59 protein-coding genes (1 of these 59 cut by a window edge) are annotated in these 57671 nt (G+C 33.3%); 26 read left to right on the top strand and 33 right to left on the bottom strand.

Annotation, left to right across the window (positions count from 1 at the left end):
- Window positions 1-15 precede the first annotated feature (15 nt).
- From GXM16_RS11225 to GXM16_RS11205, 5 genes are all read left to right on the top strand, one after another.
- Window positions 16-1179, top strand: a complete 1164-nt coding sequence (locus GXM16_RS11225) for a sigma-54-dependent transcriptional regulator (protein ID WP_163394493.1) — start codon at window positions 16-18, stop codon at window positions 1177-1179.
- Between the two features lie 95 nt (window positions 1180-1274).
- Window positions 1275-1937, top strand: coding sequence for a DEAD/DEAH box helicase (locus tag GXM16_RS11220; RefSeq protein WP_163394491.1), 663 nt, complete (start codon window positions 1275-1277; stop codon window positions 1935-1937).
- A gap of 118 nt (window positions 1938-2055) precedes the next feature.
- The gene (locus GXM16_RS11215; protein WP_229684329.1) at window positions 2056-2766 is read left to right on the top strand and encodes an alpha/beta hydrolase; all 711 of its coding nucleotides are present in this window, start codon (window positions 2056-2058) and stop codon (window positions 2764-2766) included.
- A 26-nt stretch (window positions 2767-2792) separates the two neighbouring features.
- Window positions 2793-3011 (top strand): putative signal transducing protein, encoded by a 219-nt coding sequence (locus tag GXM16_RS11210; protein ID WP_163394478.1) that lies wholly within the window; start codon window positions 2793-2795, stop codon window positions 3009-3011.
- 90 nt (window positions 3012-3101) lie between these two features.
- A complete protein-coding gene (locus GXM16_RS11205) occupies window positions 3102-3905 on the top strand; it encodes a Cof-type HAD-IIB family hydrolase (RefSeq protein ID WP_163394477.1) in 804 nt (267 codons plus the stop codon).
- Window positions 3906-3984: 79 nt separating this feature from the next.
- Here the strand turns inward: GXM16_RS11205 and GXM16_RS11200 are convergent, their stop codons facing one another.
- The gene (locus GXM16_RS11200) at window positions 3985-4509 is read right to left on the bottom strand and encodes a hypothetical protein (protein WP_163394475.1); all 525 of its coding nucleotides are present in this window, start codon (window positions 4507-4509) and stop codon (window positions 3985-3987) included.
- A gap of 497 nt (window positions 4510-5006) precedes the next feature.
- Between GXM16_RS11200 and mtaB the strand changes: the two genes are divergently transcribed.
- The gene (gene mtaB, locus GXM16_RS11195; RefSeq protein ID WP_163394472.1) at window positions 5007-6341 is read left to right on the top strand and encodes a tRNA (N(6)-L-threonylcarbamoyladenosine(37)-C(2))-methylthiotransferase MtaB; all 1335 of its coding nucleotides are present in this window, start codon (window positions 5007-5009) and stop codon (window positions 6339-6341) included.
- Window positions 6342-6425: 84 nt separating this feature from the next.
- Here mtaB and GXM16_RS11190 read toward each other — a convergent pair whose 3' ends face one another.
- The 9 genes from GXM16_RS11190 to GXM16_RS11150 form a co-directional block, all read right to left on the bottom strand.
- On the bottom strand, window positions 6426-6935 hold the full coding sequence (locus GXM16_RS11190) for a hypothetical protein (protein ID WP_163394470.1): 510 nt from the start codon (window positions 6933-6935) through the stop codon (window positions 6426-6428).
- A 92-nt stretch (window positions 6936-7027) separates the two neighbouring features.
- Window positions 7028-7744 (bottom strand): 3-ketoacyl-ACP reductase, encoded by a 717-nt coding sequence (locus tag GXM16_RS11185; RefSeq protein ID WP_163394468.1) that lies wholly within the window; start codon window positions 7742-7744, stop codon window positions 7028-7030.
- Window positions 7745-7856: 112 nt separating this feature from the next.
- Window positions 7857-8444, bottom strand: coding sequence for an LURP-one-related/scramblase family protein (locus GXM16_RS11180; RefSeq protein WP_163394466.1), 588 nt, complete (start codon window positions 8442-8444; stop codon window positions 7857-7859).
- 34 nt (window positions 8445-8478) lie between these two features.
- Window positions 8479-9183, bottom strand: a complete 705-nt coding sequence (locus GXM16_RS11175) for an SIMPL domain-containing protein (protein ID WP_163394464.1) — start codon at window positions 9181-9183, stop codon at window positions 8479-8481.
- 55 nt (window positions 9184-9238) lie between these two features.
- Window positions 9239-9643, bottom strand: coding sequence for a TonB-dependent receptor plug domain-containing protein (locus tag GXM16_RS11170; RefSeq protein WP_163394462.1), 405 nt, complete (start codon window positions 9641-9643; stop codon window positions 9239-9241).
- Between the two features lie 34 nt (window positions 9644-9677).
- A complete protein-coding gene (locus GXM16_RS11165) occupies window positions 9678-10622 on the bottom strand; it encodes a hypothetical protein (RefSeq protein WP_163394461.1) in 945 nt (314 codons plus the stop codon).
- Between the two features lie 2 nt (window positions 10623-10624).
- Window positions 10625-11125, bottom strand: a complete 501-nt coding sequence (locus tag GXM16_RS11160; RefSeq protein WP_163394459.1) for an RNA polymerase sigma factor — start codon at window positions 11123-11125, stop codon at window positions 10625-10627.
- Window positions 11126-11281: 156 nt separating this feature from the next.
- On the bottom strand, window positions 11282-11956 hold the full coding sequence (locus GXM16_RS11155) for a CPBP family intramembrane glutamic endopeptidase (protein ID WP_163394457.1): 675 nt from the start codon (window positions 11954-11956) through the stop codon (window positions 11282-11284).
- Window positions 11957-12793 carry a DUF6929 family protein gene (locus tag GXM16_RS11150; protein ID WP_163394455.1) on the bottom strand — a complete coding sequence of 279 codons (837 nt, stop codon included), beginning with the start codon at window positions 12791-12793 and terminating at the stop codon, window positions 11957-11959.
- A 252-nt stretch (window positions 12794-13045) separates the two neighbouring features.
- Here GXM16_RS11150 and GXM16_RS11145 point away from each other — a divergent pair, with 252 nt between their 5' ends.
- Window positions 13046-13924, top strand: a complete 879-nt coding sequence (locus GXM16_RS11145; RefSeq protein ID WP_163394453.1) for a PPK2 family polyphosphate kinase — start codon at window positions 13046-13048, stop codon at window positions 13922-13924.
- Window positions 13925-14047: 123 nt separating this feature from the next.
- On the opposite strand, the gene GXM16_RS11140 is transcribed toward GXM16_RS11145, so the two are convergent.
- On the bottom strand, window positions 14048-14563 hold the full coding sequence (locus tag GXM16_RS11140) for a hypothetical protein (protein WP_163394450.1): 516 nt from the start codon (window positions 14561-14563) through the stop codon (window positions 14048-14050).
- Window positions 14564-14885: 322 nt separating this feature from the next.
- Here GXM16_RS11140 and GXM16_RS11135 point away from each other — a divergent pair, with 322 nt between their 5' ends.
- The 4 genes from GXM16_RS11135 (at window position 14886) to GXM16_RS11120 (ending at window position 18868) form a co-directional block, all read left to right on the top strand.
- Window positions 14886-16256: an MATE family efflux transporter gene (locus GXM16_RS11135; RefSeq protein WP_163394449.1), complete on the top strand. Its 1371-nt coding sequence runs from the start codon at window positions 14886-14888 to the stop codon at window positions 16254-16256.
- Between the two features lie 42 nt (window positions 16257-16298).
- Window positions 16299-16526: a hypothetical protein gene (locus GXM16_RS11130; RefSeq protein ID WP_026984926.1), complete on the top strand. Its 228-nt coding sequence runs from the start codon at window positions 16299-16301 to the stop codon at window positions 16524-16526.
- Between the two features lie 41 nt (window positions 16527-16567).
- Window positions 16568-18508 carry an LTA synthase family protein gene (locus GXM16_RS11125; RefSeq protein ID WP_163394447.1) on the top strand — a complete coding sequence of 647 codons (1941 nt, stop codon included), beginning with the start codon at window positions 16568-16570 and terminating at the stop codon, window positions 18506-18508.
- Window positions 18509-18637: 129 nt separating this feature from the next.
- The gene (locus GXM16_RS11120) at window positions 18638-18868 is read left to right on the top strand and encodes a hypothetical protein (protein ID WP_163394445.1); all 231 of its coding nucleotides are present in this window, start codon (window positions 18638-18640) and stop codon (window positions 18866-18868) included.
- Between the two features lie 35 nt (window positions 18869-18903).
- Here GXM16_RS11120 and meaB read toward each other — a convergent pair whose 3' ends face one another.
- From meaB to GXM16_RS11105, 3 genes are all read right to left on the bottom strand, one after another.
- Window positions 18904-19992, bottom strand: coding sequence for a methylmalonyl Co-A mutase-associated GTPase MeaB (gene meaB, locus GXM16_RS11115; RefSeq protein ID WP_163394443.1), 1089 nt, complete (start codon window positions 19990-19992; stop codon window positions 18904-18906).
- A gap of 144 nt (window positions 19993-20136) precedes the next feature.
- The gene (locus GXM16_RS11110; protein ID WP_163394441.1) at window positions 20137-20778 is read right to left on the bottom strand and encodes an NAD(P)-dependent oxidoreductase; all 642 of its coding nucleotides are present in this window, start codon (window positions 20776-20778) and stop codon (window positions 20137-20139) included.
- A gap of 55 nt (window positions 20779-20833) precedes the next feature.
- Window positions 20834-21241 (bottom strand): Rrf2 family transcriptional regulator, encoded by a 408-nt coding sequence (locus tag GXM16_RS11105; protein ID WP_163394439.1) that lies wholly within the window; start codon window positions 21239-21241, stop codon window positions 20834-20836.
- 191 nt (window positions 21242-21432) lie between these two features.
- On the opposite strand from GXM16_RS11105, the gene GXM16_RS11100 reads away from it, so the two are divergent.
- Entirely contained in the window at window positions 21433-22344 is a 912-nt protein-coding gene (locus GXM16_RS11100; RefSeq protein WP_163394438.1) for an AEC family transporter, read from the top strand.
- A 109-nt stretch (window positions 22345-22453) separates the two neighbouring features.
- Window positions 22454-23092: a peroxiredoxin gene (locus GXM16_RS11095; RefSeq protein ID WP_163394437.1), complete on the top strand. Its 639-nt coding sequence runs from the start codon at window positions 22454-22456 to the stop codon at window positions 23090-23092.
- A gap of 141 nt (window positions 23093-23233) precedes the next feature.
- On the opposite strand, the gene GXM16_RS11090 is transcribed toward GXM16_RS11095, so the two are convergent.
- The 6 genes from GXM16_RS11090 to GXM16_RS11070 form a co-directional block, all read right to left on the bottom strand.
- Window positions 23234-25471 (bottom strand): cation:proton antiporter domain-containing protein, encoded by a 2238-nt coding sequence (locus tag GXM16_RS11090; protein ID WP_163394436.1) that lies wholly within the window; start codon window positions 25469-25471, stop codon window positions 23234-23236.
- A gap of 277 nt (window positions 25472-25748) precedes the next feature.
- On the bottom strand, window positions 25749-27095 hold the full coding sequence (gene purB / locus GXM16_RS11085; protein ID WP_163394435.1) for an adenylosuccinate lyase: 1347 nt from the start codon (window positions 27093-27095) through the stop codon (window positions 25749-25751).
- 79 nt (window positions 27096-27174) lie between these two features.
- Window positions 27175-27558, bottom strand: coding sequence for a sterol desaturase family protein (locus tag GXM16_RS22840; RefSeq protein ID WP_229684326.1), 384 nt, complete (start codon window positions 27556-27558; stop codon window positions 27175-27177).
- A gap of 131 nt (window positions 27559-27689) precedes the next feature.
- Window positions 27690-27866 carry a hypothetical protein gene (locus GXM16_RS22835; protein ID WP_229684325.1) on the bottom strand — a complete coding sequence of 59 codons (177 nt, stop codon included), beginning with the start codon at window positions 27864-27866 and terminating at the stop codon, window positions 27690-27692.
- Entirely contained in the window at window positions 27863-28564 is a 702-nt protein-coding gene (locus tag GXM16_RS11075; protein ID WP_163394434.1) for an SIR2 family NAD-dependent protein deacylase, read from the bottom strand. The genes GXM16_RS22835 and GXM16_RS11075 overlap by 4 nt, the downstream gene beginning before the upstream one ends.
- 14 nt (window positions 28565-28578) lie before the next feature.
- Entirely contained in the window at window positions 28579-29889 is a 1311-nt protein-coding gene (locus GXM16_RS11070; protein WP_163394433.1) for a BNR repeat-containing protein, read from the bottom strand.
- Between the two features lie 162 nt (window positions 29890-30051).
- Between GXM16_RS11070 and GXM16_RS11065 the strand changes: the two genes are divergently transcribed.
- Complete coding sequence (locus tag GXM16_RS11065; RefSeq protein ID WP_163394432.1) at window positions 30052-30708, top strand: TrmH family RNA methyltransferase; 657 nt, start codon at window positions 30052-30054, stop codon at window positions 30706-30708.
- Here GXM16_RS11065 and GXM16_RS11060 read toward each other — a convergent pair.
- The 9 genes from GXM16_RS11060 to GXM16_RS11020 form a co-directional block, all read right to left on the bottom strand.
- Window positions 30705-31433, bottom strand: a complete 729-nt coding sequence (locus GXM16_RS11060) for an LVIVD repeat-containing protein (protein ID WP_163394431.1) — start codon at window positions 31431-31433, stop codon at window positions 30705-30707. The two genes, GXM16_RS11065 and GXM16_RS11060, sit on opposite strands and share 4 nt — an antisense overlap.
- Window positions 31434-31502: 69 nt before the next feature.
- A complete protein-coding gene (locus tag GXM16_RS11055; protein ID WP_163394430.1) occupies window positions 31503-31991 on the bottom strand; it encodes a hypothetical protein in 489 nt (162 codons plus the stop codon).
- 208 nt (window positions 31992-32199) lie between these two features.
- Entirely contained in the window at window positions 32200-33798 is a 1599-nt protein-coding gene (locus tag GXM16_RS11050; RefSeq protein ID WP_163394429.1) for a PepSY-associated TM helix domain-containing protein, read from the bottom strand.
- Between the two features lie 88 nt (window positions 33799-33886).
- Window positions 33887-36052: a TonB-dependent receptor gene (locus GXM16_RS11045; RefSeq protein WP_163394428.1), complete on the bottom strand. Its 2166-nt coding sequence runs from the start codon at window positions 36050-36052 to the stop codon at window positions 33887-33889.
- Window positions 36053-36140: 88 nt separating this feature from the next.
- A complete protein-coding gene (locus tag GXM16_RS11040) occupies window positions 36141-36518 on the bottom strand; it encodes a hypothetical protein (protein WP_229684323.1) in 378 nt (125 codons plus the stop codon).
- 133 nt (window positions 36519-36651) lie between these two features.
- On the bottom strand, window positions 36652-39993 hold the full coding sequence (secA, locus tag GXM16_RS11035; protein WP_163394427.1) for a preprotein translocase subunit SecA: 3342 nt from the start codon (window positions 39991-39993) through the stop codon (window positions 36652-36654).
- 87 nt (window positions 39994-40080) lie between these two features.
- Window positions 40081-40302 (bottom strand): DUF2795 domain-containing protein, encoded by a 222-nt coding sequence (locus GXM16_RS11030; protein WP_007138072.1) that lies wholly within the window; start codon window positions 40300-40302, stop codon window positions 40081-40083.
- Window positions 40303-40506: 204 nt separating this feature from the next.
- Window positions 40507-41076, bottom strand: a complete 570-nt coding sequence (locus GXM16_RS11025) for a cob(I)yrinic acid a,c-diamide adenosyltransferase (protein ID WP_163394426.1) — start codon at window positions 41074-41076, stop codon at window positions 40507-40509.
- Between the two features lie 35 nt (window positions 41077-41111).
- Window positions 41112-41816, bottom strand: coding sequence for an ABC transporter ATP-binding protein (locus tag GXM16_RS11020; protein ID WP_163394425.1), 705 nt, complete (start codon window positions 41814-41816; stop codon window positions 41112-41114).
- Between the two features lie 278 nt (window positions 41817-42094).
- Between GXM16_RS11020 and GXM16_RS11015 the strand changes: the two genes are divergently transcribed.
- Complete coding sequence (locus tag GXM16_RS11015) at window positions 42095-42751, top strand: DUF6565 domain-containing protein (protein WP_163394424.1); 657 nt, start codon at window positions 42095-42097, stop codon at window positions 42749-42751.
- Between the two features lie 55 nt (window positions 42752-42806).
- Here the strand turns inward: GXM16_RS11015 and GXM16_RS11010 are convergent, their stop codons facing one another.
- From GXM16_RS11010 to GXM16_RS10995, 4 genes are all read right to left on the bottom strand, one after another.
- Entirely contained in the window at window positions 42807-43586 is a 780-nt protein-coding gene (locus tag GXM16_RS11010) for an O-methyltransferase (protein ID WP_163394423.1), read from the bottom strand.
- Between the two features lie 54 nt (window positions 43587-43640).
- A complete protein-coding gene (locus tag GXM16_RS11005) occupies window positions 43641-44111 on the bottom strand; it encodes an FKBP-type peptidyl-prolyl cis-trans isomerase (protein WP_163394422.1) in 471 nt (156 codons plus the stop codon).
- A gap of 52 nt (window positions 44112-44163) precedes the next feature.
- Window positions 44164-46026, bottom strand: a complete 1863-nt coding sequence (locus GXM16_RS11000; RefSeq protein ID WP_163394421.1) for an ABC-F family ATP-binding cassette domain-containing protein — start codon at window positions 46024-46026, stop codon at window positions 44164-44166.
- 93 nt (window positions 46027-46119) lie between these two features.
- Entirely contained in the window at window positions 46120-47085 is a 966-nt protein-coding gene (locus tag GXM16_RS10995) for a T9SS C-terminal target domain-containing protein (RefSeq protein WP_163394420.1), read from the bottom strand.
- A gap of 477 nt (window positions 47086-47562) precedes the next feature.
- On the opposite strand from GXM16_RS10995, the gene GXM16_RS10990 reads away from it, so the two are divergent.
- From GXM16_RS10990 to GXM16_RS10940, 11 genes are all read left to right on the top strand, one after another.
- Window positions 47563-48195: an outer membrane beta-barrel protein gene (locus GXM16_RS10990; RefSeq protein ID WP_163394419.1), complete on the top strand. Its 633-nt coding sequence runs from the start codon at window positions 47563-47565 to the stop codon at window positions 48193-48195.
- 43 nt (window positions 48196-48238) lie between these two features.
- Window positions 48239-48664 (top strand): adenylyltransferase/cytidyltransferase family protein, encoded by a 426-nt coding sequence (locus GXM16_RS10985; protein WP_163394418.1) that lies wholly within the window; start codon window positions 48239-48241, stop codon window positions 48662-48664.
- A gap of 5 nt (window positions 48665-48669) precedes the next feature.
- Window positions 48670-49620: a GDP-L-fucose synthase family protein gene (locus tag GXM16_RS10980; protein ID WP_163394417.1), complete on the top strand. Its 951-nt coding sequence runs from the start codon at window positions 48670-48672 to the stop codon at window positions 49618-49620.
- Between the two features lie 77 nt (window positions 49621-49697).
- On the top strand, window positions 49698-50780 hold the full coding sequence (gene gmd / locus GXM16_RS10975) for a GDP-mannose 4,6-dehydratase (protein WP_163394416.1): 1083 nt from the start codon (window positions 49698-49700) through the stop codon (window positions 50778-50780).
- Window positions 50781-51004: 224 nt separating this feature from the next.
- On the top strand, window positions 51005-52531 hold the full coding sequence (locus GXM16_RS10970; protein ID WP_163394415.1) for a lipopolysaccharide biosynthesis protein: 1527 nt from the start codon (window positions 51005-51007) through the stop codon (window positions 52529-52531).
- A gap of 120 nt (window positions 52532-52651) precedes the next feature.
- Window positions 52652-53416 carry a hypothetical protein gene (locus GXM16_RS10965; RefSeq protein WP_163394414.1) on the top strand — a complete coding sequence of 255 codons (765 nt, stop codon included), beginning with the start codon at window positions 52652-52654 and terminating at the stop codon, window positions 53414-53416.
- 73 nt (window positions 53417-53489) lie between these two features.
- Entirely contained in the window at window positions 53490-54533 is a 1044-nt protein-coding gene (locus tag GXM16_RS10960) for a polysaccharide pyruvyl transferase family protein (protein WP_163394413.1), read from the top strand.
- A 127-nt stretch (window positions 54534-54660) separates the two neighbouring features.
- The gene (locus GXM16_RS10955; protein ID WP_163394412.1) at window positions 54661-55689 is read left to right on the top strand and encodes a glycosyltransferase family 2 protein; all 1029 of its coding nucleotides are present in this window, start codon (window positions 54661-54663) and stop codon (window positions 55687-55689) included.
- On the top strand, window positions 55686-56951 hold the full coding sequence (locus GXM16_RS10950; RefSeq protein WP_163394411.1) for a glycosyltransferase: 1266 nt from the start codon (window positions 55686-55688) through the stop codon (window positions 56949-56951). Before GXM16_RS10955 ends, GXM16_RS10950 begins: the two co-directional genes overlap by 4 nt.
- Window positions 56952-57015: 64 nt before the next feature.
- Window positions 57016-57558, top strand: coding sequence for an acyltransferase (locus tag GXM16_RS10945; protein WP_208797381.1), 543 nt, complete (start codon window positions 57016-57018; stop codon window positions 57556-57558).
- Window positions 57555-57671, top strand: partial view of an alpha-1,2-fucosyltransferase gene (locus GXM16_RS10940; protein WP_163394409.1) — the 5' end (the start) only. It continues 729 nt past the right edge of the window; the window shows 117 of its 846 coding nt (coding positions 1-117); its start codon is at window positions 57555-57557; its stop codon lies off the right edge, out of view. The genes GXM16_RS10945 and GXM16_RS10940 overlap by 4 nt, the downstream gene beginning before the upstream one ends.

Genomic DNA, 57671 nt, shown 5'->3' with positions numbered 1-57671 from the left:
GACCCTTAAAAAAGAATGAGTAAAATACTAATTATAGAAGACGAAGCAGCAATCAGAAGAGTTTTGGTAAAAATTTTATCAGAAGAAAATGATTCGTATCAGGTGGATGAAGCTGAGGATGGTGTTGCCGGACTTGAAAAAATAAAAAACAACGACTACGATTTGGTTTTGTGTGATATCAAAATGCCAAAAATGGATGGCGTTGAGGTTTTGGAAGAAGTAAAAAAGGTAAAACCAGAAATTCCGATGGTCATGATTTCCGGTCACGGCGATATGGAAACGGCAATCCAAACGATGCGCTTAGGGGCTTTTGATTATATTTCAAAACCGCCGGACTTGAATCGTTTGCTGAATACGGTTCGTAATGCTCTGGATAAAAAACAATTAGTAGTTGAAAATAAAATACTAAAGAAAAAAGTCAGTAAAAACTACGAAATGATAGGTGAAAGTGAATCAATCAATCACATCAAAGTGATGATTGATAAAGTGGCTCCAACAGAAGCAAGAGTTTTAATTACCGGACCAAACGGAACGGGGAAAGAATTAGTCGCGCATCAGCTACATGAAAAAAGTGAGCGCTCTGGTTTTCCTTTAATTGAAGTAAACTGTGCAGCTATTCCAAGTGAGTTGATCGAAAGTGAATTGTTTGGTCACGTAAAAGGTGCTTTTACATCGGCAGTGAAAGATCGTGCCGGAAAGTTTGAAGCAGCTGACAAAGGAACTATTTTTCTGGATGAAATTGGTGACATGAGTCTTTCGGCTCAGGCCAAAGTTTTGCGTGCACTACAAGAGAGCATGATTACCAGGGTGGGTGCTGATAAAGACATCAAAGTTGATGTTCGTGTCGTTGCGGCAACTAATAAAGACTTAAAAACAGAAATTGCAGAAGGCCGTTTTCGTGAAGATTTATACCATCGTCTGGCAGTGATTTTAATTAAAGTACCTGCATTAAATGACAGACGTGAAGATATTCCAGCCTTGATTAAGCACTTTACAGAAAAGATTGCGTCAGAACAAGGAAACGCCCTGAAAGTATTTTCGGTATCAGCGATAAAATTATTACAGGAATACGACTGGACAGGCAATATTCGTGAACTTCGAAATGTAGTTGAAAGATTGATTATTCTGGGAGGAAGTGAAATTTCTGAAACTGACGTAAAAATGTTTGCAAGCAAATAAAATAATTTAATGATTTGAAAATTGAAAGATTCAATGGTTTAGTTTAAACTGAAAATTTGTCATCTTTTAATTTTTCAATCTTTTAATCATTAAGAATGAAACTAAAAAAAATAAACGAGAAATTACAAGATGCCTTAATTGAAAATGGTTTAAAACAAGCAAATATATTGCAATTGGAAACTTTTTCGACAATTAAAAGCGGTGCTGATTGTATGATTATTTCTCCAGCAGGAACCGGAAAATCGACAACCATTGTATTAAATGTAATTCAGCAGTTGGCAGGTAAGAATGAAGAATCTCCACGTGCTTTAATCATTGTTGAAGACAAAGAAAAAGTTTTGGCAATGGAAGAACTTTTTGAGAAATATGGAAAATATACCAATCTTGAAGTTTACGGAGTTCATGATAAAGGCGACATGGATTACGATAAAAACTATGTGTCTACCGGAATTGATGTTTTAATAGGAACTCCAACAAAACTGAATGATATGTTTAGTACCGCCGGTTACAATGTAAATCGTCTTAAAATGTTTATTCTTGATGATGCTGATCCGATTTTGAAATTGCGTCATGAACCCAAAATAATGCGTATATCAAATAGTATTGCTAAAACACAACGCCTTATTTTTGCAGAAACCCTTACGGAGCGCATTGAAATCTTGGCAGAAAAAATGCTGTTGGAGCCTTATTTCTTCGATATGGATGAAGAGAATGAGGAGGATTTAGATGAGGAAGAGGATCAAATAGAAGAAGAATAGTTTTACGATAGCTGTGGAAATAATAAAAACAATTAAATTTTTAATGATTGTACTTTTGGCGTTTTTCGTTGTGATTTATTTGATTATTGTTTCTTACATATATTTTAATCAGACTGGAATGATTTTCCAAAATGCAGCTCTTCCGAAAGAGTATCAGTTTGAATATCAGAGCGAATTTGAAGAGTTAAATATTAAGTCGTTTGACGGTGTAAATCTTCATGGACTTTTATTTAAAGCAGAACATTCTAAAGGTTTGGTTTTTTATCTTCATGGAAATGCCGGGACGCTTGAAACCTGGGGCAGTATTTCTAAAATTTATACTTCATTAGGATATGATATTTTTATTTTGGATTATCGAAGTTTTGGAAAAAGCCAGGGCGAGATACAAAATGAAGATCAATTAAATAAGGATGTCGCAACGGTTTATAAAGCAATGCAACAAAGATATTCAGAAGATAAAATTGTCATTGCAGGTTATTCCATAGGCTCAGGCTTAGCTGCAATTTTGGCTTCAGAAAACAAATCAAAAGCCTTAATTCTGCAATCTCCTTATTATAGTTTTACAGAATTATCAAGCAGCAGAGTTCCGTTTTTTCCTAATTTCATGAAAAAGTTTCACTTAGAAACTTTTAGATATTTACCAAAAGTAAAAGCGCCGGTTTATATTTTTCACGGAACTGACGATCAATTGATTTCTTTTGATAATTCTTTTCGGCTAAAGAACCTTTTAAAATCCAAAGCCAATTTTTATCCTTTGGAAAATCAGGGACATGTGGGTGTAAATGAGAATGATGATTTTCAAAATCAGCTAAAAATAATTTTGCAATAAAGAAAAATAATAATAAAATAAATGTCATGGGATTAATGAAAGCGTTTTCAGGAAGTGAAGTGTTAGCCATTGCTTTGCAGGAAAGATTAGAAGCAGCTGGTGTAGAAACGGTAAAAAAAGACAATATTCAATCAGCGCGTTTGGGTGGTTTTGGAGGAGCAGATCTGGCTGTTGAAATTTTTATTCAGGAAACAGATTTTGCAAAAGCAAATCCGGTTATTGAGGAATTTAGAATGAGTATTTAAATTGTTTTTTAGTCCCTGGTACTTAGTACTTACCAACTAAGTGCAAAATAAGACTGGGGACTAAGTACCAGGGACTAAAACTAAGAAAAAATGCAATATAAAATGTTAGTGCTCGACATGGATGATACCTTGTTGACAGATGATCATAAAATTTCGGAATTAAATAAAAAAGTACTTCTTGAAGCTCAGGCAAAAGGCGTTTATGTGGTTTTGGCTTCTGGCCGTCCAACATCTGCGATGACAGCTTTCGCTAAAGAATTGGAGCTGGACTTGAACGATTCATACATTATCTCGTTTAATGGTGCTGTAATCAGTACAGTAAAAGACGATCTTGTCTTATTTGAGCAATGTTTAACACCGGAACAAATTCATGATTTATACGATTACAGTGTAAAAATGAAGACGCATATCATAACATATCTGGATGGTGAGATTATAAGTGAAACCGATTCTGAATATATCGAAATTGAAAAAGAGATTACTGGATTGCCACATAATAAAGTTTCTGATTTCAAAGCAGCAGTTACGAAGCCAGCGGTAAAATGTATCTTGCTCGAAGAGCCTTCGTATTTGAAAGAAGTTGAGCACGACTTAAAGGCTGCAATGCCACATCTGAGTGTTGCCATGTCAAAACCATTTTTTCTGGAAACAGCCCAATACGGAATTGATAAAGCAGCAAGCATAAAAATATTGGCAGAGAAATTGAATATTCATCAAAGCGAAATTATTGCTGTTGGGAATGCAGGAAATGACCTTACAATGATCGAATATGCCGGTCTGGGAGTTTGGGTTGATAATGTAACGCCAGAATTGCGTGACCGGGCAAATGTAATTGTAGCATCGAATAATGATGATGGTGTTGCTGAGGTTGTTCAGCGTTATATATTGATCTAAATTATAACTTTTAAGTAATAAAAAATCCCAATTTTAAATTTAAAATTGGGATTTATATTTTTAGAATTCTTTAGAAGTATTATTTTTTAGCTACAGAAACAAAATACTTATTTCCATCACCCATAGTTAATTTTACGCGTTCATCGCAAAGATCGATTGCAAAATTATCACTTTCATAACAGCTACATGTTGTGTTTTTGTCTTTAGACATTTCGGTTTTACAGTTGTTATTTTTAAATGTTGCTAATTGCGGAGTGTATAAACTTACCAAATCAGTAGAAGCGGTAACAAGAGAAATAATACTTGCAGAATTAGTATTAGTAATTCTGTAAACGATTCTGTCAGTATAATTAACTTCATTAACAACTACCTTTCTTATATAAGTATAAGCAGTAGATCCATCTCCCGGTTCTTTTACTTCAAATTTAAATCCGACAGCACGAATAGCAATGTCAAATTTTTGTTGAGAGTTAAAACTGGCCCACGTCGTAAGTGTGCTGATTGTTGGAAACGGATTTGAATTTGCAGCAGGAGCATTTGTTTGTGCCTGTACACTAAAAATAGTTAAGAACATTAAGCAGATTGTGGGGAAAAATGCTTTCATATAGTTTTATAAGTTTAAAAATTTGCCTACTCTAATTTGGTTTTCGGCTTTCCCATTGTCTGTTTGAAAATTTTAAAACGTCGTAAATCGAATAATCTTATGTTCAGATTTAAATTTTTTTATCAAATTTTTTTTATCAAATTTCGCTTTGTGAATTTAGGTTTAATATTAATGTCAGCAAAGAAAAATGTAAGAAAAAAATAAATTTATAACTAATTTTGTGTATTTAGTCGGATTTATTTGCTTTTTGTCGATTTTTTCTTTCAATTTTAATTTCTTCAGCTTAAAACCTCACTTCAAAAAATAACGTTAATTTGAACGCTAACTAATTTTTATTCTATCTCTTAATTTAATAAATAAATAGCTGTTCGATTCAATATGTTGATTTATAATCTATTATTGATTTTCTTTTAAAGAAATTTGTGTGTAAATTTGCAAACTCTTCAATTGAAGATGTAAATATAATAATCTTACTACTTAAAACGTAGTGTATTCCTATGGAAAATAGAAAAAAAGTTGCTTTTTATACGCTTGGATGTAAACTGAATTTTTCAGAAACATCTACAATTGCCAGAAATTTTAATGATGAAGGTTTTGACCGGGTAGATTTTGAAGAAGTTGCAGATATATATGTTATTAACACATGTTCTGTAACAGAAAATGCCGATAAGCAATTTAAGCAGGTGGTAAAAAAGGCAATGAAACTTAATGATAAGGCCTTTGTTGCTGCTGTAGGCTGTTATGCCCAATTGAAGCCGGAGGAATTAGCAGCAGTAGATGGTGTCGATTTAGTTTTGGGTGCTACTGAAAAATTTAAAATTACCGATTATATTCATGACTTGAGCAAAAACGACATGGGTGAGGTTCATTCATGCGAGATTGCTGAAGCCGATTTTTATGTTGGAAGTTATTCAATTGGTGACAGAACCCGCGCTTTTTTGAAGGTCCAGGATGGTTGTGATTATAAATGTACCTATTGTACGATTCCTTTAGCCCGCGGAATTTCAAGAAGTGACGCTTTAGAGAATGTATTGCAGAATGCAAAAGAAATTTCTGCTCAGGACATTAAAGAAATTGTTTTGACCGGAGTTAATATTGGTGATTACGGAAAGGGAGAGTTCGGAAATAAAAAACATGAGCATACTTTCTTAGATTTAGTGCAGGCTTTAGATAAAGTGGAAGGAATCGAACGTTTACGAATTTCATCAATCGAGCCTAATTTATTGAAAAATGAAACCATCGAATTCGTTTCAAAAAGCCGCACTTTTGTACCGCATTTTCATATTCCCCTACAGTCCGGAAGTAATGATATTTTAAAATTAATGAAACGCCGTTATTTGCGTGAGGTATATACAGACCGTGTAAACAAAATTCGTGAAGTGATGCCGCATGCCTGTATTGGTGTTGATGTAATTGTTGGTTTTCCAGGTGAAACAGATGAGCATTTCTTAGAAACATATCATTTTCTGAATGAAATGGATATTTCGTACTTACACGTTTTTACTTATTCTGAAAGAGATAATACCGAAGCTGCTGATATGCCGGGCGCTGTTCCTGCTAATGTAAGAGCGAAACGAAGTAAAATGCTGCGTGGATTATCGGTTAAAAAACGCCGTGCTTTTTATGAAAGCCAGTTAGGATCTAAAAGAACAGTTTTATTCGAAAGTGAAAACAAAGAAGGCTACATTCATGGCTTTACAGAAAACTATGTAAAAGTGAAAACACCGTGGAATCCGGAATTGGTGAATACTTTACAAGAAATCAATCTGACTAAAATTGATGAAGACGGAAGTGTTCGTCTGGAGTTTTTAAACAAACTGGCAGAAGCATAATTTTAAAGATAGTCTACAATATTGACAAAAAAACAACAAGCCCTTCAAAAGAAATTGAAGGGCTTGTTGTTTTTTTAGGAGTTATTATTGCTTGTTTTCTTCTGAAACCAATTTCAAAGAATTGATATAATCTGAATCAAATTCGATTACTCTTATTTTATCAGGATTAAAACTCAGTTCGCCGCCAAAAGCACCTCGAATGTCTAAGAAGTCAATGGTTAAGATTTCTTCATTTACTTCAATGAGTTTTCCTAAATAAACTGATTTGGGTGATTTTTTTACAATCTGAAAAATACCGTATTTGTTACTGATATAATTTAAGATTGTACCTAAATCCTTAATTGGAATAATATCTTCGGCATTTGTTTTTAAACCTTTCAGGCGAATCACCTTTTCGTTGAATGCCAGTTCTTCATCTCTTTCGATTGCCTCTATGTTTTTGTTTTTTAAAATTACAAAACCATCAAGTATAAAATCGATTGGATTGTTTTTAAGTAAAATCCAGTCATCTGAATAATCAATTAAAAAACCAGTAAAGATTTCTTTTTTATCTGTAAATGCAATTGAAACCAATTGTCTTAAATATTGTTCCATCATATTGTTTTTAAAAATTCCCATACTAAAACTCCAAATCTCAATTTTTTACATCATCTGGAATTTGGAATTTAATTTTTGAGATTTAATGTTTAAGGATTAGTAGACCAGATACTGCTGTTTTTTATAAACACCCTGCGGTTTAGTTTCAGCTGTGCAATTATCAGTTCAGCAAGATCTTCTGACTGCATAACTTTTTCAGGATTGCCATCTGTTAATTTTAAATCGATTGCCAGGTCGGTTGCGACAGTACTTGGTGTTAAGGCTGTAACACGAATATTGTGCTTTCTGAGTTCCTGCATCAGAGAATCCGTTAAACCCAGAACAGCAAATTTTGAGGCACTATAGGCACTCGTTAAGGCATTTCCGTTTAATCCGGCTGTTGATGAAATATTGATGATGTCACCGGTTTGTCTTTCAATCATATTGGGCAAAACAGCGCGGGTAGTATAATAGGTACCCATTAGGTTTACCTGAATAATTTTTTCCCACTCGGCAGGTTCTAATTCCAAAAAATTTCCAAAAGAAGCAATTCCGGCATTGTTGATTAAAATATCAATAGTTTTAAATTCGGCCAAAGCTTTTTCTACTGCTTTGTTTACGGAATTAATGTCTGCAACATCTGCGGTTAATGCTAATGACTTAACCCCGAAATTTTCAATTTTTACGGCTAATTGTTCAACGTCTAACTGGGTTCTTGAAATTAGGATTACGTTTACACCTTCTTTTGCAAGGGCAATTGCAATCGCTTTTCCAATTCCTTTACCGGCTCCTGTGATCAGGGCATTTTTATTTTTTAAGTTTGTCATGAGTGTCGTTTTTAGAAATGCAGAAGCATCTGTTCAGTACTACAAAAATACAGTTTTTGCTTACCAAAAAGATGCTTTTTTATTTTCTTAATCTAAGTTTAACAGCTTTTGTTTATTCTTTCAAAACCATGTCAATACACATTACGGCTGCCAGAATTAATTGTCTGAGCGGAGAATCAGCAGCTACTGTTTCTTCAATTTGCAATATATAATTATCAGCGCTGGTAAAAAACTCTTTACCCATTCCGGCCCATTTTTTACTTACCTGTGCAAGCTGTTTGTTTTCATATGTGAATTTAAAATCCCAGCCTGTCCATTTTCCTTGTAAGGTACAAACCGGTTTTTCATTTTTATCCAGTATTTCAAATCTTCCTCCAAACGAAAAGAACTTTTGTTTGAAAGTCCCAACCAAACGATCTTTTTCGTCAAAAACTTCAACAGTAGAACGAAAAATTGCAATGCCGCGTTTTACTGAAATTAATTTTTCACCAGATGCGGTTGTGATTTCTACATTAAATGGCGTCATTCGCTTATAATCTGTAAAGCGCAATATTTTAGTAAAAAAGCCCAGATTGTTTTCACGACAATTCATAATGATCTGGTTGTTTTCCGGATTATAAATATCATAATTGTTTGACGCTTTAAACATTCCGATATGTTCTTTTACAAGGAATAAATTCTGATTTAAAATTGGGTTCATGAAATTGTTTGAAATTAATTTGTATGTTTTTTAATTATTCTAATAAAAATTTAACCTGAACTGAACTTGAAACCTTGATTTTTTCAAATTCAATGTTGCTCTCATAATTTGGGCTCCTATTCCCATATATTTTTGAAGAGTACCCTCTTACTACAACTTCATTTAATTGTCCGGTAAATTGATTTGGCATGATTTCAAAGTTACTTATTTGAATAGCATTTCCAATTTTTTGATTTAAAGGTTTTACAAAACTTTGAGCAGTCTGTTTTGCATTTAATATTGCCTTGCCGTTTATTAAAAGCTTAATCTTCTCTTCTTCTGTATTTTCTACTTTTTCAATTCGAACATTTGAAATTCCAATTTCTTCTAATCCTATAAAAACTTTTGCGGTTGTATTAGTATCACTAACCAAAATAGAATATGATTTTGATTTGAAAATATCAGTTTGTTTCAGAATATAATTCTTAAAATTACTGGACATATAATTGAGACTAAGATTTTTTTCTGTATTGATGCCAATTGATTCTAACTTCTGAATCATTTCTTTTTCCATTTCTTCTACAGATTTTTTGCCTTTAAAATCTTTTTCCATCAAAAGTACATTTATCCATATTTTATTTGGTATTATCAACGTGTCTGCCTTGCCGGAAGTTTCAATAAAAAGTTTGTCAATCGAATTATTGCTTTGGGAAAATGAATGGATTGAAAGAAGCATAAAAAGTGTTAAAAGTGTTTTCATATGATGAAATTTTAATGATTAATATTTTGTCATAGGTGTTTTTTGTTCCTTACAACTATCCTTTAATAGTTATAATTACAACTCCGTTGATAGCCTTGTTTCCGTAAATTGAAGTTGCATCTTGACCTTTTAACACTTTTACTCCTTTAATATCACTTGGATTTAGTTTAGAAAATTGACTGGAGTTGATGATTTCGCCATCTAAAATATAAATAGGTTCTTTGGTTGCAGAGATGGAAGATGCACAGCTTCTAATTAGAGGAGCCCGGACTGTTGCCTGGGCAAAATTTGATGAAACTTTTACATTCGGAATTGTGTCCTTTGGTTTGGCAAAAGTTACAGGTGCCATTTCTTTTTCTTCAGAACTGTTTTCTTTCCCGGTAACGGTTTTTTCCTGTGCTTTTAATACGAAAGAAATAAGCATAGAAAGGGCTAATGAAATAAGTTTTACGTTTTTCATGCAAGTAAATTTAAAATTTAGAAAGAGTTTTTGGTTATTTCTTCAGAGCCGGTTTTCCGGTTTTAGTAGTAATAATAACAACTCCTTTTTTGCCTTTTTCGCCATACTTTGAAGTGGCTTCCAGATCCTGAAGAATGGTAATGGTTTTAATTTCCTGTTTGTTTAAAGGGGCATAAGGACTTGTTGGGTTTGTGCTAAATAGATCATTTTCCGAATAATAGATTCCGTCAATAATGTATAACGGTTCATCTAAAATAACCAGTGATTCTACATTTTCCGGACTCATATTTGGCAATTCATCCTGCATCATTTTATCTCTTTTTGCGTCATTGCTGTGAGAAATTGCATTTCCGTTCAGTACGATTAAAGGGGCTGCTTTTTTAGCCTTTTCCTCTTGTTTATCGGCAAAGGCAACTTTTGCAGATTCTCTTTCTTTAAATTTTGAAGAATAACCTATTTTCTCATTGTTTTCTTTATTAGAAATTATGTTATTGTCTTCTTCGGAATATTCTTCTTTAGCAGGCGCTGCTACAATAGCCTCAGGCGCCATAGCTGAAACAACAACTGGTTCGGCAAATTGAGTATTTGATGCAGTTCCTGTGGTTTCCTGAAAAGCCACATTTTCCTTGTTTTTTTTCTGATTTTCCAAAATTTCAACCGCTTCTTCTTTAGAAATTGATTCGTAATTTGCGTCTGAATTAGCTTTTTGAGATTTTTTATTCTCCTGAATAACCACTTTTGGAATCTCATTTACAGCAGCTTTGTTAGTTTTTAAAAATTGAAATCCCAGAGAAATTAATAACAGAAAGGAAGCTGCAGCTGCAATTTTTTTCCATAACGAAAGACTTTTTTTAGCTTCTTTTTTGTCCAGTTTATCTTCAACCCGCGACCAGATTTTTTCCATTCCCGGAAAATCTTTTTGTTCCGAGTTGTGCGCAGCTTCTTTAAATTTATCGAATATTTTATCCTGATTGTCCATGACTATTTTGCTTTTTGATAATACAATTTAATTACCAGTTCTTTTAGCTTGGTTTTGGCCGCATTCAGTTGTGATTTTGATGTGCCTTCCGAGATTTTCAGCATTTCGGCTATTTCCTTGTGTCCAAAACCTTCTATAACAAAAAGGTTGAAAACAGTTTTGCAGCCTTCGGGGATATGGTTTAATAAATTGAGTAAATCTTCTTCTTCTAATGTGTTGATCTCATCTGTAAAAGGCTGTGATAAAACTTTTACATCATCAAGATACATATTAAAATTGGTGTTCTTTTTAATCGTTGCCAGGCAGTGATTCACCGTAATTTTTCTGGCCCAGGCTTCGAAGGCTTTTTCTTCCTTAAGCTGGTCCAGTTTTGTGAAGATAGTGTAGAAGGCATCGGCCATTGCTTCTTCTATTTCTTCTTCTTTCCTGAGGTATCGTTTGCAAACACCATACAATTTTGGAGCCATGTGCTCATAAACCTGACGCTGTGCATCGCGGTTCATTTTTTTGCAGTTAGAAATTAGTGTTTCGGTTATCACAATTTTGGTCTTTAATTATAAAGAGAGCGAAAAAGATAAAAAGGTTGGGACGAAAATGAAGATAAATGTAAAATATTTTTGTAAGCGTTTGTTTTAATGGGTTTTATTTAGAGATTAAATTTATGTTTTAGCAATCAAAAGAAAAAGATCCCATAAAAAGTGACAAATAATAAGAATTTTTATGTTTCGATATTTTTCATATTGAATTGCAAATACAAACCCGATTACAATTGGACCAATAACATTCAATAAGGTTCCGTAGCCAATGTGAAGAAATCCAAACACGATACTGGAAAGTATGATAGCCAGATTTTTATTTTTTAAAATTGCTTCTAACCTTGGTAAAAGATAGCCTCTAAAAATTAATTCTTCGGTAATACCTGCAGTAAGACAAGTGAAAAAAAGCAAAACATAATTCTTTTTAAAAAGTGTTAAAATTTTATTTAATGCAGCACTTTCTCCTGTTATCTTGAATAATATTATTAAAAGGCCAACGATATAAACAGCGACGAATAATTTTAAGAAAGTTATAAATAAGATTTTCACAAATGAGGAAAAAGGATATTCAGTTTCTTTCCAAAGCAGAAAAGGCTGTTTTTCTATTTTAAATGAATATAGGAATAAAAGAAGTAATGAGATCCAAATTGTAAATCTCGAAATATAGAATTGAGTTTCCTTACTAAAACCTAAATCTTTGAATAATAGAGAAGAATAAATTGCCAGAATAGGGAGCAATGTTGAAAGTATGATACCACAAATAAGAACTGTTTTTTTTGAATAGGTAATGTTGAGCATTTATTTGATTGGTAGAATTAATTTATAAATTTTTGTTTCTAAAAGCTCTGTATCATTATCTTCGCAAAGCAAAAACTCAATTTTGCTATTTTCCTTTTTGTAAAAAGTAATTCCTTCAAATTTATTGGTTGAAGTTATTTTTTGAGTAAAATCAATTTTCATGGTCCTGAGGTCGATTCTTCCAATGAAACTGCCTAAAACGGCACCATCATCATAAGTTGATTTCGTGTCTTCGGCTGTTGAGAGGAAATAAATTTTATCTTCGACCAAAACAGCATCGGTAAAACTGGAACGGACACCTTTTATTTTTGGCAGTTTGTAATTGACAGAAATCAGGGCAAATTCTTCCCTAAGATTTTTGGCGTGAATCGTAAAAATCGTGTTTTTATTTGAAATTCCGTTGCCACGATTGAATAAATACCAGTTTTCGCCATCGAAAATAGCACCTTCAAGGTTGAAGTCTTCGGGTTTTATTTCGCCGAAATTTTGCATTAAGGCATACAAATCGACCAGATTATTTTTTTGTAAAACCGTTTTGGATTTTAGGTCGAATTCAATCATTTTATTTCGGTTTTCAGTGGAACCTGAACTGAAAACATATAAAGTATCGTTGTGATTCGTTAACGATTCAAAATCCGGTTTTATGTTTTTAGGAATATTCTGAGTAGGATTGTCAATTAAAGCATGTTGGTTTAACTGCTGATTCTGCATGTTGTATTCGTATAGAAATCCGCTGTTGTCACCAATGATGTAGAGTGAATTATTTTGGAAAAACAATCCTGATGCAGAACCGATTCCGATGATTTGAAATAATATTTCTAATGTGAATTTTTCCATGAAATTTTTGTTTGAAAACCAATGCCTAGCCCTGATTACTTCACTTAATTCTATTTAATCGGAGTTCAGTGAACTTCGTTTGCAATGAAAATACTTTGAGAAGAAATTGCATTTTTTCCTGACAGAACAAAGCGACCGGCGGAAGCTCTTGTTATGGCTTTGGGAAAAAGCAATTTATCGAAAAAGTATTGCAATGAATAGCAGGAATATGCTTCGTAAAAATAGTATATTTATATTATAAAATTTGAAAATATGAAATCGATAGACCCGAAAGATTTTAAAGTTACAGATAAAATAAAGTTAGCAAAGATTCCGACTTTACTTAATATTGAAGCGAGCGATGACGAAAAAGAAGAGAAACTGGATAAAGTGCAGGCAAAACTGAGTGATTTGCAGGATGTGATGTATTCGCACAATAAATACGGTGTTTTGATTTGTCTTCAAGGTATGGACACTTCAGGAAAAGACAGTTTGATTCGGGAGGTTTTTAAAGAATTTAATCCACGTGGAGTGGTGGTGCATAGTTTTAAAACACCTAATTCGACCGAATTGGAACATGATTATTTATGGCGCCATTATATTGCTTTACCAGAAAAAGGCAAGTTTGCTATTTTTAACCGAACACATTATGAGAATGTTTTGGTAACGCGAGTACATCCTGAGTATGTTTTGGCAGAGAATTTACCCGAAATTAATTCTGTTGAAGATATTACACCGAAATTCTGGAAAAAGAGAATTAAGCAAATCAATAATTTTGAGAAGCATATTACTGAAAACGGAACGATTGTGATGAAATTTTTCATGCATTTGAGTAAAGAGGAGCAGGGAGAGCGCTTGTTACGTCGTCTGGAAGAAGAGAAACACCATTGGAAATTTTCTCCGGGCGATCTGAAAGAGCGGGAACATTGGGATGAATACCAAAAATATTATGAAGAAGCGATAAATAAAACTTCGACAGATTATGCTCCATGGTACATAATTCCTGCCGATGACAAAGAAATGGCACGCTATATTGTAGCAAAAATTATTTGGGAAGAAATGCAAAAGTATACAGACATCAAAGAACCTGAACTTGACGATAAAATTAAAGCAAATCTTGAAATGTATAAGAAGGAACTGAGCAGGAATTAAACATGCGTAAAATATTATAATTTGACATTGATTATCTTGTTTAAATATATAAAGCTAAACCCGGCAAACTAATAAAAGTAAGCCGGGTTTTACCAAAAAAAATAAAAATAACTCTAATTTATTTTACAATTCGAATCCATACGCTACGCGTAATGCGACTTGATTAGTATTAAACTTGTCATAGTCTTCATATCTTACACTCACATCAATGTGTTTACCAGCATATCCAATACTTGGAGCCCATAAAAGTGAAGTTTCATTATACCCATTAGTTACTGCAAAACCGGCACCTACTTCTCCCATAACATAAAATTGATCTTCCCAGAAGAAAGCTTTGAATCCGGCTTTTGCAGGAATAAACCCTAAATCAGGAACATCATCTCCAACAAATAAATTAGTAAAACCAGTAGTTAGCGTTAAAGAAGTTCTTTTTGATAAATCATACTGAAGTCTTACATCTCCTCCAAGCGCCCAGTCATAATCGTCCCCGTCCGTCGGGATTCCCCCACTTACACCAAATCCTAATTTGAATTTCTGATCATAATTTTCTATTTCATTGCTCTGAGCAGAAGAAGTTGTCGTGTAAAACATTGCAATAGCTGCAATAAATAAAATTCGGATGTTTTGTAAATTTTTCATGCTTGTATTTTTTTAATTACTATGGTGTAAAATTAGTTTTGAGGTAATAGTAAGTAGTTATATAATTTTTAAAAATCGTTACATAATGTGAATATTGTTAAAATTTTAGCACCTTGTAAATTGCTGTTAACTCTTGATTTTACTGATGTTTTTGATTTTTTCGCTAAATTTTATCTGATTCATTTTATTCTTAATATTTGCTTAAGATGTTAAAATGATGTAAGTATTTTTTTGCTTTTAATCAAGGTAGAATTCATTAAAATTGAATATTTCAACAGAATCCAAAGCATCTGGTTATCTTTGCAGGCTAAAAAGAATAAAAGTGAATTTAAAGCAATACACAAAAGAGTTTTCCTATAATTTGAGACTGGCTTATCCTGTAATTTTAGGTATGGTGGGGCACAACCTGATAGGGATGGTTGATAATATAATGGTAGGCAAATTAGGAAGTACCGAGCTGGCGGCAGTTTCTTTAGGTAATAGTATGATTTTTATTGCAATGTCTTTGGGAATTGGATTTTCTACAGCTATTACACCTATAGTTGCCGAAGGGGATGCAGAGAAGAATGATCATAAAATTCGTTCTGCGTTTCATCATGGTCTTTTTTTGTGTACTATTTTAGGATTAATGTTATTTGGGCTAATTGTTCTGGCGAAACCAATAATGGAAATGCTGCACCAGCCTGAAGAAGTTATTGCGCTTGCCAAACCTTATCTGGACTGGGTGGCTTTTTCCCTGATTCCGTTAATTATGTATCAGGGCTACAAACAATTTGCAGACGGATTGTCGTTGACCAAATATTCTATGTATGCCATGGTAATGGCAAATGTGCTTCACGTAGGAATGAATTATGTTTTGATTTATGGAATCTGGATTTTTCCGAAAATGGGAATTATTGGAGCGGCTATAGGAACTGTGATTTCCAGAATATTTCTGGTGATGTTCATGCACATTATGCTGTCAAGAAGAAATGATTTGAAACGCTTTTTTAGCAATTTCAGTTTTGAAGAAATAAAAAAAGAAACGATCAAAAAAATAATAAGCATTGGATTTCCCTCAGCTATGCAGATGCTTTTTGAAGTGGTATTGTTTACGGCTTCAATCTGGCTATGCGGAAATATTGGCAGAACCAGCCAGGCGGCTAATCAAATCGCGCTGAGTCTGGCTTCCATGACTTTTATGTTTGCAATGGGTTTAAGTGTTACTTCCATGATTCGGGTGAGTAATCAGAGAGGATTGCAGGATTATAAAAAATTAGTAATTGTGGCACGCTCAATTTTTTTACTGGCAATTATTATCGAAAGTGTTTTTGCCGTTTTGTTTGTGGCTTTCCATCAATTCCTGCCACATATTTTTCTGAATATGGAAAACACGATACAGCTTACTGATAATACTGAAGTTATTACAATTGCTTCTAAACTATTATTAATTGCAGCCGTTTTTCAGATTTCCGATGGGATTCAGGTAGTAGTGTTGGGGGCATTACGCGGATTGCAGGATGTAAAAATCCCTATGTACATTACATTTGTGGCGTATTGGATCATTGGTTTTCCTGTTTCATATTATTTAGCAGAATATACTACTATGAAAGCAGCAGGCGTATGGATCGGACTTTTGGCAGGACTAACTTCAGCTGCATTTTTTCTCTACATTCGCTTTAATTACTTAACCAAAAAATTAATCAAAAATTAACTTTCAAATAACTACATTTGAAGCTTTAAAAAATAAATTATTATGGAATTACCAAAATTTTTACTTGGAGACAATACTGATTTTCCCGACGATATTTTTATCATCCACCTTGATTATCCAAGATTTATTATCAACCTGAAAGATGATGAGGTAGAATTTCTGGAAGAGGCAGAGGATCTGGATGAAGCCGAATTAAATGCTGAAATGGAAGGTTTAATCGAAAAAGCAAATGATTTTTACGACCGCGAAATAAATCGTTACGAAGAGTAGGGACGGATTGCAGTTTATACCCCATATTCAAAAATTTGCTAATGAAAAAACTACGTTTTTTAAGACCCGTTTTAAATTTTATTTTAATCGGGTTGCTGATCACTACTTTAAGCAGGATATTTTTATTTTTTATTTTTAAAGACAGGGTAGTAGAAACACCCAATTTCTGGTATATTTTTCCAATCGGTCTTCGAATGGATTTAATTTTACTTTGTTATTTGTCTTTTCTGCCTGCGGTTTTAATTACTTTTTTACCCAATAAATGGATAAAGTTTACCAACTCATTTTTGGTAATTTATAGTTTTTTGTTTTTGTTTCTGATTCTTTTTGTAGAATTGGCTTCGCCGGATTTTGTAAAACAATATGATACACGTCCGAATAAGATTTTCTTAGATTACCTGATTTATCCAAAGGAAGTTGTCGGAATGCTTCTGAAAAGTTATCTGACCTCTATTATTGTTACTTTTCTGATTTTGGGAGTAGTAATTTATCTGGCTTTCAAAAAAGGGAAGAAATATTTTCAAACAACAAGTACTGAATATAAATTCAGGCTAATGGTTTTTCCGTTAGTTGCTTTTGTCTTGTTTTTTGGAGCACGTTCGAGCCTGACTTCAAAACGTCCAATTAATGCCAGTAATGCTGTTTTTTCTACAGATCAGCTTACTAATACGTTGGGCTTAAATTCATTTTATACGGTTGCTTTCGCTGCTTATTCAATTAAAAACGAAGGAAATACCAATATGTATGGTAAAATGGAGGAATCTGAAGCGATTGCCCGTGTGAAGAAATACATGATTGCCGGGCCTAATGATTTTACAGATGCGGAGATTCCGTTTCTGCATGTACAGCAGCCTGATTCTGTTTTGAAAAAACCTTATAACCTGGTCATTTTTCTCCAGGAAAGTTTAGGAGCAGAATATGTTGGAATCCTTGGAGGAAAACCTTTGACACCTGAATTTGATAAATTATCGAAAGAAGGGTTATTGTTTACAAATCTGTATTGTACAGGAACCCGAAGTGTTCGTGGAATAGAAGCAGTGGTAACAGGATTTTTACCTTCGCCATCAGAAAGTGTAGTGAAACTGGGGAATTCGCAGCAAGGTTTTTTTACTTTGGCGGATGCCTTAAAGCATAAGGGTTACGACACAAGCTTCATATATGGTGGAATGGCGAATTTTGATAATATGGCTTCGTTTTTTAACGGAAATGGATTTCAGGATATTGTAGATCAGGAAGATTTTGAGTCGGACGGAAATAAATATGCTTTTAAAGGTACCTGGGGATATTCTGATGAAGATTTAGTAACCAAAGCGAATAATTATTTTAAATCGAAAGGAGATAAACCTTTCTTTTCATTAATGTTTTCGACTTCCAATCATGAGCCTTTTGAATATCCGGCAGGAAGAATACAACCATATGACAAAAAGCCTGCGACAGTAAATAATGCGATGAAATATGCCGATTTTTCAATTGGAAAATTTTTTGAAATAGCTAAAAAAGAGGCTTATTTCAAAAATACGATTTTCATCGTAATCGCAGACCATAATACGAGAACCTACGGAAAGAATTTAGTGCCAATTAATAAATTCCATATTCCGGCCTTAATCATGGGCCCCGGAGTTCCAAAAGGAGTTTCGTATAGTAAATTAGCAAGTCAGATTGATATTCCGCCAACATTATTAAGTTATTTGGGATTATCATTTGAAACACCAATGGTTGGCCGAAATCTAAATCAATTAGATACAAAAACTCAGGGAAGATCTATTATGCAATTTAATGATATCAATGCATTCAGAGTCGAAAATCAGGTTGTGATCATGCAGCCGAATTTGAAACCCCTTCAGTTCGAAATAAAAAATGATACGACTTTGATTCCTGTAAAATTAAACGAAGAATTAGCAAAGGATGCCTTGGCACATGTTATAACAGCGGGAAATTTGTATAAGGAGAATAAATATAAGCTGAGAGATGTGAAAAAATAATTTGGAACTCATTTGATAATAAAAGATGCTAAAGAGGAAATGCCTTTTTTTAGTATCTTTTTTGTTTTACACCTGGGTAACAAAAAATACTGTTTGTTTATCTATTATAAATATTTAAACTCAACCAACATGAAAAATTTTAAAACAGCAATTTTCACAACAGCACTTGCATTATGTTGCTTAGCAAACGTAAAAGCTCAGGATAGTAAAAATGTAAAAGAAAAAACAGCTAAAACTACTTCGGCATCAGAGTTGAAAACTGCATTAGAAATACAGGCTCCAACTGTTCTTGCATTAGATAAAAAACGCTTGAAAACGAAACATGATACTGTTAAAAATTCAATAGGGAATATTCGTTGAAAGAATAAAATTTTCTGTGCTAAAAATAGAAAGGGTTATATTTTTTTATACTTATCCAATAATAAATGAGCGGCTGCAAAAGGTGATATTTCATTATTTTGCACCGCTTTTTTGATTTTTTCCAGTTCTGCAATAATTTCAGGCTGGCTGTAAAAGTCTGATTTCAATTTTTCTTCAATGGTTTCCATCATCCAGAATTGATTTTGTTCTTTTCTTTTTGTCTTAAAGAAGCCATTTTCATGAGTCATTTCAAAATATTGCGAAATTGTTTTCCAAACTTCTGAAATACCATCTTTGGTTATGGCACTGCAAGTCGTAACTTTTGGCTGCCAGCTTGATTTTTTGGAAGGAAATAAATGCAATGCCCTATTAAATTCAGCTTTGGCTAAGTTTGCTTTTTTGATATTGTCTCCGTCGGCTTTGTTGATTACAATCGCATCTGCCATTTCCATAATACCGCGTTTGATACCCTGAAGTTCATCACCGGCGCCTGAAATTTTGAGTAATAAAAAAAAGTCAACCATATTATGAACGGCCGTTTCGCTTTGACCTACACCAACGGTTTCAATGATAATAGTATCAAAACCTGCAGCTTCACAAAGAATAATAGATTCTCGGGTTTTTCTGGCCACTCCACCTAAAGTTTCACCGGAAGCACTCGGCCTGATAAAAGCATTTTCATCTTTTACTAATTCTTCCATTCGGGTTTTATCACCTAAAATACTGCCGTGAGAAAGTGAACTGCTTGGATCAACTGCTAATACTGCCACTTTTTTCCCAAATGTGGTTAGATGTTTTCCAAAAGCTTCAATAAAAGTGCTTTTTCCAACTCCGGGAACACCTGTAACACCTATTCTAATCGATTTGTTAGCTTCAGGCAAACATCCTTTAATGACCTCATTTGCTTTTTCAGCATGTTCCGGATTTGTGCTTTCTACTAAGGTGATTGCACGGCTTAAGGCTGTTCGGTTTTCGGATAGTATTCCTGAAATTAATTCCTCAACAGATGGCTGTTGTCTGCGTTTGTTTTTAATTTGGCTGATAGCCGATGCATTGGTGATTTCGGGAGATGAAATTCCAGCTTTCTCAGTTGAACTTCCGGTTTGTTTATTGAAATTTGACAAAACGCATTTTTTAGAGTTGTAAAAGTACTGAAAACAAAAACAGTTTCAAAAGCAGAAAATTGCCCTGGAAACTGTTTTTTGTGAAAACACGAATTAATTATTCCACTTTTTAAATCTGTGCTAATTTGTAAAATTTGTGTCTGATTAATATCCGGCGGTAAACCGAACCTGATGGTGTTTTGGAGTTTCGATTTCGTCAGCAATAACAACTGCTAAATCTTCTACAGATAAAATGCTTCTTTGTTCATTATTAAAAACTGGGTTTTCTAAGCCTAAACGGTATTTTCCGGTTCTTCCTGTTTTTGTTCCGGCATGCATTTCAAAAGCAGGACTAAAAAATGCCCAATCCAGTTCTTTTTCTTCCTTAATAATATCTAAGTAATGTCTGGCAGCATTGGCACCATCGTAAATTTCTTTTGGAAAATCGGGTGTGTCAATAGCTTGTAAACCAGGTGCTACAAACAAACTTCCTGCACCTCCAATAGTGATAAAGCGTTTCACGCCCGATATTTTAACAGCTTCCTGAATCGCTTTTGATCCTTTAATTGAATCTTCGTAAATATTTGGGTTTGACCATCCCGGATTAAATGCGTTAATAACAGCGTCATGTCCTTTTAAAATTTCAGCTAATGCATCAACGTTAAAGACATCTGCAGATACCCATTTTGCATTTGCAGTATCCTTAGGGGTTCTGGCTATTGCTGTAACTTCATGTTTTCTGTTTGCGAATTCATTTACAAGGGCTGAGCCAACAAATCCTGTTGCTCCAATAATTGCGATTTTCATAATATATAAATTTATTTAGTAATAAAAAATGTTACAGTTTTGGGTAAAAAATAGCTTAAAAATGATTTGAAAAATCTTCTAATGTTATGTTTTTCAGTTCTAAACTTACTTTTTCGTTCAAATCGGCATACAATACCGATAAATTTTCATTGATTTTCTTTCCAACAGGGCAATCCGGATGGGGTTGATTTTTGGCATAGCCCAAATTAATCGTGTCAAAAGTCATTTGAAATATTTCTTTCAGGGTAATGTCGGTGGGATTTTTGGCTAATTTTGTACCTCCGTTTTTCCCTTCTTTACTTTCAACAATATGGTGTGCTTTTAAATTGGCAATTTCTTTTCGAACCAAAACGGGATTCAAATTGATACTTCCCGCAATAAATTCTGAAGACAAAAAGTCATTCGGGAATTTAGTGAGCAAAGTAAGAATGTGAATCGTTATGGCAAATTTACCTGAAAGCATACTGTAATAAATTATGTTACAAATGTAAGATGTTTTATAATATCAAACCTAATTTTAACTTTTTTTATTGGATGCTAATTATTAAAAAGTAATTCAATGTAAAGAAGATAGTGGATTAAATTAGCTAATTACTATTCACTTTTCACTGATCACTAAGTAATAAATGACTATTTTTGCCATGAACTGGCAATATGAATAACTTTATTATAATATTCTTCTTTTTATTTTTAGGACTGCTTTTGCAAAAAGTAAAAGGTTTTCCAGTTGGTTTTTATAAAATCCTGAACAAAATTGTCGTTTATGTATGTCTTCCGGCGATTACTTTATGTCATATTCCGAAAATAAAATGGAGTAATGAATTATTGTTTCCGATAGGGGCAGGATGGATTACTTTTATTCTGGCGTTAGCATTTTTTCATTTTTTAGGAAAAAGATTAGGATGGTCTAATAAATTGATTGGCTGTTTGATTTTAACAGCTGGGTTAAGCAATTCGTCTTTCCTTGGTTATCCGATAATTGAAGCATTATTTGGAAAAAAGGGTTTAGAAACTGCAATTTTGGTTGATCAGCCCGGAACCTTTGTGGTAGTTTCAACTTTAGGGGTTTTTGTTGCCGCCTTTTATTCTAAAGGTACTCCAGATACTTTTGGTATCATAAAGAAAATAATATTATTTCCTCCTTTTATAATGTTTGTTCTGGCTTGCTTAATGAATGTTTATGATTATGAATTGAATTTAGATCTTGAATTTATTTTATTAAAAATAGGAAGTTTGGTAACACCGTTGGCATTGTTATCAGTCGGATTGCAGTTAAGTTTTGACCGGAAAAGCAGGCATTTGAAATTTTTACGGCTTGGACTTTTATTTAAACTTGTTTTAGTTCCGGTTGTCATTTTGGTTTTATACGTCTTTATTTTCAACCAGCATTCAGAACCTATAAAAATTACGATTATGGAAACCGCTATGGCACCCATGATTACGGGCGCAATTTTAGCTTCTACTTATGGCTTAAAACCAAAATTAAGCAGTATGATGGTGGGTTTTGGAATTCCGATTTCCTTTCTAACCCTCGCAATATGGTACTTTATTGTGAGTTTTATTTAATTGTGAATTAATTATATAGGGGAAATAGAATTTTAACTAATTTTTAAATTTTGATTGTTTTCCGAACACATTTTTTAGTTAATTTTAGAGGAACTAAAAAAATATAATTATGTCAACATTACGATTAGGCGATATAGCTCCGGATTTTCAGGCTGAAACCACACAAGGAACAATTAAATTTCATGAATGGCTAGGAGATTCATGGGGTGTATTATTTTCGCACCCTGCAGATTTTACTCCGGTTTGTACAACTGAATTAGGAACTGTAGCCAATTACGTTCCTGAATTTACTAAAAGAAATACAAAGGTCATTGCTTTAAGCGTTGATGGTTTAGATTCTCATAAGGAGTGGATAAAAGATATCAATGAAACTCAAAATACAGAAGTTAATTTCCCAATCATAGCTGATGAGGATAAAAAAGTAGCAAATTTGTATGATATGCTGCATCCTAATGCAAGCGATAAGTTTACAGTACGTTCTGTTTTTGTAATTGGACCTGATAAAAAAATAAAACTGACTTTGACCTATCCTGCTTCGACAGGAAGAAATTTTGACGAGTTGCTTCGTGTTATTGACAGTTTACAGTTAACAGCAAATTATAGTGTAGCAACTCCGGCAAACTGGAAAGATGGTCAGGATGTGGTAATTGCACCGGCAATTCCGGATAGTGATATCCCGGCAAAATTCCCAAAAGGACATACACCAATCAAACCCTATTTGCGTTTGACGCCACAGCCAAATAAATAAGTTTTTTTTTAGCTTCTAAGCTTCTGAGTAGCTAAGTTTCTAAGGTTTTTTATCTTTATAGAAACTTAGCTATTTTTGTTTTAGAATTTCATTTAAGAAAAAAGCTTAGTGCCTGAGTGCCTTAGCAACTCAGAACCTTTTTTAAGCTTTCTTCATCAACTCAGCCATTTTTTTCTTATCCCCAACGACCCAGATAATATCATTTTGCTGTAAAATCAAACTGGACTCAGGGTTTAGGATTCGGTTTCCGTTTCTCTCAATCCCAACTACCATTCCACCGGTTTTTCCCCTAAATTGTCCAATGCTTTTTTCCATAAAGTCTTCATTCGAAATTTCCAGCTGACGCAGTACAACTTCAGATTCTTCTACATTTTTAGGGGCCTCAATCTCATTTTGGGTTAAATATTTATTAAACTCAGTAATTTGGGCATCGGTACCAATTACACAAATTTCATCACCGGGAAATAAACGCTCAGTTTTAGTTGGAATTGGAATTGTGATTTCACCACGTCTTATATACGCAATATTAATTCCCATTTGTTCGCGGATATGCAGTTCTTCTAATGTTTTTCCGGCCAGGTTCGATTCTTTTCCAATTTCGAATATAGACATGTGTCCGTCCCAGGGCATTAGATTGGCATATCTTCTGTCAAGTTTTTTGTTTTCACGGTCATTTAAATTCTTTAAAAAGTGATTCTCGATTTTGTGATATTGCTCGTTTAATTTTTTTGGGAATATTTGATAAGCTACAATTGCAATAATCAGGGCAACAAAAGCAACCGTTGGGGAAAAGAAAATATTTAATAAAAATCCAACAAAAAATAATCCAATACTCATTCTGATTAAGATTAGCATCAGGAGAGCCCCGCGATATTTACGTTCTTCCCATAATCTTTCAACTTCGTCCACTTTGACACGACGCAGCGAAAGTGCCCATAAAAACGGAGCAATTATAACTAAAGTCAATAAAGCTGCTAATGTATTTCCAAATCTGGTATCAGCTACTGAAGGCGCCACAAATTTAGATGACAATAAAATGATTGCGGTAATAATTATCGTGTGAAGGATAATTTGTGTTATCGAAGAGCGCAGTACAATTTGCCAGGTACTGACCGATTTAATTGCCTGAGCATTTACACTGTAACGATTGATGTTTTTGACCCATTTTTTCGGCATCTTTTGTTCTAAAGCATGAGCGAACGATTCTGAATACTTAATTAAAAAAGGTGTTGTAAAAGTTGTAATGGCAGATACAGCAACAATTATTGGATATAGGAAATCACTTGTAACCTTCAATGTCATTCCTAATGTTGCAATAATAAAAGAGAACTCTCCAATTTGCGCCAGACTCATTCCGGTTTGTACAGATTGTTTAAGAGGCTGTCCGGATAAAAGTGCGCCAAACGAAGAACTCAATGCTTTTCCAAAAATAGTCAGTAATGTAATAATAGCTACAGGTAATGCATATGTAATCAAGGTATCCGGATTAATTAACATTCCCACAGATACAAAAAATACAGCTCCGAATAAATCTTTTACGGGCTGAATTAAATGCTCTATTTTTTCAGCCTGTGTAGTTTCTGCAATAATAGAACCCATTATAAAAGCGCCTAAAGCAGGAGAAAAACCAACATTTGCGGCAAAAATAACCATCATTAAGCACATAGCTAATGAAATAATCAGCAGCATTTCATCTGTCAGAAGATGTTTTGCTTTTTTGAGTATGGTCGGAATAATAAAAATCCCTCCCAGGAACCAAATGATCAAAAAGAAAATCAATTTTAAAACAGATTGCAGCAATTCTGTCCCGGAAACCTGATCGCTTACAGCAATAGTAGAAAGTAAAACGAGCATTAAAATCGCAACAATATCTTCAACAATCAAAGCTCCAAATACAATTCCAACGAACTTTTTTCCTTTGACGCCCAGTTCATCAAAAGCCCTGATAATAATTGTTGTAGAAGATATTGAAAGTGTTGCACCAAGAAAAATACTATCCATTTTTCCCCATCCCATCCATTGGCCTACACAATAACCAATGAGAACCATAAATAAAATTTGGGTTATAGCAGTTATAGATGAAGTTCCACCCACTTTCATCAGCTTTTTAAAACTGAATTCGAGTCCTAAACTAAAAAGTAAAAATATCACCCCAATTTCGGCCCAGACTTCAACACTTTTCATGTCGGTTATTGAAGGGAAAAAATCAAAATGGTTTCCGGCTAGAAATCCTGCAATCAGATACCCCAAAACCAAAGGCTGTTTCATTTTTTTAAATAGCAGAACGGCGATTCCTGCAGTCATCAGGATTAATCCCAGATCACTGATTAAAGGTTGTAAGTGGTGTGTGCTTTCGGCTGCGGCGGTTAAGGCAATCATAAATGTTTCTTTGTTCAGAAGCTATTCCGGCTTTCCATTTCAAGCTTTTGTGCAAACAACATATTTTTAAAGCAGTTTCAGGAGCTACCGCTGGTCGCTCTGTACCTGCAAAAAAAATATAGTTTTTTTACAAAAGGTTTTTCATTCTGAATGAAATTCACTGAACTCCTATTAAAATAAAAGTTAAGTGAAGTAATCCTGGCTACTTCTAATAAATTCAATAAAAAAGCTATCCCGATAAAGATAGCTTTTTTTGACAAAATATTTTAGGGTTTCTTTAAATTCCAGTGTAATTACTAGGGGTTATCGCCATTAATTCGGCTCTTATGGCATCAGAAACTTCTAAAGTAGCGATAAAATTATGAATTGCATTTTTATCAATCGCTTCATTGGTTCTTGTTAAGCCTTTCAAAGCCTCATAAGGATTCGGATACGCTTCACGACGTAAAATCGTTTGAATAGCTTCTGCCACTACTGCCCAGTTTTTCTCTAAGTCTTCTGCAAACTTACTTTCGTTTAAAAGTAATTTATTCAATCCTTTCAAAGTAGCTTCAAAAGCAATAATCGTGTGTCCAACAGGAACTCCAACATTTCTTAAAACAGTACTATCAGTTAAATCACGCTGTAATCTTGAGATTGGTAATTTAGCCGCTAAATGTTCGAAAATAGCATTTGCGATTCCTAAATTTCCTTCCGAGTTTTCAAAATCAATCGGGTTTACTTTATGTGGCATTGCTGAGGATCCAATTTCTCCGGCTTTGATTTTTTGCTTAAAATAATCCATCGAAACATACGTCCAGATATCACGGTCTAAATCGATAATGATATTGTTGATTCTTTTTAAAGCATCAAAAAAGGCTGCAAAATGATCGTAATGCTCAATTTGTGTTGTTGGAAATGAATGCTGTAAACCTAAACTGGTCTCGACAAATTTAGTTCCGAATTGTTTCCAGTCAATTTGTGGATAAGCTACGTGATGTGCATTGAAATTTCCTGTTGCACCGCCAAATTTACCAGCAAACGGAATATTGAATAACAAACGCATCTGTTCTTCAAGACGTTCTACAAAAACCAGAATTTCTTTTCCTAAACGGGTAGGGGAGGCTGGCTGTCCGTGAGTACGTGCTAACATCGGAATGTCATTCCATTCAACGCTTAATTCTTTTAATTTTGCAATTAAAGAAACTAACGTTGGCATATAAACCTGCTCAAAAGCTTCTTTTGTAGAAAGCGGAATTGCAGTATTGTTGATATCCTGTGATGTTAATCCGAAGTGAATGAATTCTTTGTATTGAGATAAACCTAATTTTTCAAAAGCATCCTTGATGAAGTATTCCACTGCTTTTACATCGTGGTTGGTTACTTTTTCAGTTTCTTTAATCCAAAGCGCATCTTCCGTAGAGAAATTCTTGTAGATATTACGAAGGCTTTCAAATAAATCTGAATCTATGCCCTGTAATTGTTGCAATGGAATTTCGCATAAAGCAATAAAGTATTCCACTTCAACTAATACGCGATATTTTATTAAAGCTTCTTCAGAGAAAAAAGGTGCTAAATTTTGGGTTTTATTTCTATATCTTCCGTCAATTGGGGATATAGCATTCAATTCGTTTAGAGTAGTCATCGTTATGTTGTTTTTTCGAAAGGTGCAAATATAAGGTATTGTTAAAACTTCTGAAAATTACGGAAGCTATATTATGGTCTTAAATGATGGTTTTGAAAATTTTATCCCAAATCGTAAAGTAAAAGCCATAATTACGGGATTCATTTTTATGATGATCGTTATGGAATTTTGTAGTCGAAACCCATTTTGTGAAATTATTTCGGTACCAGAAAGCCGGAAATATATCTTTTTGAAGATGACCAAATATGCCGTACGATAAGTTTAAAATTAGGTAAATAATGATGCTTAAAAAGTTGAACTTTAAAATTGTAATTAAAAAAAGCCATATAAAACCAAAACCTAAAGTTTCTATAGGATGAAGTACGTACAGGCTGTAAACATTAGTTTCAACATGGGTATGATGTAGCTGATGAATAGGATTGAACCATTTTAAGCGATGCGCCAGAAAATGAAAGCAGAACATGAAAAAGTCCATTAAAATAATCAACAGTAAAGTATCAAATAACAAAGGCATAATTGATGCTGAAAAATCTATTTTCAGGATTCCCAAGCTGTACAATTCAAACCCCAATACGGTTATAAATGTATTGCAAATCAGGGTTGAAAAGACCCATTTGAAGTCAGACTTTTTAAAATGGTATTCTCAGGTTCGATTATTCGTCCGATTAAAACTGAAATATAGATTAAAACTAAGTTTTCAACCAGAGAGAAAACAGCCAGATAAGCCAGATTGAATTCCGCTAATTGCTGCAGCCAGCTTTCAAAAATCATTTTGCCTTTTCTAAATTCAATAGTTTATCTCTCAACTCAGCTACACCTTCTGAAGCAAATTTTGCAATTGTTTCAACTTTGTTTCTAATATTCGGAATGGCAATAGGCTTCGGATCAATATAAAAAACGGGCGTAATACTATAGGTGTAACCGATTAACCCTGCAGCAGGATAAACCTGCAGAGAAGTTCCGATTACGGCAAAATAATCAGCGGTTTCCGTTATGGCAATGGCTTCTTCAAGTGCCGGAACATCTTCGCCAAACCAAACAATATGAGGGCGCAGCTGGTGTCCGTTTTCATCTAAATCTCCTGTGATTAAATCATCAGTCCAGTCTAAAATCAAATCCCGATTTTTGGTACTTCTGACTTTTAGCAATTCACCATGTAAATGTAGAACTTTAGAACTTCCGGCTCTTTCATGTAAATCATCTACATTTTGAGTGATGATGTAAACATCAAAATCTTTTTCTAATTCGGCTAAAATAATATGTCCTAAATTAGGCTCGACTTCTTTTAGCTGCTGGCGTCTTTTATTGTAAAAATCCAAAACCAATTCCTGATTTTTCTGCCAGCCTTCCGGTGTTGCCACTTCCATCACGTCATGACCTTCCCATAATCCGTCGCTGTCGCGAAATGTTTTAATACCGCTTTCGGCACTTATTCCGGCTCCTGTCAGCACGACTAATTTCTTTTTCATTTTTTGTATTGCACTTATTTTGGTAATTGATTCACTTCTAATATTCGTACCATTGTCGGTTCTGACTTTGCCAGACCTTCTCCGTCAACCTGATTTACATTTTGAAGAAAGATATGAAGTTTTTTTTGCTTTTCCCAAAGTGAAATATCATAATTCGGTTCCCATTCTCCTATTGCGGTTGAGGTTAAGTCGGTTACTTTCCAATTGCTGTTTATACTTAAATTCTTGTAAGTCATTGAGACTTTGTTTTCTCTTTCGCTGTCCCTAAAAAGAAGGTACAAATAGCGATTTTTTCCTTCTTCTTTAATTAATAAATCAGGTCTGGAAATCGGGATTTTTTTGGTACCGCCGCCGCCCAGAGAAAAAGAAGTTGTTCGAAAACCGGTATTTGATTTTTTCCAGCTACCATTTTCTAAATAAACAATTTGAAATTGCGGAATATCATTTTCGTTCCAATAATTAGCGATATAAGGGTTTCCGTTTTCATCAGCCGTCATCGAAGTTTGGTTAATCAGACTCGATTTTTCCGGAATTCTCCACGCAATTTCTGCCGATGTGACCGTTATGGGCAAATTGTATTTTTCTCCGTTTGATTTTTCCCAACTTAAACCACCATCAAAAGAGCGGGCATAACAAATATCATGATTAGTAGAAACATCCCAGCTTTCTCTCCAGACCCATGAAATATGTATGGTGCCTTTTTTATCTACTTTGGCTTGCCAGTAAGCACTTCTTTTGTCTTCACCGTTTAATAGATTACTTTGAATTTGTGACCATTTTTTATCTTTTACAGAATAGGAATTTATAATCATATTACCTCTTCCCGAAGAACCTGAACGATAAAAGAATAGTAAATTTCCGTTCGGCAGATTATAAAATTCAGGATAGGTTACTTTTTGTTCGGCAATTCCGGTCATCGATTCTTCTTTATCCAAATCTAAACTTAAAGGTGATTTGCTTTTTGCATATCGAAGTTTGGTGTCGTGATGATCCCAGCTTACATGAACATATCCGTCTCCGTCTATACCTATGCTAATGCTGTTATGAGCATCTTTTGAATTACCAGCGTAGGGTGTTTTTACGATTTCCCAGTTAGCAGAATTTAGTTTTCTTTTGCCTAAGACTACTGTTCCATTTTCATCATAATATGCAGTAAACTGAAGGTCTTTAAAAGTAGTTACCGCATTTTTTCTGAATTTAACTGTATTAACTGAATTATTGCTCCAGCCATATCCAACGGGAATTTCTTTGGGAATTTTTGTTGCACAGGCAAAAAAAGTCAGGGATAAAGCACACAGAAGGCTTTTGCAAAAAAGGTTATTCATTAAGGCTGTTTTGAGGTGGTTAGTAATCAGTAAAAATAAATGTTTTTAGAAATAGTACGGATCAAAACATACCAGTTTTAGATTGGAAAGCTTTTTTTGGGTTTTGGTCATTTTGTTTCGATATGATAAAATATTATTATTTTTGCCGCAAACAAAACCAAAATGATTGATTTAGATTACCTCGCTTTTCTTGAAAATATACTGACTGACAATCGCAAAGAAAGATTTTTGCATGTTTTGGAAAATCGTACCAAACATTTTACTGTTGCAGTAGAAGATGTCTACCAAATGCATAATACAAGTGCGGTAATGCGCAGTTGTGAGGTTTTCGGAATTCAGGAACTGAATGTTATTGAACAGCGTTTTGGCAAACGAATCGATAAAGAAATTGCACTTGGTGCTCAGAAATGGGTAGATATTAATAGATTTGATTCGGTTGCGGGGTGTCTTTCAGATTTAAAAAGCAAAGGTTACAAAATTATAGCGACAACACCTCACGAACAAGACTGTATGCTGGAGGATTTTGACATTTCAAAACCGAGCGCATTATTTTTTGGAACAGAAAAAGAAGGATTGTCTAAAGAAATTATGGACAAAGCCGATGGTTTCCTGAAAATACCAATGGTTGGTTTTACGGAGAGTTTAAATATTTCTGTTTCGGCAGCAATTATCATTCAGAATCTGACGAACAGGCTACGAAGATCTGATATAAAATGGCAATTATCTGATGAAGAAATTTTAGTAAAACGTTTGGATTGGGCGAAAAACTCAATCAAAGATATTAAACGGATTGAAGCTCGATATTATCAGGAACATTAGAAATTTACCTGGCTTAGTAATTTTGAATCTTTTATGTTTCCCGGGTTTAACTCGTAATTATAAATTCCATTATCACCAATTGCAAATAAAGTATTATCTCTAACGATTACATCAAAACACTTTTTATCTATTGAATGAACTAATACGGGTTCAATAGGATTCTGAATATCAAATATTTTTATTACATCATCACAAACCAATAGATAATTGGTGCTAAAAAAGCCAATTCCTTTGGGAGCTGTTAGTGTTCTGCTATGTATTAATTTTGGATTTTTAAGGTCTTTTGAGTCATAAACTTGTAAGACATTAATATTATTTCCACAAAAAGTATTTGAATTTAGGGTTACAAAAGAATGGGTATCATTGGCAATTACAGGATCACATGCCGTAAAATGTTGTACTGCTGATAATTTAGTGGGATTTTCAGGATTTTTAACAGAATAAATAAACATTCCGTTTCTCGATCCAATATATAGATTTTCTCCATAAGAGAACAAGGTCTCAATGTTAAATCCAATCTGGATTTCATTAACCTTTACTGGTTTCTCTTTGTCAATTAAAGAAAAAACGTTTAGTTTCATTTCATCCACACTATAAAGATAATTGCCTTTTATAGCAAAAACGGCAAGTGAACCGCCCTGACCAATTTCACCACTTCCAGATGAATCCGAATCAGAGCATCCAATTAAAAATAAAACAATTAATAAAGATATAATTTTTCTCATTTTAGAGTCAGTTTAAAAAATCAGTTATTTAAAATTCTAGGAATAGTGTTGAATAAAGTTGGAAGTGTGTTATTTGTTTTCTTTCCAGTCAATTATGATTTCATTTTCCTTGGGATTACCATAAAAACCATTTGGGGATCTTTTTTGCGGAAAAACATTTTTGTTCCTGTTGGTAATGTCCATTTTTTTTGTAGCAGAATTGTATGTTATTGTGACCAGATCTACAGCCTGATTGATGTAAATAATGTCATCAATTATAGCCAAATCTGTTGCTCCCGGCGCTTTTATAAATTGCAAAAGAATAGGATTTTTAGGATCTGAATAATCGTAAACATGAAAGCCTTTGTTGATATCATTAATAAACATCAAATCACCTTTTATGTAAATCTTTCCAGACTTGAGGATAGGCTGAGGATTCTCTAACACAATTGATTTTTCAAAAACACTCCTTTGAAGTAATACAGGTTTGTATTGTTTTTCTTCCCAATCATCATTCGTAGGACGTAAACAAGAGCTAAAGGCAGAGATAATTAATAGAAGAAGTACTGTTTTTTTCATGTGAATTATTTTAATAAAGATACTTAAAAAGTTCTTTTTTCATACATTTTAATTTTTATTGATGTTTTTTTAATGTTGATAATCCAATATTAAAAACACAAACACCCGCAATTTATTTGAAAATTGCAGGTGTTACTTTAGTATCATATTTTTAAATTTATTATGCGTAAAGTATAAACTTTAGTACTGATAATCTCAGTGTTTTGTGTTACTTCTTCAAAAACAAAATAACCCCAAGAATACTCACAATCAAAATCGTCAATGCAGCCAAAACCATCGTCAGGTCACGGATGTTTTTTCCTGCCCAGTCCATAAATAAAAATTTGTGCAGGATGGCAAAAGAATAACCTTCAACCCGGTCTGAGTTATTGATAACCGCGGCTAGTCGTGATGTTGAAGTTTCGATAAAGTAAGTTGTTCTTTCGGGCGTGTCATACGCTAATTTTACGACCGGAAGTCTTTTATTGACAAAGCCGTATTCTCTGCTTTCAAAGTCATTCAGAACTTTTGATTCAAGTAATTTTATATTTTCAAATGAAGGCTGAGAATCATCTTCTGACGTATCAATCATTTCGCAGCACGAAGCTTTTGGTGCCCCATCGGTAAAATAATAAGCTAGAAATTCGGCATATTCTAAATCCAGGTTTGGCGCAATTTTATTTGTAGTTGCATTGATGTAAACGACTTCAGATTTTTTATCATCTTTTTTGTTCCATTTAGAATCTGATTTTGGTTTTTTGAATCTTTTTGTTTCTTTTTCAGCCAACTGACAACGATAATAAGTTGTGTCGTTTAGTGTAATAATGCTCATGTTTTGAAAACGATTCCAATCTAAATTGAGCTTATTATTGGCTCCGGGAATTTCTTTAGTTTCAAAAGTGGGTTCGTAAACCATTTGCGATAAGGTGTATGGCTCCCATTTTGTGGTAGCGTGATAGGCACCGCTAAAAGCAAAAGTTAATGTAAAAAGCGAAACCCAGATCCCAATTTGGCGATGGTATTTTCGAAGTCCTTTTTTGGGTTGTAAACTATCCGTCTTTTTGAATTGTTTCCAAAGTAAACCGTATATTAAGATTCCGCTTAGGGCAGATAATCCAATGATTGATAACAGGAAAATCATTGTAATAATACGAATGCTGTTGTTTGAAATCGCATCTATAAACGACCAGTTATGAAATACATCAAAAAACCAGATGAACCATTGTCTGGAAGCCGGATTAAAAGTGGCAAGTTTGCCTGATGAGGTTTCTACGTACACTTCCATTGTGTCAGGTCGGTCAAAACTCAATTTGTAAACAGGTAAATATCGGTTTACGTATTTGTACTGAGAAGTGAATTCGGTTACGATTTCACTTTTTTTGACAGTGCTTTTTTGATCGTCCAGAAAATATCTTGAAAGCCATTCGGCATATTTCTGGTCACCGTTTTCGAGTTTTTTTGCATTCGATGTGTCAAAATACAATAAATCCCCGGGAATCATTTTTACCTGATAATAAGTTCTGTCGTTGAATTGAACTATCCGAAAGTTTTTAAAATCATTGATAAAGTTTTGTTTCAGTACTTCCTGAATCGAAAATTGCAATTGATTTTGATCAATAGTTTGCTGCTCCAGTTTTTCATGAGCAATTTCAGGTTTAAAAAAATGCGCCATAAACGGATGCATCAAACCTGATAATGTCCAGAAAATTACCGGAATAATTGTAATTAAACCAATAGCACGATGCCATTTGTACATATGCTGTTTGATTTTCTTTACGATTTTAGAATCCTTCTTTTTGGATTTTTTGGCTGTTATTTCTTTACTCATTGTTAGTTTTTTTAGCCCCGATAGAGCCGATATCCTTTTTATGGCTTTTTCTGCCATAAAAAGATAAAGGCGAAAGCGGGATTAGCTTCTAATACTTATTTTTTAATGAAAAATTATATTGTATTCCGAATACAAAAGTTCTTGGCGCTGCTGCCGTATAAGTGGGCTGTGCGTTTGTCACATTCGTTCTTGAAACATTATAAGCATATAATTTATCTGTTAAGTTCATGACATTTCCGTAAATCTCAATTTTTCTCCATTGGTAGCCAATTCTCGCATTGAACAAATTATAACCATCATATTTTACGGTATTAATCTGATCCTGATAGTAACTGCCAACCAGCTGCCATTCGATTGAAGTTCTTAGGTTTGGAAGCCACTCTGGGTAATAACTTACCTCTGAATTTCCGGACCATCGTGGAGCAGCCGGCATTTCTTTTCCGTTTAAATTCTGAACCGGATCTGATGGTTTGTCTGAAAGTTTAAAATCGATATAAGTGTGCTGTGCGTAAGTTCCGCCAAGACGAATATTCAATTGTTTAGAAGGTCGGTAGGAAGCACCAAACTCAATTCCTTTATGACGGGTTTCTCCGGCAGAACGATAATCGGTTGAATTATCAGCAAGTTTAATACTTAAAAGTTCGTTTTTGCCTTCCATATAATATAAAGCGTAGTCAAAGTTTAATTTATTTTGAAAGAAGGAAACCCATCCGCCAATCTCATAGTTGTCGAAATCTGCCGGTTTCAGGTTATAATAAAATTCGGCAGGAACACCTGTTGAACCGCCAGTTCCCGGTTTAGCCCTGAAAATTGAAGTAATTCCCGGAGGCGCAAAGCCCTGAGAATAGTTGCCATAAAATCCTGCAAATTCAAAAGGATTGTAATTTGCCCCTGCTTTATGAGTTATTTTATCATAGACTTTACTTCCGGTAGATTTATCTAATGCATTTTCATAATTGACTTTCATATTGTCATATCTACTGCCAAATGTCAAAACTAAATTTTCAAAAAGACTAAAACTCAATTGAGCATACTCAGCATAATTGTAAATATCTGCCGAATAATCTGCTAATTTTGATTCCGGACGTTCTGCAATAATTTCATACGAATTTACGGTTTGTTTTCCTGCTTCTCCCGGATTTAGATTGGCTTTCAAATCAATTACATACGACCAGTAGGTTACAGGAGAGTAATCATATAAAGCACCTGAGACAAGTTTGGTATTTAAGAAATTAAATTGCTGCGTGTGCTGTCCGATGGCACCATAACTCTTAAAGTTGTTTGAATTTACTTCGCCTTTTGCAGTTGTAGGATTTACTGTCGGACTCCATTTTATTCCGTAGGAAGGATTTTGACCTAATTTGTTGTCACGTAAATAACCCGTAATATAACTACTCGAATTACTGTTCCAGTCATGTTCAAGAGTTAAACGTGTTCTTAAAGCGTCTGATTTTCGATATGTAAAATCGGTTGTACTTTTATAAGTTCTGTTGTTAAAGGCTTCTTCATTCACACTTCCGCTCATGTCAGAATAATATTTTCCGTACATCGTATTGCTGATCAATCGGGTAGAAGGAGAGATGTTGTAATCTATTCTGGCGTTTAGATTGTCTTTATTATAATCAGAATAGGTCATCCAGCCATTTTCCTGTAAACTGGATATTCCGGCAACATGAAAACCAACTTTTCCGATTGTAGCACCACCCGCAGCCTGAAATCTTCTGTAGCCATAATTATCAGCCTGAACTCCAAATTTAAATTCAGGATCAACAGGTGGTTTTATCGAAATTAGATTGATAGTTCCACCTACAGCTTCGGGCCCATATAAAGAAGAAACCGGGCCTTTTACCACTTCAATACTTTGAAGATTAAACTGATTGATTTCTAATAAAGCATTGTGATTGAAGATTCCCATTGGTCGAATCGGCAGGCCATCTTCTAAATACAAATAATAAGCATTAGTAGTCATCGGCTGGCGAATCGACATCATATGCTGTTCATTTCCTAAGTTGACCATTAAAACTCCTGGTGTTTTATTTATAATTTCATAGACAGCAGTTGCTTTAGCTTCGTTAATAGTTTTAGCAGTCAATTTGCTGATGGTAACTGGAGTTTCTTTTCTTAAAGTTGCGGTACGATTTGCTGTTATAAAAACGTTTTCAAGTTCCTGAAATTTCGTTGTGTCCTGCTCCGTTTTGTTTTGTGCAAAGACACATTGCCCTATGATTAATAGGGTAAAGTATATTTTTTTCATTTTGGATTATATAAATTTTAAAGAATAACCAATTTGTTTGGATGAGGTCCAAAAAAGGTTTTCAGTTTTGGCAAAATGCCATCAAAATTTATATAAAATAGGATGGAGGATGAAAAGTACTATTGGAAACCGAAATAGGTTTCGCATCAAAAGAAGCAAAAAGTTTTGCTGCTGATTCAATAGGTGTAACTAATTTGAAATTAGCTGTTGGTGAATTTTGGATGTAAACGACTTCAACTTTTTCTTTCAGGTTGTTTTGCATCTTTTTTTCGTTGTCGGCATATTTCTTTAGACTTTTTTGAAGTTCACATCGGCCGTTACACGAATTAAAGATCATTTTTCGCTGAACACAGATCGTTTTTGAAATTTCTTCCTGATTTAATTTGAATGAGGTATAAACAAAGAAACTGCCAAAAGAAGGAACTAATAGCATGCAGGAAAGAAATATGATCAATAACTTTTTCAAAAGTTGTTTCTTTGTTTTCGAATGCAAAAATACATTTTATTCGTTTTACAAAGAACAAATATTAATTTTTTTACATAAAAAATCCCCAACTACTTTGTGATTGGGGATTTAGAATGTATTACTTAGAAAATTGTTATTTCACAAGAACCCATGTGCCATTAGCAATTAGGGTTTCCGCTTTTTTGAATTTCATTGTTTCCGTTTTTCCTGTAGCAACTTCCTGAACTGTTACAGTATCATTTCGGTTGATTTTTGGCATATCTCTAACGATAGTTTCCGTAACCTGACGCTGTTGAGTTTCACCTGCTTCACGGTTGATGCTTTCGCTGTTTGGAATTTCGTCTTTACTTAATTGTAAGTTTTCTTTTTGACGAACTTCTCTTGCCTCGTGAATTTCAGGAACGTTTTGAGCCGGTAAATCACCTTTGAATAAGAATGAAATTACCTCTTTGTTTACGTTGTCCAGCATTCCTCTAAACAAATTGAAAGCTTCAAGTTTGTAAATAAGTAATGGGTCTTTTTGTTCGTGAACAGCTAATTGAACAGATTGTTTCAATTCGTCCATTTTGCGTAAATGTTTTTTCCAGGCTTCATCCACAATAGAAAGTGTGATGTTTTTCTCGAAATCTGCAATCAACTGAGCACCTTCAGTTTCGTAAGCTTTCTTTAAATCTGTAACAACATTCAAAGTTTTGATTCCGTCTGTGAATGGAACTACAATTCTTTCAAAATGATTGTTTGGCTCTTCAAAAACTCCTTTGATAATCGGAAAAGCTTCTCTGGCACTTCTTTCTGTTTTTTCTGTATAGAAAGCCAAAGCTTCTTTGTACACTTTTCCGGTGATTTCGATTTCAGACAATTTAGAGAAATCAGCTTCAGCAATAGGAGATGTGATTCCGAAGTAACGAATCAAATCAAATTCAAAATTTTTGAAATCGTTAGTTACTTTGTTTTGGTCCACAATTAATTCGCAGGTATCATAAAGCATATTGGCGATATCCAGCTTCAAACGCTCTCCGAATAATGCGTGGCGACGACGTTTGTAAACTACCTCACGCTGCGAGTTCATTACGTCATCATATTCTAATAAACGTTTACGGACACCAAAGTTGTTTTCTTCTACTTTTTTCTGAGCGCGTTCGATTGATTTGGTCATCATAGAATGCTGAATAACTTCACCTTCCTTTAATCCCATTCTGTCCATTACTTTTGCAACTCTTTCAGAACCAAATAAACGCATTAGGTTATCTTCAAGAGAAACGTAGAATTGCGAGCTTCCCGGATCTCCCTGGCGACCGGAACGACCGCGTAACTGTCTGTCTACACGACGTGAATCATGACGCTCTGTACCTACGATTGCCAAACCTCCTGCAGCTTTCACCTCTGGAGATAATTTAATATCGGTACCACGACCCGCCATGTTTGTTGCAATAGTTACAACTCCGGCTTTACCGGCTTCTTCAACGATTTGCGCCTCCTGCTTGTGCATTTTAGCATTCAATACATTGTGTGTGATTCCTCTCATTTTAAGCATACGGCTTAATAACTCTGAAATCTCTACAGAAGTTGTTCCAATCAATACCGGTCTCCCTGCTTTTGATAATTCGGTAACGTCTTCAATTACAGCATTGAATTTCTCACGTGTCGTTTTGTAGATATAGTCTTCTTTGTCTTGTCTTGCAATTGGACGGTTGGTTGGAATTTCAACGACATCCAGTTTGTATATCTGCCATAATTCACCCGCTTCAGTTACAGCAGTACCCGTCATACCGCCTAATTTACTGTACATTCTGAAATAATTCTGTAATGTAACGGTTGCAAAAGTTTGAGTTGCAGCTTCGATTTTTACGTTTTCTTTGGCTTCGATCGCCTGGTGAAGACCGTCAGAGTAACGACGTCCGTCCATGATACGACCTGTTTGTTCATCGACAATCATAATTTTATTGTCCATGATAACATATTCTACATCTTTTTCGAATAAAGCATATGCTTTTAAAAGTTGAGTAAGAGTGTGAATACGTTCGCTTTTTACACCAAAATCCTGAAATAATCTTTCTCTTGCTTCAGCTTCTGCATCTTTGTCTAATTTTTGTTTTTCGATAGCGGCGATTTCGGTTCCAATGTCTGGTAAGACGAAGAAATCTGCATCAGTATCGCCAGAAAGGTATTTAATACCATTATCTGTCAATTCTACCTGATTGTTTTTTTCTTCAATCACGAAATACAAAGCTTCATCTACTTTGTGCATCTCACGATTGTTATCCTGCATGTATTGATTTTCAGTTTTTTGAAGTAATTGTTTAATTCCTTCTTCACTTAAAAATTTAATTAATGCTTTATTTTTAGGTAAACTTCTGTATGCTCTTAATAGTAAGAAACCACCTTCTTTAGTATTTCCTTCTTTGATTAATTTTTTAGCCTCAGCTAAGAAACCATTCGCTAGCTGACGTTGTTGTGCAACTAAGTTTTCGATTTTTGGTTTCAATTCATTAAATTCATGACGGTCTCCCTGGGGAACCGGTCCTGAAATAATAAGCGGCGTTCTCGCGTCATCAATTAAAACAGAGTCAACCTCGTCGACAATGGCATAATTATGTTTTCTTTGCACTAAATCGCTAGGCGAGTGTGCCATGTTGTCTCTTAAGTAGTCAAAACCAAACTCGTTGTTGGTTCCGTAAGTGATATCGGCATCGTATGCTTTTTTTCTGGCTTCGGTACTTGGCTGATGGTTATCGATACAGTCTACAGATAAACCGTGGAATTCGAATAAAGGAGCTTTCCATGTGCTGTCACGTTTCGCCAGGTAGTCATTCACCGTTACTAAGTGAACTCCGTTTCCTGTCAAAGCGTTTAAGTAAAGAGGAAGTGTAGCTACCAAAGTTTTACCTTCTCCCGTTTGCATTTCGGCAACTTTACCTTCGTGCAATACCATCCCACCAATCAGCTGAACATCGTAATGAATCATGTCCCAGGTGATATCTTTTCCGGCCGCATTCCATTTGTTAGCCCAAACTGCTTTGTCTCCTTCAATAGTAATATAGGGTTTTGCAGCTGAGAATTCACGATCTTTTGCAGTTGCAGTAACTTCAATATGAGCGTTTTCTTTGAAACGACGAGCTGTTTCTTTTACAACAGAAAATGCTTCAGGAAGTAATTCCAATAAAGTTTTCTCCGAGATTTCATAAGCTTCTTTTTCAAGAGCATCTATTGCATCATAAATATCTTCTCTTTTATCGATGTCTTCAATCTTTTCTACTTCTGCTTTAAGCGAAGCAATTTTAGCATCTTTTTCAGCTCTTGCTTCTTTAATTTTATCCTTAAAGTAAACGGTTCTGCCTCTTAATTCGTCGTTTGAAAGACTCATTAAAGGAGCTTCAAATGCTTTAATTTTGTTTAAGTAAGGTTGTAAAGCTTTAACATCTTTCTGTGATTTATCACCTACAAAGACTTTAATAATACTGTTTATGAAACTCATGATTTATTGTATTTCTATTTTATGTAAATGTGTATTTGAACCAAAAAAAAAGCCTCTGTGATGAGACTTTTTCATTTGGTTTATTTTTTAATATTCATCCTCATTCCAAAGATAATCTTCGTCTGTTGGATAATCAGGCCAAATTTCTTCCATTGATTCATATATCTCCCCTTCGTCTTCAATCGACTGTAGGTTTTCTACTACTTCCAAAGGAGCTCCTGCTCTAATAGCGTAGTCAATAAGTTCGTCTTTGTTAGCAGGCCACGGTGCATCACTTAAATAGGATGCTAATTCTAATGTCCAATACATCTTTTGTCGATTTAGTTTGTGCAAAAATAAATTTTTTACTGAAAAAGACAAGTAAAATTTGATTTATTTTAATAAAATTTAAGAACGTATCCTGTTAAAATTCCAAAAACTAATTTCCGAATTCCAAAAAGGAACTAAAAACGCGATTTTTGCCAGGGTTTCAATTCAGGAATTTGGGATTTTATAAATTGTAATTTTTAGAATTTATTTCCTTGGAATCCATTTTATTTCCTCCGCTTTAAGGTCAGACGACAACTTCCGTGCCAAGACAAAAAGATAGTCAGAAAGTCGGTTTAAGTATTGAATTGTAATTTCCGGGACGTGTTCATTATGGCTTAAATGTACTGCTAAACGCTCTGCACGACGACATATACAGCGGGCAATATGACAATGTGACACGGTGGGATGGCCACCCGGTAAAACAAAATGAGTCATTGGAGAGAGACTTTTCTCCATGTTATCTATTTCATTTTCCAGTAATTCAATGTCAGAATCAATTATTCCAAGATTTTCTAATCTGAGTTTGCCGTTTTTTAAAACTTCTTTTTCCTGTGGAGTTGCCAAAATGGCGCCAACTGTAAAAAGACGGTCCTGAATTTCGATTAAAATAGTTTTGTAATGTGAATCAATTTCCTGATCGCGGATTAAACCGATATACGAGTTTAGTTCATCAATAGTTCCGTAACTGTCAATTCTAATATGATCTTTCGGGACACGGGTACCTCCAAAGAGTGCTGTTGTTCCCTTATCTCCGGTTTTAGTATATACTTTCATTTTTTAAGATACTAAGATTCTAAGTTAAAAAGGGACTAGGCTTTTTCCTGAAGTTCTTTATTCGTGTCACTTTCAATCAAGCCATCACGTAAACGAATAATCCGATGTGCGTAAGCCGCAATATCTTCTTCGTGTGTGACAAGGATTACAGTATTTCCCTGCGCATGAATATCTCCAAAAAGTTTCATGATTTCTACAGAAGTTTTACTGTCTAAGTTTCCGGTTGGTTCATCGGCTAGGATGATAGAAGGTTTGTTTACTAATGCACGGGCAATAGCAACACGCTGGCGTTGTCCTCCTGAAAGCTGATTGGGCTGATGGTCCATTCTGTCTGCAAGATTTACTTGTTTCAAAACTTCTGTTGCGCGTACAACCCGTTCCGATTTAGGATATCCGGCATATATCATTGGCAAAGCAACATTATCTAATGCTGTAGTTCGTGGCAAAAGGTTAAAAGTTTGAAAAACGAATCCGATTTCTTTGTTTCTAATTCCGGCCAATTCATCATCACGCATCTGGCTAACGTCTTTTCCATTCAATATATAGCGTCCTGAAGTTGGTGTATCTAAGCAACCCAGTAAGTTCATTAAAGTAGATTTACCTGACCCTGACGGCCCCATTAAAGCTACATATTCTCCTTTATTAATTTCTAAATTAACGCCTTTTAAGACATATACAATTTCATTTCCAAGAACAAAATTTCGCTTAATGTCAGTTATTTTAATTAATGGATTTGCCATTCGTTTTATAATTTGGATTTAAAAGTACAAAACACTTTTTTAATAAAAAGTATAAGTAGGTTATAATCGCATTTTGTTACAAAACATCTGTATTAATAAGCTAATTATTAGATTTAATATTATTACAGATTTTTTAATAAATTTTATATAATTATCATTATTTCTGATGTTTTATATTTTTAAAAGATATTTAATTTTAAAAACATGATAATAATGTAATTTATTTTGATTTAATGTGGAGTAAATTTGGATATCTAATAATTAAATAATCAAATATTATGAAAAACATACAACTTTTATCAGGTATTGTATTAATTGCATTAGGTTTTACATCATGCAAAGACGAAAAACAAGAACAGGCAAAAAAGAAAATTGATTCTTATGTAGCATATGTTGATTCAGTAAAAAATGTAGCAGAAGAGGATTTGAAAGCTGACTGGAAAGATGTTGAAGCTGAATATGAAAGAAGAGCAGAAAATGCACAAGCAGCTCTTGCTGATCTTAAGGATAATACTGCTGAAACTGAAAAAATCAATGAAAGTAAAATTAAATACGAAGAGTTTAAAAATCAAATGGCCGCTAAGCTTGCGCCTGAGGTAACTCCGAAACAAAAATTACGTAATGCATTATTTGGAGAAGGAAAAATTGGTGATGATATGAGTTTTGCCTGGGTAAATGCACAAAACATTCATAATGTATACCAACAATTTGTGCATACTGTAGAAAATAACAAAGACAGTTACTCAAGAGAAGATTGGGATGAAATAAAATTATTGTATGAAGCACTGGACAGCCGTAAAAATACAGTTGAAAAAGAAGGGCTTACCGCAGAAGATAACAGAAAAATTGCAGGTTTGAAAATCAAATTTGCACCTATGTATACTGTAAACAGAATGGGAGCAAAATCTGAAGAAAACGCAGCAGCAAAAAAATAGGTTAGTTAGGTTTATTTAGTTTTGAGAATGACAATCAGAAATGATTGTCATTTTTTTATGCCCTAAGAATAAAATGTTCTTTTTCCTGCTCGCGCCTGAAAAATACGAATCCCCATTGAAAGGTATCAATTGTTACTTTTACTTTTGGGTGTTTTTTTATAGTTTCCCAGGCTTCTTCCATATCTGAAGACCAATGGATGTCATCAAAAATCCAAACAGAATCGTTATCAATTGTAGATAATAAATGTTCGAAATAATCTAAAGTAGCTTTTTTAGAATGATTGCCGTCAAAGTAAATAAGTTGAAAGGTTACAGTTTCCACCTTCAGGTTCTTAAAATACTCCTGAAATTCTGAAACTATACTTTCAATAGTATCGAAATTGAATTTTTGAAATTGAGTTTTTGCAATTGAACTTGTTTCCGGACATCCTTCTAAAGTAGTGATTTTTGCTTTAGGATTACCTAAAGCAAGGGCAGAGGTAGCTAATCCTAATGAAGTTCCTATTTCTAAAATGTTTTCTGGCTGAAAATAATGTGTTAAACGAAATAATAATTCAGCATGTTTTTTAGAAATTCCTGCAGTTTTTGCAATTTTTGCTATCTGTCTTTTGTTGGATTTGAAGACTTTTGAACCTGCTCCAAAATCCGTTACCTCAATAAAGTTTTTGTTTTCTAAAAGTGATTTCCTATAGTTATTAAGAATCAAATATTCAGGTTTTGATTTTTTATCGTAAAAGCATTTCGTTAGTAAATTAAATACAAATGGAGAATGAACTCCGTGTTCGTTCTTGGAGTTCCAAAGGAATTTTAAATATGATTTTATTTGAAAGAGCATTTTAAATTTTCAATATTGACCCCATCGTAATAGAGTCAATATTGATTTGATAATTTAGTTATTTACTGAAATTAATTTTACATCAAAAACAAGTACAGATCCTCCTGGGATCCCTCTGTAATCATAAGGTCCGTATGCTAAATGTGATGGAATCAAAAGAATACCGCTTCCTCCTGCTTTAAAATAAGGAATGCCTTCTGTCCAGCCTTTTATAACCTGGTTTAATCCAAAAGAAACTCCTTCAGGTTTTCCCGGATCGAAGACAGTTCCGTTAGTGTAATATCCTTTGTAAATTACTGTAACATTAGAAGAAGCTGTTGGTTGCGTTCCTTCGCCAGGCTGGTTGATAACATAATACAAACCTGAACTGGTTTTTTGAGCTGTTAAATTATTTTTGGCAATATACTCAGTAATTTCTTTATCGTTTTCTGCTGTAAAGTCTTTGGGTGGTGTGTATGGTTCATTTTCAGGGCTTAGGCATGAAAAAAGTGTGAAAACCAATAGGGTAGATAAAAGTTTTTTCATTTGATATGTGTTTATTAATGTTACAATTTTGCTTTGAAGGATGATTACTGAATCATCCTTCAATTTTAGCCGAAAGTTCAAACCAACGTTCTTCTTTCTGAGCTATTTTGTTAATGATATTTTGTAATTCGTTTGCTTTTTTCTCTATATCAGTATCAGCAACTTTACCGTCGGAGAATAATTCTTCGATTTTAGTTTTCTCCATCTCTAAATCTTTGATTTCCCTTTCGATTTTTTGATATTCTTTTTGCTCGTTGAAAGTTAAATTTCCGGTTGGATTATTTTGTTTCCAGTCTTTCTTTTCGGCTTTGTTCTCTTCTTTTTGGGCTACATCTGCACTGTCTTCGTAAGCCCTGAAATCGGAATAGTTTCCTGGGAAATTTTCGATTTCACCGTTTCCTCTGAAAACAAATAAATGATCGACAATTTTGTCCATGAAATAACGGTCGTGTGAAACTACCAGTAAACATCCGGGATAGTCTAAAAGAAAGCTTTCCAGCACATTTAGCGTAACAATGTCAAGGTCATTTGTAGGTTCATCCAAAATTAAAAAGTTTGGATTCTGAATCAAAACAGTACATAAATACAGACGTTTTAATTCGCCGCCGCTTAATTTTTCAACATAGTCGTACTGCTTTTTAGCATCAAAAAGAAAACGTTCTAATAATTGTGAAGCCGAAATCATTCTGCCTTTGGCAAGAGGAATATATTCTCCGTATTCTTTTATAATATCAATAACACGCTGTCCGGGTTTTGGATTAATTCCCGATTGCGTGTAATATCCAACTTTTATGGTGTCACCTTTTACTACACGCCCGCTGTCCGGCGGAATTGTTCCTGTAAGAAGATTTAAAAATGTAGATTTCCCTGTTCCATTTTTACCGATAATCCCGATTCTCTCACCACGCTGAAAATCAAAACTAAAATTATCCAGAATAGTTTTGTCCTTGAATTTTTTAGAAAGTTTATGGAGCTCAATAATTTTACTTCCCATTCTTTCCATATTGATTTCAAGCTCGACTTTGTTTTCTTTTCGTCGGCTTTGGGCTTTTTCTTTGATAATATAGAAATCATCCTGACGTGATTTCGATTTGGTTGTTCTTGCTTTTGGCTGGCGGCGCATCCATTCTAACTCTTTTACAAATAAGTTTTTTGCTTTGTCAATACTGGCATTTTCAGAAGTGATGCGTTCTTCTTTTTTTTCTAAATAATAAGAATAATTTCCTTTATACTGATATAATTTTCCGTTATCTAGTTCTAAAATCTCGTTGCAGACACGCTCTAAAAAGAAACGGTCGTGAGTTACCATAAATAACGTAATGTTTTCTTTGGCAAAATAACTTTCAAGCCATTCGATCATTTCCAGGTCTAAGTGGTTGGTTGGCTCATCTAAAATCAATAGATCCGGGCGATTGATCAATATGATGGCTAATGAAAGGCGTTTTTTTTGCCCTCCTGAAAGATTTTTTACTTTAAGTTTGAAATCTTCCAGTTTTAATTTGAATAAAATTTGTTTGTATTGCGTTTCAAAATCCCAGGCATTATGCTGGTCCATTCCGTCAAAAGCTTTCTGGTAAGCTTCTTCATCTTCCGGATTTTCAAGTGCTTTTTCGTAAGCCTCAATTATTTTAAGCGTTTCATTGTCAGAAGCAAAAATACTTTCTTCAATAGTGAGTTCGTCCTGAAGATTATTATCCTGAGAAAGAAATGCCATTCTGATACCTTTTCTTAAAACAACTTGCCCTGTATCAGGCTCATCCAAACCATTAATAATGCTCATTATGGTTGTTTTTCCGGAGCCATTTTTAGCAATAAAAGCAATTTTTTGATCTTTGTTGATTCCGAATGAGATGTTGTCAAATAAGGTTCTTTCACCAAATGACTTAGATATGTTTTCTACAGAAAGGTAATTCACTTTGTAAATTATGAGTTATAAATTAATAAGTTATGAATTGTTTGCTAAAACATAACTGTTGCAAAAGTAAACTATTATATTACGATTTGCGAATTATTTGTGAAGATAGGAATTCAAGATTGAACTTAGGTCAAAATAATGTATTTGCTGTCGGACATTTAGAATAGGTTTCCTGATCAAAGCCTCATTAGTCAAATAATAATGCAGGCCATCTTCGGTTGTAATCCCTTCGATTTGATGGAAAGGAAGTTTGAGGTTGATTTTTCGTTTGTTCCCTGATAGGAAATCGTAATTTTTAAAATCATATAAAAGATATATGAAAGGTTTTCCTTTTGTTGAATAGCCACAAATAGCAATTAATTTTTTAGACTCTAAATAAATAGCACCCGTAACCAGGCCTTTTGTGTCAAGAGTGTTTTTTAATTGAGCAATATAGTTTCCAGGTTTGTTTGGTAAACTATAAATACTGGTATGCAATGATTTCCATTTTTTTGTAAAGAGATAAATACTGTCTTTTGTAACAATGAAAGCTTCACAATCAAAATTGGTTGTATTTGTTCTGTTTTGAGAAAAATCGTTTTGATCGGAATAAGTGAAAGAAATAGTCTCAATAATTGGTTTTTCTTTTAAGAATGTTTCTTTTCCGATTTTTAAGATTCTTAAATCAGTTCTGTTTCCGGCATAGTTATTTCCAAAATCACCTATATATAAATGGGAACTGTCTTGTGAAATTTCTTCCCAGTCATGATTAACAGTATTTTTCAGAGTTATTTTTTTTTTGATTTTACCCAAAGAGTCTAATCCGTAAATGGTTCTATCATGGTCATCATTATGTGTCCATAATAAATTGTCGAAAGAAATGAGCCCTGATGTTTCTTTAATAGAGTCATTTAAAGGCTTTGAATATTCAGGTTTGATTTTAAATGTTTGATACTGGCAGTTTCCATCATTCATAGTGGCCTTCGAATTGTAATTTTTTGATAAGGGATCAGTACATCCTGAAATTTGGCTGTAAGTGACAGTAATGGAAAAAAAGAAAATAAATAAATATTCTTTCATAATTAGAAACAATAAACTAAAATTTTAAAAGTTATGTTTAGACATTTATTGAAAATTGTAGTTGCAGAAATAAATAACAATGTAAAAAAGCTTTGTGAAAATGTTTTTTAAGTCAGAAATTTAACACTAAAAAAACGATTATGGTTTTTTTAACACTGTTAAATTTAATTAAAATTATTTTTTTGTTAAAAATACAAAAGTTATAATAATTTGCCTTAAACATATGTGTTTGATAATGAGATTGATGTATTTTTACTTAACTTTTATTATTGCTCATGTAATCTTTTTAAGTATATAATATAAAAATTGTCAATACATTTGCGCAAATTTTATTTTATTCTAATTTTATCCAAAAATGGGAGTTAGAAACGCGTAGCTGTGTTTTGTTACTAGAGATTAGAAAAATTTACAAGAAAAATACTATTACAAATTATTTAAATTAATATAAATATATAACAATCCCAAAAATACCTATTTATGAAAAAAATGTTTTTTGCTTTATTGCTAATTTCTACAGTTTCTCAAGCACAATATAGATTTAGATATGATAAGCTTTTTATAGAAGCAGGAGTAGGCCTTGCTGTTCCTTTGTCTAATATTTCACCTGAAGGCGAAGGTAATTCATTATCAATAACACATGCTCAGGGGTCTTTACGTTATATGCTTTCTGAAAATGTTGGGTTATTAGGGTCTTTAAGTTTCGATCAGTTTTCTAACAAACTTGAAAGGCAAAGTGAGCAGAAATTAGCCACCTTAGAACTTTGTTATAATTTAGGTAATGCTATTGATTTATCCAGAAGTTCAGGAGGGCAATTTGGGTTGCTTGTTCATGCAGGTGGAGGTATTGGTCAAATGTCAAGTGATGATGATTATAGTGATCTTGTAGGAGCTTTTATAGTTGGTGCTAAACCTTACATTGCAATAAATGAGAAAGTTTCTTTTTTCGCAGATCTTAGTTATAAAGCAATCGTAGAGCAGAATGTATATTATAACGGATTGAAAACGCCATATTCGTCTTCGAATGCTTTGTCAAGTAGTCAATTAGCACTTACGTTTGGGATTATTGTGGCTTTAGGACAAAATCGTTTCCACGCAGATTCAGCATATTAAACGAATATTTTATTAATGCCAATTTCCCATAATTAAATTAATCATGAAAATAGGAATTACTTTTAGTGCCTTTGATTTGCTTCATGCAGGACATATTACTATGTTAGAGGAGGCAAAACGTCAATGTGATTATTTAATTTGTGCATTACAAACGGATCCAACATTAGATCGGCCTGAGAAAAACAGGCCTACACAAACTGTTGTAGAACGTTATATTCAATTGAAAGGCTGTAAGTTCGTAGATGAGATTGTACCATACGCTACTGAGCAGGATCTGGAAGATATTTTGCGTTCGTTTAAAATTGATGTACGTATTATTGGAGATGAATACCGGGATAAAAACTTTACAGGACGTGAATATTGTGAATCTAAAGGGATAGAACTCTATTTTAATACCAGAGATCATCGTTTTTCAAGCAGCGGTTTAAGGAAAGTAGTAGCAGAAAAAGAAGCATTAAAGATAATTTAAGTAAAATGAAAAATAATACAAAAATTTACATTGCAGGTCATAAAGGAATGGTTGGTAGCGCTATTTGGAGGACACTTTCTAATAAAGGATTTTCAAATTTAATTGGAGCTTCGAGTAAAGAACTTGATCTTCGAAATCAACAAGCCGTTCGTGATTTCATAGCAGAAGAAAAACCTGAAGTTATTATTGATGCTGCTGCAAGAGTTGGTGGAATATTGGCCAACAACGATTATCCGTATCAGTTTATTATGGAGAATATGCAGATTCAGAATAATCTGATTGATGCAGCTTTACAGAACAGCATAGAAAAATTTATATTTTTAGGAAGCTCATGTATTTATCCAAAATTAGCTCCACAGCCATTAAAAGAAGATTATCTGTTGACTGATACTTTAGAGCCTACGAATGAATGGTATGCAATTGCCAAAATTACCGGAGTAAAAACTTGTCAGGCCATTAGAAAACAATTCGGTAAGGATTATGTGAGCCTGATGCCAACAAACTTATATGGGACACATGATAATTTTGATTTAAATACATCACACGTCTTACCGGCGATGATACGGAAATTTCATGAAGCGAAAGAAAATAATAATGCTCCTGTAATACTATGGGGCAGTGGAACGCCAATGAGAGAATTTTTATTTGTGGATGATATGGCTGAGGCGGTGGTCTTTGCTTTAGAAAATAAATTGCCAGATTACTTATATAACGTAGGAACTGGTGAAGATTTAACCATTAAACATCTGGCAGAAACCATTCAGAAAATTACAGGACATCAGGGAGAAATTATTTGGGATTCTACTAAGCCGGATGGCACTCCAAGAAAATTAATGGATGTTACCAAAATGCATGATTTGGGCTGGAAACATAAAATAGAACTTGAAGAAGGAATTCAAAAGACATATAATTGGTTTCTGGAAAATAAAGATGTTTTTAAACAAGTAAAAATATAGTTTCAGGTTAATAAAAGTTAGGAATTAATAATGTAATATCTTAACTTGAACATGAAATGTAAACTAAAAAAAAATCAATGAGTACACAAAAAGTAGCCCTTATAACAGGAATCACAGGTCAGGACGGATCGTATTTAGCCGAATTATTATTAGAAAAAGGATATCAGGTACATGGAGTTAAAAGACGGGCATCTTCTTTTAACACACAGCGAATTGATCATATTTATCAGGATCAGCATGAGGTACATGTTAACTTTAAATTACATTATGGAGATTTAACTGATTCAACTAATATTATTAGAATAATTCAGGAAGTTCAACCAGATGAAATTTATAATCTAGGCGCAATGTCCCATGTAAAAGTATCTTTTGATTCTCCGGAGTATGTGGCTAATGTGGACGGAATAGGAACTTTAAGAATATTAGAAGCAGTAAGGATTTTGGGATTATGCGACAAAACCAGAATTTATCAGGCTTCTACTTCTGAACTTTACGGCGGTATGGCAGAAAATAAAAATGAACGAGGTTTTTATGATGAAAACTCACCATTTTATCCGCGTTCTCCGTATGGTGCAGCCAAGATTTACGGTTTTTGGATAACAAAAAATTATCGTGAGGCGTATAATATGTTTGCATGTAATGGTATTTTGTTTAATCATGAGTCTCCAAGACGTGGTGAAACTTTTGTAACCCGTAAAATTACTATGGCTACTGCTGCTATTGCAAAAGGAAAACAAGAATGTCTTTATCTTGGGAATCTAAATTCACAAAGAGATTGGGGACATGCGAAAGATTATGTGGAAGCAATGTGGAGAATTTTACAGCAAGATACTCCTGAAGATTATGTAATAGCTACAGGTGTGACTACCTATATTAGAGATTTTGTTATTATGGCTTTTGCAGAGGTCGGAGTTACATTAACTTTTGAAGGAGAAAATGAAAATGAAGTAGCTAAAGTAGCCTCTTGCAATAACCCTTTATATCAATTAGAAACAGGAAAAGTAGTGGTACGTGTTGATCCTGAATATTATCGCCCTACAGAGGTAGATCTTCTAATTGGTGACCCTACAAAATCTAAAACTAAACTAGGCTGGAAACCACAATATGATTTAGCAGCTTTGGTTAAAGAGATGGTGGAAAGTGATTTGAAGTTGTATTAACTACAATTATTATTAGAAGATGTGGTTATAATAAAGATGTGAAAAAACTTTTTTACATCTTTATCTATTTTAATTAATTACTGATTCATTAAGAAGTTAAGAATAATTTTATTTCAAAAAATCAGATGTATACGGTTCTTTACTTAAATAATTAAATAATTAGAATGTTGAAATTTATCGCCCTAAGTGAATTGGTCATAACATTCAAAAGCTATCTACAATAAATGCAAAATGCAAAAAAAGTTATACTAAATACCGGGTTCCTGTATGGGAAAATGGTGATTTCAATATTTATAGCTTTATATTCCACTCGTATAGTTTTAACGGCACTTGGTGTTGCTGATTTTGGTATTTTCAATCTTATAGGAGGTGTTATAGCCATGTTGTCTTTTCTTAATTTAGCTATGACGACATCTACGCAAAGATTTATGTCTTTTTATTTAGGTGCAGGGGATGGTGGTAAATTAAATGAGATTTTTAGATCAAGCTTTTTACTGCATTTTGTAATTGGACTTTTAGTGGTTATATTGTTGGAAATAGCTAGTGTTTTTTTATTTGAGGGTTTTCTTAAAATCCCTTTAGATAGATTAGATACAGCAAAAACAATTTACCATTTTATGGTAGCTAGTACATTTTTTACAATTAATGCTGTACCATATGATGCTGTAATTAATGCACATGAAAATATGCTTTTTGATGCATTAACTGGAATTTTAGAATCATTTCTGAAATTAGGAATTGCATTTTCATTACTATATAGTGGTTTTGATAAATTAATTCTTTATGGTCTCTTAATGGTAATCCTTACGATTACAATTCGAGTAATTAAAAGTCTATATTGTTCTGCAAACTATGAAGAATGCAAACTTTTTTTAAAAAGACCCTTTGACCCAAATTTGTTAAAGGAAATGTTTTCTTTTGCTGGTTGGAATCTCTTTGGGGCTTTATGTAATATTGGGACTAGTCAGGGAATAGCCATTATTTTAAACTTTTTCTTTGGTACTTTGATTAATGCGGCATATGCCATTGCAAATCAGGTGAATGGACAGCTTTATGCTTTTGCAGCAAATATGTTAAAAGCACTTGGACCTCAAATTATGAAAAGCGAAGGAAGTGGAGACAGAAAAGGAATGCTACATTTGTCAATGTTAGCTAGTAAATATGGGTTTTATCTTTTAGCATTTTTTGCGATACCACTTATTTTTGAAATGCCTTTTGTTATAAAGTTGTGGCTAAATAAAGTACCAAATAATACCATTATTTTTTGTAGGCTGGTACTTCTCGCTACTATGGCAAACATGATTACTGTCGGTTTGCAGACTGCAATACAATCCGTAGGTAATATAAAATTATACCAAACTGTGATGGGAAGTCTTTTGTTACTAAATCTTCCTGTTGGCTGGTTATTACTTAAGTTCGGAAATCCACCTTATTCAATATTAATTTCATTAATTATAATCGAACTAATAGCTGGGAGTTTCAGAATATTTTTCTTACATTTAAAAGCAGGTCTTTCAGTTGTAGAATATATTAATAGTGTAATTGTTAAAATTATCATAGTGCTAACAATAACAATTTTGGGATCATTTGTTCCATACTATTTCTTAGAACAAGGATTTTTAAGATTAATTGCGTTAAGTTTTTTTTCTGCAGTAGTATTTATTATTTCACTCTATAATTTCGGAATAGATAAAAATGAGAAAATTCAAATTGACGGTTGGATACGATATAAGATTAAAAGTAAAAAATAAAATTTAGGATTCTAAGTTATATTTTACAAGTTTAAAATCAGAAATAAGTTAAGTCGATAAAATAGTATATTTAAGATATGAATTAAATGTAATTCTGTTAAAAACAGAACAATTATAACCATGTTAAAAAAAATAGAAGAAAAATTAGGTTTAATAGCATCTTTGAGTAATTTAAAATATAAATTTTATAAGAATAAATATTTTAAACTATATAATTTTAGTACACAAGAAATCTCATTTAGGCGAGATAGTGAAATTTTGTCGTCTGATGAATTAATTAAAAATTTAATTTATAAAGACGAAAATTGGAACTATATAATGAATATCCATCGTATGTTTATGTATAGATCAATTGGAATTAATATTAAACTAACTGATAACATTTGTGCTGATTATAAAGTAGAAAAATTATCCGAAAATAAATTAGCTTTCAAATCAAAAGGATTAAGAGATGATTGGATATATTATTATTTAAATAAATCTATTGAGGGCAATTTTGTGTTGGAGTTTAATTCGTTAATTAATACTAAATTCACAGAATTTCAAATAGCTTTTAAACATACATCTATAGCAGAGCGATATAGATTTAGAGTTATAGATAATCAAAAGTTAGTATTCGAGACAATTCATGGTGGCTATTTTTTGAATGAAATTCATAGTGTTCCATTTAGTTTTGAATTAGGAAAAAGTTATAATATAAAACTTTTAGTAAAAAATTATTTCTACAGTTTTATCGTCAATGACAAAGTAGTTATGACAATTGAAGACACAGCAAGGCTTTTAAACGATGGAGGAATTGCATTAATTTTTTGGGATGATAGCCTCGAAAGTAGTAGTAATATTGATCTTCTTGTTGAAAAACCGCATTTATATTCTGTAGTGTAGAAAGATCCATTGACCAATAGAATGCTTAATAATTATATAAAGTACATAAAACAAATTTTAATAAAACAAATTAATGAACTATATAACACACAAAATTCATAGATTGTCTCTAAGGCTAGATTCATTTTTAGCAAAAACTAAAATATTATTTGAGTTAATGCAGGTAAATGGAAAAACTATATTTCTTTTTGGATTTCCAATCCATGCAAATATGGGTGATCAGGCTCAGGCTTATTGTACTTTAAAATGGTTAAATCAGAATTATCCTGATTATAAGGTTTTTACATTTAATTGGAAAACTTCATATTCTCTTTCTTATAAATTACTAAGAAAAAAAATTGGAAAAGATGATTTGCTTTTTGGACATAGTGGGTATTTTTTTTATGATCATCATCTTGAGCTAAGAGTTTATCGTGAAGTAGCAGATTTATTTCCAGATTATAAATTTGTTATTATGCCTCAGACAATAAATATACAGGATAATGTAATTTTACAAAAAACTATTAAATCTTTAAATGGACATCCAAATATAACACTTCTTTGCAGAGATGAAATTTCTTATGAAAATGCAAAAAAAGATTTTCCTAATTGTAAGTTACTTCTATATCCGGATATTGTCACCTCTTTGATTGGTAAGAGAGTTTATTCAAATAAAAGAGATGGAATTCTCTTTGTTTTGCGTGATGATCTTGAAAAGTTTTACAGTTCGGATCAAATTATGGAATTGAGAAATCGTTTTAATGGAGTTTCAAAAACTGAAATAATGGATACCTCAATTAACTTATCTAACTATGAGATGAAAAAAAATAGAGAAAAGCTACTAAACGATATGCTGGATAAATTTTCTCATTTTAAGGTGATTATAACAGATAGATATCACGGGACTATTTTCTCTTTAATTACTTCTACACCAGTAATTGTTTTAGACTCTTCTGATCATAAGTTGAGTAGTGGTGTTAAATGGTTTCCAGAAACTTTTAATAAGCATGTGTTTTTTGCCCGAAATCTTGATCAAGCATACGAATTTGCGACGCATGTATTGTCCTCAGAAACAACTTATAAGTTGGATCCTTATTTCGATGAAAATTATTACTCTAAGTTGTTGAGTAAACTTTAATTTTTAACTATTTTCCAGGATAGTTTAGTTAAATTAAGCAATGTTGTGTTTAAAAATACTAATCAAATGTATGAATGGAAATAAACTGCAATATGATTAATTTCGATTTACTACTAATATAAAAATTATGCATTCTAATCCAAAGGTCACAGTTGCCATCCCTGTTTACAATACAGAACCTTATGTGGCTAAATGTTTAAATTCTGTTTTTAATCAAGACTATAATAATATAGAAATCTTGATTACATATGACATTAGTAGTGATAATAGTTTGCAGACAACTATTGATGTCTTAAAAAACAGTACCTTCCCTTATAGAATAATTGAAAAAAAAGAAGAAGATAAAGGTCTTGGTAAGGCTAGAAATATTATTATTGATAATTTTCAAGGGGATTATCTTTTCTTTCTAGATTGTGATGATTATATAGAACCACTTACAATTAGTTTATTAGTTAAAGAAGCGATTGCAAATGACGCAGATGTAGTTGGAGCCTCACACAGGAGTGTAGATGAAAATGGAAACATAATCACTTTATTTCAATATGACCGCAAAAGAATATTTGATAATGTGATGCTGAGGCATTATATTTATGTTGAAAATGGTTATTATTCAGTATATGCCTGGAACAAACTCTATAAATCTTCTTTTTTGAAAGAAAATAATATTAGATGTATTCATAATATTATTGATGATGCTGCATTTTCTTTTTCAGTCATTAAAAATAATAATAAAATTGTTCTATTGCCTGAAATTACACTTAACTATCTTATACGCAGTTCGTCAATAACTAATGCGGTTATGTATAAAGATGTGTCAATAGCTACAGCGAATAATTTTTTGGATATTCGTGATTTTATATATTCATCAAATATGGGTAAAAATGACTTAATAACTAATTGTAGCAATCTTGATGCTTTTGTTTTTAGTTATATTTCGACGGTCAGAAATTCTTATAAAAGTGTAAGTATTCCATATCAGGATAAAATAAAACTCTGCAAATCGGCATTTATAACACCAGAGATACCATTGACAAATTTTTTTAAGGTATTAAAGTCCAAAAAAACAAGTTTGATGCTTCTTTTAGCAGTTAAAGTATTACCTTTTAGAATTAATATGCTTTTAGTTAAGCTCTATCATAAAATTAAGCGGGTATGAGGGTTCTTTGGTTTACAAATTCGTCGGTCGATTACCAAGAGCATATAACTGGCTATAATGGTGGTGGCTGGATGACTTCATTAAAGAACGTCTTAGACAAAGAAAAAGATATCGAATTAGGGATTTCGTTTTTGCTTGAAGATACTGAATTTAAAAAAAAAATTAATGGTACGACATACTATCCTGTTTCTCACCAATCAGGCATTTTAGATAAAGTTATTTCTAAACTTAAATATGGAAATAATTTAAATAAACGTTTCAGGAATTCGGATGAGCAATATGTGAAGAAATTTGTGGATGTGATTAACGATTTTAAACCTTCCGTTATTCATATCTGGGGAACTGAAAAAAATTTTGGTTTAATATGTGAACACACTAAGATTCCTGTAATTATTCATTTACAAGGAATAATTAATCCTTATTTGAATGCTTTTTTTCCACCAAACATTTCTCTTAAAGATTTTATTATTAAAGATGGTTTAAATCCATTTTCTATCAGTAAAAACAGAAAAGAATATAATGGCTGGAAATATATTGCAGATAGAGAAAAAAAAATATTCAGGAACTGTAAATATTTTATGGGCCGCACAGATTGGGATAGGATTTTAACTGAAATTTATTCGAAAGATGCGACTTATTTTCATTGTGAAGAAGCATTAAGAGATGAATTTTATACAGCTTTAAAATGGAAACCGCAAAAATCCAATAAAGCTAAAATTGTGACAACAATATCTGGTCCCTTGTATAAAGGAGGTGATTTATTGTTGAAAGTTGCGAATTTATTGAAGAAAGAATTAGATTTAGATTTTGAATGGGAAGTTTACGGAATCGATAATCTCCAAGTTCAGGAAAAATTAATAGGGATTAATACCTCTGATGTAAATTTGGTTTTAAAAGGAATGGGAACTTCAGAACAAATACGTTTAGCATTGCAAACAGCAAATGTTTTTGTTCATCCTTCTTATATTGACAACTCCCCTAATAGTGTATGTGAGGCTCAAATTTGTGGAGTACCTGTAGTCGCTTGTAATGTAGGTGGTATGTCAACATTGATTAAAAATAATGTAACTGGAGTTGTTGTGCCGGCTAATGACCCGTATACAATGGCTTATAGCATTAAAGAAATATGTACAAAGGACGCTATTGCAGAAAAAATTTCTACAGAAGCCGTAAAGGCGGCAAATAAAAGGCATAATCGTGATGAAATTGTAATGAATTTAATTTCTATATACAAAATACTTTATGATAGTCAAAATTCATAGAATAGGTAGTAAGTTTCTTAATAACATAATTAACTCCTTTAATTGGCGTTGGGGGCGCTTTAAAATGAAGTCGTATGGTATTACATATGGAAAAAACCTCATAGTCCAAGGTGATTTATACCTAAAAACAGGAGTTAATTTTAAAGCAGAGATAGGAGATAATTGCTTCTTTAAAAGTGGAAGAGGACTCAACCCCTTAAGTAGAAATATAAGGACTTCCATTCATATTGAAGATGGTGCGTCATTAGTTATCGGCGATCATTGTGGATTCAGCTCAGTTTGCTTATGGTCACATAAATCTATATGGATAGGCAATAATGTGAACATTGGGGCTGATACTATTATTCTTGATTCAGATGCGCATTCTTTGTCATTTCTTGATAGACGTGTTGACGAATTGGATCAAAAGAACAAAGTAAGTAAGGCTATTATAATCGGTGATGATGTGCTTATAGGAACCAGATGTATAATTCTTAAGGGGGTAACAATTGGAGCGCGCTCAATAGTTGGAAGTGGAAGTATTGTTTTGCATGATATACCCGAAGACTGTATTGCTGCAGGAAATCCAGCAAAAGTGATAAGACGAATTAATGAAGTTATAGGATGATATACGTAGTTTTTTGCGATAGACTTGGTAATAATCTTTTTCAGTTAGGAGCAGCATTGTCTCTAAGTTCTGAAATTACAATATGTGTACCTTTAGAAAACGAATATCAATTA

The organism is Flavobacterium limi (genome assembly GCF_010645075.1).
GTDB classification, from domain to species: domain Bacteria; phylum Bacteroidota; class Bacteroidia; order Flavobacteriales; family Flavobacteriaceae; genus Flavobacterium; species Flavobacterium limi.
Note: the sequence above shows the minus strand (reverse complement) of the source record. Positions and strands in the feature narration are given on the sequence as shown.

Excerpts from the sequence above, each read along its gene's own strand:
- GXM16_RS11045 (WP_163394428.1), bottom strand. The coding sequence starts at position 36,052 with ATGAAAAAAATATACTTTACCCTATTAATCATAGGGCAATGTGTCTTT.
- GXM16_RS11205 (WP_163394477.1), top strand. The coding sequence starts at position 3,102 with ATGCAATATAAAATGTTAGTGCTCGACATGGATGATACCTTGTTGACA.
- GXM16_RS10970 (WP_163394415.1), top strand. The coding sequence starts at position 51,005 with ATGCAAAATGCAAAAAAAGTTATACTAAATACCGGGTTCCTGTATGGG.
- GXM16_RS11060 (WP_163394431.1), bottom strand. The coding sequence starts at position 31,433 with ATGAGAAAAATTATATCTTTATTAATTGTTTTATTTTTAATTGGATGC.
- GXM16_RS11155 (WP_163394457.1), bottom strand. The coding sequence starts at position 11,956 with ATGCTCAACATTACCTATTCAAAAAAAACAGTTCTTATTTGTGGTATC.
- GXM16_RS11185 (WP_163394468.1), bottom strand. The coding sequence starts at position 7,744 with ATGACAAACTTAAAAAATAAAAATGCCCTGATCACAGGAGCCGGTAAA.
- GXM16_RS10950 (WP_163394411.1), top strand. The coding sequence starts at position 55,686 with ATGAGGGTTCTTTGGTTTACAAATTCGTCGGTCGATTACCAAGAGCAT.
- GXM16_RS10955 (WP_163394412.1), top strand. The coding sequence starts at position 54,661 with ATGCATTCTAATCCAAAGGTCACAGTTGCCATCCCTGTTTACAATACA.
- GXM16_RS11020 (WP_163394425.1), bottom strand. The coding sequence starts at position 41,816 with ATGGCAAATCCATTAATTAAAATAACTGACATTAAGCGAAATTTTGTT.
- GXM16_RS10980 (WP_163394417.1), top strand. The coding sequence starts at position 48,670 with ATGAAAAATAATACAAAAATTTACATTGCAGGTCATAAAGGAATGGTT.
- GXM16_RS11150 (WP_163394455.1), bottom strand. The coding sequence starts at position 12,793 with ATGGAAAAATTCACATTAGAAATATTATTTCAAATCATCGGAATCGGT.
- GXM16_RS11010 (WP_163394423.1), bottom strand. The coding sequence starts at position 43,586 with ATGCTCTTTCAAATAAAATCATATTTAAAATTCCTTTGGAACTCCAAG.
- GXM16_RS11105 (WP_163394439.1), bottom strand. The coding sequence starts at position 21,241 with ATGCTTTCAGGTAAATTTGCCATAACGATTCACATTCTTACTTTGCTC.
- GXM16_RS11055 (WP_163394430.1), bottom strand. The coding sequence starts at position 31,991 with ATGAAAAAAACAGTACTTCTTCTATTAATTATCTCTGCCTTTAGCTCT.
- GXM16_RS11070 (WP_163394433.1), bottom strand. The coding sequence starts at position 29,889 with ATGAATAACCTTTTTTGCAAAAGCCTTCTGTGTGCTTTATCCCTGACT.
- GXM16_RS11175 (WP_163394464.1), bottom strand. The coding sequence starts at position 9,183 with ATGAAAACACTTTTAACACTTTTTATGCTTCTTTCAATCCATTCATTT.
- GXM16_RS11190 (WP_163394470.1), bottom strand. The coding sequence starts at position 6,935 with ATGGAACAATATTTAAGACAATTGGTTTCAATTGCATTTACAGATAAA.
- GXM16_RS11225 (WP_163394493.1), top strand. The coding sequence starts at position 16 with ATGAGTAAAATACTAATTATAGAAGACGAAGCAGCAATCAGAAGAGTT.
- GXM16_RS10995 (WP_163394420.1), bottom strand. The coding sequence starts at position 47,085 with ATGAAAGAATATTTATTTATTTTCTTTTTTTCCATTACTGTCACTTAC.
- GXM16_RS11015 (WP_163394424.1), top strand. The coding sequence starts at position 42,095 with ATGAAAAACATACAACTTTTATCAGGTATTGTATTAATTGCATTAGGT.
- GXM16_RS11160 (WP_163394459.1), bottom strand. The coding sequence starts at position 11,125 with ATGAACCGCGATGCACAGCGTCAGGTTTATGAGCACATGGCTCCAAAA.
- gmd (WP_163394416.1), top strand. The coding sequence starts at position 49,698 with ATGAGTACACAAAAAGTAGCCCTTATAACAGGAATCACAGGTCAGGAC.
- mtaB (WP_163394472.1), top strand. The coding sequence starts at position 5,007 with ATGGAAAATAGAAAAAAAGTTGCTTTTTATACGCTTGGATGTAAACTG.
- GXM16_RS11210 (WP_163394478.1), top strand. The coding sequence starts at position 2,793 with ATGGGATTAATGAAAGCGTTTTCAGGAAGTGAAGTGTTAGCCATTGCT.
- GXM16_RS11050 (WP_163394429.1), bottom strand. The coding sequence starts at position 33,798 with ATGAGTAAAGAAATAACAGCCAAAAAATCCAAAAAGAAGGATTCTAAA.
- GXM16_RS11065 (WP_163394432.1), top strand. The coding sequence starts at position 30,052 with ATGATTGATTTAGATTACCTCGCTTTTCTTGAAAATATACTGACTGAC.
- GXM16_RS11215 (WP_229684329.1), top strand. The coding sequence starts at position 2,056 with ATGATTTTCCAAAATGCAGCTCTTCCGAAAGAGTATCAGTTTGAATAT.
- GXM16_RS11110 (WP_163394441.1), bottom strand. The coding sequence starts at position 20,778 with ATGAAAATCGCAATTATTGGAGCAACAGGATTTGTTGGCTCAGCCCTT.
- GXM16_RS11095 (WP_163394437.1), top strand. The coding sequence starts at position 22,454 with ATGTCAACATTACGATTAGGCGATATAGCTCCGGATTTTCAGGCTGAA.
- secA (WP_163394427.1), bottom strand. The coding sequence starts at position 39,993 with ATGAGTTTCATAAACAGTATTATTAAAGTCTTTGTAGGTGATAAATCA.
- GXM16_RS11130 (WP_026984926.1), top strand. The coding sequence starts at position 16,299 with ATGGAATTACCAAAATTTTTACTTGGAGACAATACTGATTTTCCCGAC.
- GXM16_RS10985 (WP_163394418.1), top strand. The coding sequence starts at position 48,239 with ATGAAAATAGGAATTACTTTTAGTGCCTTTGATTTGCTTCATGCAGGA.
- GXM16_RS22840 (WP_229684326.1), bottom strand. The coding sequence starts at position 27,558 with ATGTTCTGCTTTCATTTTCTGGCGCATCGCTTAAAATGGTTCAATCCT.
- GXM16_RS11125 (WP_163394447.1), top strand. The coding sequence starts at position 16,568 with ATGAAAAAACTACGTTTTTTAAGACCCGTTTTAAATTTTATTTTAATC.
- GXM16_RS11170 (WP_163394462.1), bottom strand. The coding sequence starts at position 9,643 with ATGAAAAACGTAAAACTTATTTCATTAGCCCTTTCTATGCTTATTTCT.
- GXM16_RS11075 (WP_163394434.1), bottom strand. The coding sequence starts at position 28,564 with ATGAAAAAGAAATTAGTCGTGCTGACAGGAGCCGGAATAAGTGCCGAA.
- GXM16_RS11200 (WP_163394475.1), bottom strand. The coding sequence starts at position 4,509 with ATGAAAGCATTTTTCCCCACAATCTGCTTAATGTTCTTAACTATTTTT.
- GXM16_RS11100 (WP_163394438.1), top strand. The coding sequence starts at position 21,433 with ATGAATAACTTTATTATAATATTCTTCTTTTTATTTTTAGGACTGCTT.
- purB (WP_163394435.1), bottom strand. The coding sequence starts at position 27,095 with ATGACTACTCTAAACGAATTGAATGCTATATCCCCAATTGACGGAAGA.
- GXM16_RS10960 (WP_163394413.1), top strand. The coding sequence starts at position 53,490 with ATGAACTATATAACACACAAAATTCATAGATTGTCTCTAAGGCTAGAT.
- GXM16_RS11030 (WP_007138072.1), bottom strand. The coding sequence starts at position 40,302 with ATGTATTGGACATTAGAATTAGCATCCTATTTAAGTGATGCACCGTGG.
- GXM16_RS10990 (WP_163394419.1), top strand. The coding sequence starts at position 47,563 with ATGAAAAAAATGTTTTTTGCTTTATTGCTAATTTCTACAGTTTCTCAA.
- GXM16_RS11165 (WP_163394461.1), bottom strand. The coding sequence starts at position 10,622 with ATGGACAATCAGGATAAAATATTCGATAAATTTAAAGAAGCTGCGCAC.
- GXM16_RS11180 (WP_163394466.1), bottom strand. The coding sequence starts at position 8,444 with ATGAACCCAATTTTAAATCAGAATTTATTCCTTGTAAAAGAACATATC.
- GXM16_RS10965 (WP_163394414.1), top strand. The coding sequence starts at position 52,652 with ATGTTAAAAAAAATAGAAGAAAAATTAGGTTTAATAGCATCTTTGAGT.
- GXM16_RS11140 (WP_163394450.1), bottom strand. The coding sequence starts at position 14,563 with ATGAAAAATTTACAAAACATCCGAATTTTATTTATTGCAGCTATTGCA.
- GXM16_RS11005 (WP_163394422.1), bottom strand. The coding sequence starts at position 44,111 with ATGAAAAAACTTTTATCTACCCTATTGGTTTTCACACTTTTTTCATGC.
- GXM16_RS11090 (WP_163394436.1), bottom strand. The coding sequence starts at position 25,471 with ATGATTGCCTTAACCGCCGCAGCCGAAAGCACACACCACTTACAACCT.
- GXM16_RS11145 (WP_163394453.1), top strand. The coding sequence starts at position 13,046 with ATGAAATCGATAGACCCGAAAGATTTTAAAGTTACAGATAAAATAAAG.
- GXM16_RS11220 (WP_163394491.1), top strand. The coding sequence starts at position 1,275 with ATGAAACTAAAAAAAATAAACGAGAAATTACAAGATGCCTTAATTGAA.
- GXM16_RS10945 (WP_208797381.1), top strand. The coding sequence starts at position 57,016 with ATGAAGTCGTATGGTATTACATATGGAAAAAACCTCATAGTCCAAGGT.
- GXM16_RS11025 (WP_163394426.1), bottom strand. The coding sequence starts at position 41,076 with ATGAAAGTATATACTAAAACCGGAGATAAGGGAACAACAGCACTCTTT.
- GXM16_RS11120 (WP_163394445.1), top strand. The coding sequence starts at position 18,638 with ATGAAAAATTTTAAAACAGCAATTTTCACAACAGCACTTGCATTATGT.
- GXM16_RS22835 (WP_229684325.1), bottom strand. The coding sequence starts at position 27,866 with ATGATTTTTGAAAGCTGGCTGCAGCAATTAGCGGAATTCAATCTGGCT.